The 57,219-nt window shown below is 66.6% G+C and carries 49 protein-coding genes, 2 pseudogenes and 1 other annotated feature (2 of these 52 running past the window's edge); of the genes and pseudogenes, 30 read left to right on the top strand and 21 right to left on the bottom strand.

Annotated features, from left to right (window positions below; genetic code table 11):
* The 3 genes in view from EOE48_RS11360 to EOE48_RS11350 are tightly spaced (at most 7 nt apart) and all read left to right on the top strand, a layout consistent with a single transcriptional unit that may run on beyond the window.
* On the top strand, window positions 1-635 hold the 3' portion of the coding sequence (locus tag EOE48_RS11360) for an alpha/beta hydrolase family protein (RefSeq protein ID WP_127728984.1). 580 nt of this gene lie to the left of the window's left edge; 635 of the gene's 1,215 nt are visible here — the last part of the coding sequence; its start codon lies off the left edge, out of view; it ends in the stop codon at window positions 633-635.
* Window positions 632-1,807: a caspase family protein gene (locus tag EOE48_RS11355; protein ID WP_127728982.1), complete on the top strand. Its 1,176-nt coding sequence runs from the start codon at window positions 632-634 to the stop codon at window positions 1,805-1,807. The genes EOE48_RS11360 and EOE48_RS11355 overlap by 4 nt, the downstream gene beginning before the upstream one ends.
* A 7-nt stretch (window positions 1,808-1,814) precedes the next feature.
* Entirely contained in the window at window positions 1,815-3,191 is a 1,377-nt protein-coding gene (locus EOE48_RS11350) for a hypothetical protein (protein WP_127728980.1), read from the top strand.
* Between the two features lie 12 nt (window positions 3,192-3,203).
* Here the strand turns inward: EOE48_RS11350 and EOE48_RS11345 are convergent, their stop codons facing one another.
* From EOE48_RS11345 to EOE48_RS11335, 3 genes are all read right to left on the bottom strand, one after another.
* Window positions 3,204-5,984, bottom strand: coding sequence for a CHAT domain-containing protein (locus EOE48_RS11345; protein WP_187371388.1), 2,781 nt, complete (start codon window positions 5,982-5,984; stop codon window positions 3,204-3,206).
* A 146-nt stretch (window positions 5,985-6,130) separates the two neighbouring features.
* Window positions 6,131-8,803 (bottom strand): caspase family protein, encoded by a 2,673-nt coding sequence (locus EOE48_RS11340; protein WP_127728976.1) that lies wholly within the window; start codon window positions 8,801-8,803, stop codon window positions 6,131-6,133.
* Window positions 8,804-8,818: 15 nt separating this feature from the next.
* On the bottom strand, window positions 8,819-9,226 hold the full coding sequence (locus EOE48_RS11335) for a hypothetical protein (RefSeq protein ID WP_127728973.1): 408 nt from the start codon (window positions 9,224-9,226) through the stop codon (window positions 8,819-8,821).
* Between the two features lie 250 nt (window positions 9,227-9,476).
* Here EOE48_RS11335 and EOE48_RS11330 point away from each other — a divergent pair, with 250 nt between their 5' ends.
* Both EOE48_RS11330 and EOE48_RS11325 read left to right on the top strand, forming a co-directional pair.
* A complete protein-coding gene (locus EOE48_RS11330; RefSeq protein WP_127728971.1) occupies window positions 9,477-10,040 on the top strand; it encodes a recombinase family protein in 564 nt (187 codons plus the stop codon).
* A gap of 165 nt (window positions 10,041-10,205) precedes the next feature.
* Window positions 10,206-11,060 carry an Abi family protein gene (locus tag EOE48_RS11325; RefSeq protein ID WP_187371387.1) on the top strand — a complete coding sequence of 285 codons (855 nt, stop codon included), beginning with the start codon at window positions 10,206-10,208 and terminating at the stop codon, window positions 11,058-11,060.
* Window positions 11,061-11,265: 205 nt separating this feature from the next.
* Here EOE48_RS11325 and EOE48_RS11320 read toward each other — a convergent pair.
* A pseudogene (locus tag EOE48_RS11320) lies at window positions 11,266-12,494 on the bottom strand (IS3 family transposase).
* Window positions 12,097-12,213: a sequence feature (AL1L pseudoknot), on the bottom strand. It overlaps the preceding pseudogene by 117 nt.
* Window positions 12,495-12,625: 131 nt before the next feature.
* Window positions 12,626-13,057: a hypothetical protein gene (locus EOE48_RS11315; RefSeq protein ID WP_127728969.1), complete on the bottom strand. Its 432-nt coding sequence runs from the start codon at window positions 13,055-13,057 to the stop codon at window positions 12,626-12,628.
* Window positions 13,058-13,315: 258 nt separating this feature from the next.
* Between EOE48_RS11315 and EOE48_RS29170 the strand changes: the two genes are divergently transcribed.
* From EOE48_RS29170 to EOE48_RS11295, 5 genes are all read left to right on the top strand, one after another.
* On the top strand, window positions 13,316-13,489 hold the full coding sequence (locus EOE48_RS29170) for a hypothetical protein (protein WP_187371386.1): 174 nt from the start codon (window positions 13,316-13,318) through the stop codon (window positions 13,487-13,489).
* Between the two features lie 176 nt (window positions 13,490-13,665).
* Window positions 13,666-13,908, top strand: coding sequence for a type II toxin-antitoxin system VapB family antitoxin (locus EOE48_RS11310; protein WP_127728967.1), 243 nt, complete (start codon window positions 13,666-13,668; stop codon window positions 13,906-13,908).
* On the top strand, window positions 13,908-14,303 hold the full coding sequence (locus tag EOE48_RS11305) for a type II toxin-antitoxin system VapC family toxin (protein ID WP_127728965.1): 396 nt from the start codon (window positions 13,908-13,910) through the stop codon (window positions 14,301-14,303). Before EOE48_RS11310 ends, EOE48_RS11305 begins: the two co-directional genes overlap by 1 nt.
* Before the next feature lie 494 nt (window positions 14,304-14,797).
* On the top strand, window positions 14,798-15,121 hold the full coding sequence (locus EOE48_RS11300) for a DUF736 domain-containing protein (RefSeq protein ID WP_127728963.1): 324 nt from the start codon (window positions 14,798-14,800) through the stop codon (window positions 15,119-15,121).
* Between the two features lie 64 nt (window positions 15,122-15,185).
* On the top strand, window positions 15,186-15,434 hold the full coding sequence (locus EOE48_RS11295; RefSeq protein ID WP_127728961.1) for a hypothetical protein: 249 nt from the start codon (window positions 15,186-15,188) through the stop codon (window positions 15,432-15,434).
* Here EOE48_RS11295 and EOE48_RS11290 read toward each other — a convergent pair.
* Window positions 15,421-15,774, bottom strand: a complete 354-nt coding sequence (locus EOE48_RS11290) for a hypothetical protein (RefSeq protein ID WP_127728959.1) — start codon at window positions 15,772-15,774, stop codon at window positions 15,421-15,423. The genes EOE48_RS11295 and EOE48_RS11290 overlap by 14 nt on opposite strands.
* Before the next feature lie 252 nt (window positions 15,775-16,026).
* Here EOE48_RS11290 and EOE48_RS11285 point away from each other — a divergent pair, with 252 nt between their 5' ends.
* Both EOE48_RS11285 and EOE48_RS11280 read left to right on the top strand, forming a co-directional pair.
* Window positions 16,027-17,046, top strand: coding sequence for an ArdC family protein (locus tag EOE48_RS11285; RefSeq protein ID WP_127728957.1), 1,020 nt, complete (start codon window positions 16,027-16,029; stop codon window positions 17,044-17,046).
* Window positions 17,046-17,813: a hypothetical protein gene (locus tag EOE48_RS11280; RefSeq protein ID WP_127729063.1), complete on the top strand. Its 768-nt coding sequence runs from the start codon at window positions 17,046-17,048 to the stop codon at window positions 17,811-17,813. Before EOE48_RS11285 ends, EOE48_RS11280 begins: the two co-directional genes overlap by 1 nt.
* Here EOE48_RS11280 and EOE48_RS11275 read toward each other — a convergent pair.
* The 3 genes from EOE48_RS11275 to EOE48_RS11270 form a co-directional block, all read right to left on the bottom strand.
* Window positions 17,810-18,376 (bottom strand): hypothetical protein, encoded by a 567-nt coding sequence (locus tag EOE48_RS11275; protein WP_187371385.1) that lies wholly within the window; start codon window positions 18,374-18,376, stop codon window positions 17,810-17,812. The two genes, EOE48_RS11280 and EOE48_RS11275, sit on opposite strands and share 4 nt — an antisense overlap.
* Before the next feature lie 50 nt (window positions 18,377-18,426).
* Window positions 18,427-18,585, bottom strand: a complete 159-nt coding sequence (locus tag EOE48_RS29165; protein WP_187371384.1) for a hypothetical protein — start codon at window positions 18,583-18,585, stop codon at window positions 18,427-18,429.
* A 79-nt stretch (window positions 18,586-18,664) separates the two neighbouring features.
* Window positions 18,665-18,880 (bottom strand): hypothetical protein, encoded by a 216-nt coding sequence (locus tag EOE48_RS11270; protein ID WP_127728955.1) that lies wholly within the window; start codon window positions 18,878-18,880, stop codon window positions 18,665-18,667.
* 369 nt (window positions 18,881-19,249) lie between these two features.
* Between EOE48_RS11270 and EOE48_RS11265 the strand changes: the two genes are divergently transcribed.
* The 4 genes from EOE48_RS11265 (at window position 19,250) to EOE48_RS11250 (ending at window position 22,979) form a co-directional block, all read left to right on the top strand.
* Window positions 19,250-19,627, top strand: coding sequence for a hypothetical protein (locus EOE48_RS11265; protein WP_127728953.1), 378 nt, complete (start codon window positions 19,250-19,252; stop codon window positions 19,625-19,627).
* 13 nt (window positions 19,628-19,640) lie between these two features.
* The gene (locus EOE48_RS11260; RefSeq protein WP_127728951.1) at window positions 19,641-20,120 is read left to right on the top strand and encodes a hypothetical protein; all 480 of its coding nucleotides are present in this window, start codon (window positions 19,641-19,643) and stop codon (window positions 20,118-20,120) included.
* 114 nt (window positions 20,121-20,234) lie between these two features.
* Window positions 20,235-22,487: a ParB/RepB/Spo0J family partition protein gene (locus EOE48_RS11255; protein WP_127728949.1), complete on the top strand. Its 2,253-nt coding sequence runs from the start codon at window positions 20,235-20,237 to the stop codon at window positions 22,485-22,487.
* Window positions 22,488-22,673: 186 nt separating this feature from the next.
* Window positions 22,674-22,979, top strand: a complete 306-nt coding sequence (locus tag EOE48_RS11250) for a DUF4326 domain-containing protein (protein WP_127728947.1) — start codon at window positions 22,674-22,676, stop codon at window positions 22,977-22,979.
* Window positions 22,980-23,009: 30 nt separating this feature from the next.
* Here the strand turns inward: EOE48_RS11250 and EOE48_RS11245 are convergent, their stop codons facing one another.
* Window positions 23,010-23,642, bottom strand: coding sequence for a Ros/MucR family transcriptional regulator (locus EOE48_RS11245; protein ID WP_246154159.1), 633 nt, complete (start codon window positions 23,640-23,642; stop codon window positions 23,010-23,012).
* A 244-nt stretch (window positions 23,643-23,886) separates the two neighbouring features.
* On the opposite strand from EOE48_RS11245, the gene EOE48_RS11240 reads away from it, so the two are divergent.
* The 6 genes from EOE48_RS11240 (at window position 23,887) to EOE48_RS11215 (ending at window position 34,327) form a co-directional block, all read left to right on the top strand.
* A complete protein-coding gene (locus EOE48_RS11240) occupies window positions 23,887-28,242 on the top strand; it encodes a strawberry notch family protein (RefSeq protein WP_127728943.1) in 4,356 nt (1,451 codons plus the stop codon).
* Window positions 28,243-28,267: 25 nt separating this feature from the next.
* Window positions 28,268-29,329 carry a DUF7146 domain-containing protein gene (locus EOE48_RS11235; protein ID WP_127728941.1) on the top strand — a complete coding sequence of 354 codons (1,062 nt, stop codon included), beginning with the start codon at window positions 28,268-28,270 and terminating at the stop codon, window positions 29,327-29,329.
* A 381-nt stretch (window positions 29,330-29,710) separates the two neighbouring features.
* Window positions 29,711-30,397, top strand: a complete 687-nt coding sequence (locus EOE48_RS11230) for a hypothetical protein (protein ID WP_127728939.1) — start codon at window positions 29,711-29,713, stop codon at window positions 30,395-30,397.
* Between the two features lie 13 nt (window positions 30,398-30,410).
* Window positions 30,411-31,424, top strand: a complete 1,014-nt coding sequence (locus EOE48_RS11225) for a hypothetical protein (protein WP_127728937.1) — start codon at window positions 30,411-30,413, stop codon at window positions 31,422-31,424.
* Window positions 31,425-32,080: 656 nt separating this feature from the next.
* Complete coding sequence (locus EOE48_RS11220; RefSeq protein ID WP_127728935.1) at window positions 32,081-33,547, top strand: hypothetical protein; 1,467 nt, start codon at window positions 32,081-32,083, stop codon at window positions 33,545-33,547.
* A 195-nt stretch (window positions 33,548-33,742) separates the two neighbouring features.
* On the top strand, window positions 33,743-34,327 hold the full coding sequence (locus EOE48_RS11215; RefSeq protein WP_127728932.1) for a recombinase family protein: 585 nt from the start codon (window positions 33,743-33,745) through the stop codon (window positions 34,325-34,327).
* A 666-nt stretch (window positions 34,328-34,993) separates the two neighbouring features.
* On the opposite strand, the gene EOE48_RS11210 is transcribed toward EOE48_RS11215, so the two are convergent.
* From EOE48_RS11210 to nikR, 7 genes are all read right to left on the bottom strand, one after another.
* Complete coding sequence (locus EOE48_RS11210; RefSeq protein WP_127728930.1) at window positions 34,994-35,395, bottom strand: response regulator; 402 nt, start codon at window positions 35,393-35,395, stop codon at window positions 34,994-34,996.
* A gap of 2 nt (window positions 35,396-35,397) precedes the next feature.
* A complete protein-coding gene (locus EOE48_RS11205; RefSeq protein ID WP_127728928.1) occupies window positions 35,398-38,586 on the bottom strand; it encodes a PAS domain-containing protein in 3,189 nt (1,062 codons plus the stop codon).
* A gap of 479 nt (window positions 38,587-39,065) precedes the next feature.
* Window positions 39,066-40,112 carry a HoxN/HupN/NixA family nickel/cobalt transporter gene (locus EOE48_RS11200; protein ID WP_127728926.1) on the bottom strand — a complete coding sequence of 349 codons (1,047 nt, stop codon included), beginning with the start codon at window positions 40,110-40,112 and terminating at the stop codon, window positions 39,066-39,068.
* A 45-nt stretch (window positions 40,113-40,157) separates the two neighbouring features.
* On the bottom strand, window positions 40,158-42,263 hold the full coding sequence (locus EOE48_RS11195; RefSeq protein ID WP_127728924.1) for a TonB-dependent receptor: 2,106 nt from the start codon (window positions 42,261-42,263) through the stop codon (window positions 40,158-40,160).
* 416 nt (window positions 42,264-42,679) lie between these two features.
* Window positions 42,680-44,395 carry an urease subunit alpha gene (gene ureC, locus EOE48_RS11190; RefSeq protein ID WP_127728920.1) on the bottom strand — a complete coding sequence of 572 codons (1,716 nt, stop codon included), beginning with the start codon at window positions 44,393-44,395 and terminating at the stop codon, window positions 42,680-42,682.
* 10 nt (window positions 44,396-44,405) lie between these two features.
* Window positions 44,406-45,161: an urease subunit beta gene (gene ureB / locus EOE48_RS11185; RefSeq protein WP_127728918.1), complete on the bottom strand. Its 756-nt coding sequence runs from the start codon at window positions 45,159-45,161 to the stop codon at window positions 44,406-44,408.
* A 104-nt stretch (window positions 45,162-45,265) separates the two neighbouring features.
* Entirely contained in the window at window positions 45,266-45,685 is a 420-nt protein-coding gene (gene nikR, locus EOE48_RS11180; protein ID WP_127729061.1) for a nickel-responsive transcriptional regulator NikR, read from the bottom strand.
* Window positions 45,686-45,758: 73 nt separating this feature from the next.
* Between nikR and EOE48_RS11175 the strand changes: the two genes are divergently transcribed.
* The 5 genes and pseudogenes from EOE48_RS11175 to EOE48_RS11160 all read left to right on the top strand — a co-directional run bounded on the left by EOE48_RS11175 (window position 45,759) and on the right by EOE48_RS11160 (window position 48,937).
* Entirely contained in the window at window positions 45,759-46,220 is a 462-nt protein-coding gene (locus EOE48_RS11175; protein WP_127728916.1) for a cupin domain-containing protein, read from the top strand.
* 84 nt (window positions 46,221-46,304) lie between these two features.
* A complete protein-coding gene (locus tag EOE48_RS11170) occupies window positions 46,305-46,673 on the top strand; it encodes a Ros/MucR family transcriptional regulator (protein ID WP_127728914.1) in 369 nt (122 codons plus the stop codon).
* Window positions 46,674-46,675: 2 nt separating this feature from the next.
* Window positions 46,676-47,226, top strand: a pseudogene (locus tag EOE48_RS30480) (DUF7146 domain-containing protein); the annotation flags it as partial.
* Window positions 47,227-47,307: 81 nt separating this feature from the next.
* Complete coding sequence (locus EOE48_RS30475) at window positions 47,308-47,664, top strand: toprim domain-containing protein (RefSeq protein WP_425463651.1); 357 nt, start codon at window positions 47,308-47,310, stop codon at window positions 47,662-47,664.
* Window positions 47,665-48,010: 346 nt separating this feature from the next.
* The gene (locus tag EOE48_RS11160; protein WP_127728912.1) at window positions 48,011-48,937 is read left to right on the top strand and encodes a DUF2493 domain-containing protein; all 927 of its coding nucleotides are present in this window, start codon (window positions 48,011-48,013) and stop codon (window positions 48,935-48,937) included.
* 39 nt (window positions 48,938-48,976) lie between these two features.
* Here EOE48_RS11160 and EOE48_RS11155 read toward each other — a convergent pair whose 3' ends face one another.
* Complete coding sequence (locus EOE48_RS11155; RefSeq protein WP_127728910.1) at window positions 48,977-49,375, bottom strand: hypothetical protein; 399 nt, start codon at window positions 49,373-49,375, stop codon at window positions 48,977-48,979.
* A 632-nt stretch (window positions 49,376-50,007) separates the two neighbouring features.
* On the opposite strand from EOE48_RS11155, the gene EOE48_RS29160 reads away from it, so the two are divergent.
* Together EOE48_RS29160 and EOE48_RS29155 are read left to right on the top strand one after the other, a co-directional pair.
* On the top strand, window positions 50,008-50,181 hold the full coding sequence (locus tag EOE48_RS29160) for a hypothetical protein (protein ID WP_187371383.1): 174 nt from the start codon (window positions 50,008-50,010) through the stop codon (window positions 50,179-50,181).
* Between the two features lie 577 nt (window positions 50,182-50,758).
* Window positions 50,759-50,932 (top strand): hypothetical protein, encoded by a 174-nt coding sequence (locus tag EOE48_RS29155; protein ID WP_167350030.1) that lies wholly within the window; start codon window positions 50,759-50,761, stop codon window positions 50,930-50,932.
* 172 nt (window positions 50,933-51,104) lie between these two features.
* Here EOE48_RS29155 and EOE48_RS11150 read toward each other — a convergent pair whose 3' ends face one another.
* The 3 genes from EOE48_RS11150 to EOE48_RS11140 are packed head-to-tail and all read right to left on the bottom strand — an operon-like array spanning window position 51,105 to window position 53,582.
* On the bottom strand, window positions 51,105-53,105 hold the full coding sequence (locus EOE48_RS11150; RefSeq protein ID WP_127728908.1) for a type IV secretory system conjugative DNA transfer family protein: 2,001 nt from the start codon (window positions 53,103-53,105) through the stop codon (window positions 51,105-51,107).
* Entirely contained in the window at window positions 53,102-53,305 is a 204-nt protein-coding gene (locus EOE48_RS11145) for a conjugal transfer protein TraD (protein WP_246154148.1), read from the bottom strand. Before EOE48_RS11145 ends, EOE48_RS11150 begins: the two co-directional genes overlap by 4 nt.
* Entirely contained in the window at window positions 53,283-53,582 is a 300-nt protein-coding gene (locus EOE48_RS11140; protein WP_127728906.1) for a TraC family protein, read from the bottom strand. The genes EOE48_RS11145 and EOE48_RS11140 overlap by 23 nt, the downstream gene beginning before the upstream one ends.
* A gap of 524 nt (window positions 53,583-54,106) precedes the next feature.
* On the opposite strand from EOE48_RS11140, the gene traA reads away from it, so the two are divergent.
* Window positions 54,107-57,219 carry the 5' portion of a Ti-type conjugative transfer relaxase TraA gene (gene traA / locus EOE48_RS11135; RefSeq protein ID WP_127728904.1) on the top strand. Its footprint extends 628 nt past the window's final position, so 3,113 of the gene's 3,741 nt are visible here — the first part of the coding sequence; it begins with the start codon at window positions 54,107-54,109; the stop codon falls past the right edge of the window.

Here is a 57,219-nt window from a genome sequence, read left to right as displayed (position 1 = left end):
GTGCGATCGGTCATCTGGTGGGCCTCGTCGGCAACGGCGTCAGCGATCTCGTGCTCAAGGCCACGCGCCGCGACCTGAGCCGCGCCGTGTCGCTGTTCCTGGGCGACATCCTCGTCTACCTGCGGGAGCGGGACACGCCCGGCGACCAGGGGACGCGCGCGCGCATCTTCGCGCCGATCCAGGCCGCCCTGGTGGCGGGGGCGACCGCCCCGCGGGCGGCCGGCGAGCCGTTCGTGGTCGTGGGCCACAGCCTCGGCGGCGTGATCCTCTACGATCTCCTCACCGATGACGCGGCGCGGGCCGAGCTCGCCGAGGCGATCGGCGCCCCGATCCGCATCGACGCCCTGTTCACTGTCGGGTCCCAACCCGGCTTCTTCGCCGATCTCGGCCTCTACCCCGGCGGTCGGCCCTCGGACGGGGTCAAGCTGCCGATGCCCGAGGGCGTGCGGCACTGGATGAACGTCTTCGACTACACCGACGTCTTCTCGTTCCAGTGCGGCCAGGCGTTCGAGGGCGTGCGGGACTTCGGCTACGACACGGTCACCGACCTGCTGCGCGCGCACGGCGCCTATTTCCTGCGCCCGAGCTTCTACGGCCGGATGAGGGCGCGCCTCGCGGAGCTCGATCGGGCGTGACGCGGGTCTACGAGGCCGCACAGCCAGGGGGCGGGACCCGGCTCCTGGTCCTCGGGGCGGGCCACTACCCCTTCGCGCAGGCCTCGCGAGCGAAGGTCCCGAAGCTCGCGGACATCGCCAGCGCCGCGCGGAGCGCCGTCGACTTCGCCACGCAGGCGCTCACCGCCTGGCAGACGCTGTTCCGCAGGCCGCTCGCGTCGGTCGACCTGCTGATCAACGACGCGACCGCTCCCGACGGCCTCACTTTCGCCTGCGAGGGCGTCGCGGCGCGCAAGCTCGATGCGCCGGACATGCGCAACATCCCGCGGGCCAGGAGTGACTGGCTCGACGGCGCCGGAGCGAACGACACGCTCGTCTTCTACTGCTCCGGGCACGGCATCTGGCTGCCGTCGGTGAGCAACACGTTCCTGGCGAGCGACTTCGGCTTCGATCCGGAGCTCGTCTGGCCCAACGCGGTCTCGATCGACCTGTTCATCGGGGGGATGGCGGAGCAGAAGCCTCGCGAGCAGTGGCTCATCTTCGACTGCTGCGCCAACCAGGCACCGCCGGGACTCCAGAACGCGCGGCCCGCCGTGTCGCCCCTGATCGAGTCGGTCTCCGGGAGGCGCAAGGCAATGGCCGACACCCACGGGTCCCTGTCGCAAGCGATCGTCTACTCCGCCTCGCAGGGCGCCCCGGCCTTCGGCCGGCAGAACGGACGCTCGCGCTTCATGGACGTGTTCATCGAAGCCTGCACGGGTCCCGGCTTCACCGGCCAGGGCGAGGACGGCCGCTGGGAGCTGAACGTCCAGAGCCTCGAGGACGCGATGGCGAGCTATCGCTTCCGGGTCGCCGCACGGGAGGACGATCCGTACTACACGTTCCCCCGCCTCACCACGACCGATGCCGAGGTGCCGCCGATCCTGATGGCCCGGCCCGCACCGGCGCCCTGCACGCTGCTGGTGACGAGCGAGCCGCCGATCAAGCTGACGCAATGCCGGCTGGACATCCTGCACGACGGGCTCCGGATCGACGGCCAGCAGCCCGGCCCCCTGGCCGAGGAACGGTTCCGGCGGGCGGTCGATCCCTACGCTCTCTACCAGGTCGAGGCAGAATGGCCTGAGAAGCTCGCGGTCCCGGCCTTCTCCGGGACGCGGCGCGCTCTGCCGCCCTTGACCAGAGTGAAGCTGTGAGGCCGCCATGGCAGATCTGACGATCGCGACCGAGGCGGCGCTCGGCCCTCTCACCGTCGAGGTGCTGGGAGAGAGAGGCGAGCGCGTGGGCGGCCGCCTGACCCTGTCGTCCCTGGCCCGGCAGGCGGTCGTCCGGGCGATCCCCCCCGGCGACTACACGGTGGTCGCCACGCGGCCGTCGGGGGAGCGGCTCGTCTCGCCGGTCACGATCGGGCCGGACGGCGGCAACGCCGTGATCGCGATGTCCGGCCGCCCTCCCCAGGATTTCCTCACGGGGGCCGCGCGGCTCGGCCTGACCTACGCGAGCGCGACGCCCGGCGAGAGCGACTTCCGGGTCACGTCCCTCGCCTCGCCGCAAGCCGCCAACGCGGCGTCCCGCGCGACGAGTGCCCTGCTGAGCCACGAGCTGGCCCCCCCGGCCGCAGGCCTGTCGTTCGCCTTCGCCGCCGGCGGTGCCCGGAGCGCGACGCGCACGTCCCGCTACACGCTCGCGTGCTGGCACCACGTCGAGGGAGCCTGGCGGCCGGGGCCGTGCGAGCCGCCGAAGCCGACCGGCGACTACCTTCAGGTCGCCGTGACGCATTCCGCGCCCGTCGCCCTCGGCCTGCTCGGCCAGGACGGGTTCGGGCCGATCGTTATCGTTCCGCCCTTCGCGCAGGGCGTCGACGTCACCTTCCTGGCCTCGGGGGTCGCGATGGTCGGCAGCGCCGAGCGCGCGAACAATCCCTCGGCCGTGCGCGTGCCCGTGGCCCTCTCGGTGCCGCGGGCGCCGGGCCTCGCCGACCTGCTGCTGGGCCTGAATGCCGGCATCCTGCCCAACGCGACCGAGATCCTCGCGGCCGGCCGCGGCCAGGATGCGTCGACCGCCCTCGACCACCTCGCCGGCAAGTTCAGCGATCCCGCGGCCGCCGTCCTGGGCGCGGTCTTCCTCGCCCGCTTCGCCCCGCTCCGCCTGCCCCTGCCCTGGCTGCGGACCCTCAACTGGATCCTGCCCGACGTCGCCGACAGCTGGCTCCTCATGGCCTGGGCCCGGTCCGTGCAGGGCGACGACGGCCTCGCCTGGGACATGACGATCACCGAGCAGCTCCGGCGCGCCGCCGCCTGCCGGTGCACCTACCTCAGCCGGTCGCGAGCCCAACTCGGCACGCTGATGCTGCGCTACGGCCCCTATCCGCGGGCGCGGCAGGAGACTGTGTCGACCCCGCGGCGCAGCCGGACGGGCGACTACCTGGATTTCGGCGCCGATGCGGGCGGCCTCGAAGCGTTCTGGGGCCGGTCGCCGACCCGGCCCGGACGCGGGCCGGACCACCCGCGGAGCGGACCCGCCGGGCCGATCATCCAGATGCGCCAGGGGCTCTTCGTCGGTCAGCCGGGATCCGGCTGACCGCCCAGCGGTCTAGGTCTCTCCGTGGACATAAACGCAGAAGCCGGCCCAGAACCGGGGATTGCGCTGGGCCCGGGACCAAGCCGACTGGACAGCTCGTAGGGCCGTCGGTGCCGCCGCGCCGTCCAGATGGGCGGCATAGAATTCCCGCATGAACCGGGTGGTCTCGTGGTCGTCGATCGCCCAGGCCGAGGCGACGACCGTGCGCGCGCCGGCGGCCAGGAAGGCGTCGGCGAGGGCCAGGATGCCCTCCCCAGGTACAGGCTCGCCGGCACTGGTGTCGCAGGCCGCGAGGACCACGAGTTCCGTTCCGGCGAGCGGCAGAGCCGCGACGTCCCGTGCGAGCAGTAGCCCGTCGTCGTCGCCCTGCAGCGGCCCATTGCGCGTGAGCCACGCCTCCGCTCCAGCGCAGACCAGACCCGCCCTCCAGTCCGGAGCCGGGTGACCGACGACGGCATCCTCCCGCGGCCTACTCCCCCGCACGCCGCGCGGGACCGCAAACCCATGCATTGCCAAGTGGACGAACCGCGCCGGAAGGGCCTCGATGATGGCTTGGCGGGCCGCATGCTTGCCGACGAGGAACGTGCCGTCCATCCTTCCGCGGTCGCGCAGGAACTGGGCGACGGCGGCGGCCTCGCGCCGGCTGCCGTGCAACCGGCCAGTCGGCAGGACGCGGGACTCGTCCTCCCTGGCCATCGCGGCGATCCGGTCCCGCCACGAGACGGCTGGCGCGGGATCGCCGACGACGAGGAAGTCGCGCGGGGGCCGGTCGGGCGCCGCCGTCGCCAAGTCCGGCCCGACCAGGACGATCTCATACCGCTCGCAGAGCGGGGTCCCGTCGCGGTCCGGCAACGCCGGGAACGGCAGGTGAGCGAGGTTGCCGTCGGCGCGCAGGAAGAGCCGGCGCGTGCCGGCGGGCAGATGCGCCGCGAGGGGCCACCATAACGCCCGCGACAGGTCGTTGAGGCGGCGCGCGAGTTCCGGTTCCGGCTCGGCCTCCGCCATCGCCCGCCGGAGCGCGTCGAGGTCGCGGAACTGCCCCGCCACGTTGGGCCACGCGACAAGAGCGGGATGGGGCATCTCCACCGTGGTGACGAAGGCGTAAAGCCGAACGTCGCGCCCCAAGCGACCCTCTTCGATCACCCCCCGTTCGATCGCGACGACGAAGTCTATGGCCGCGTCGCCAGCCTTGAGAGTGCGGGACGGAGGACGAGGACCCGGCGTGAGTGCGGCCTTCTCGCCGAGACGGGGCGCGGCGAGAACTGCTTGACCGTCGAGAGCTGCCAGGGCGAGGGCGAGATCTGCTAGATCAGCGGGCGGATGGCCGGCCGCCTGCAGCCGGCCACCCCACTCGACCACCCGTGACAGTTCGGACCTGACCTCATCGATCGTGCGGGCTTCCTCGGAATGGAAGATCCGGCGCGTTCCGACGGCATTCGTTGCACGGCCCCGCGATGCGAGGACTGCCTCGTGGGCGTGCCGCACCCGTTCCGGCGTCGGAGTGGTCGCGACCAGTCGCAGCAGGCCCGAGACCGCGTCGATCGCGTCGCGACCGCCGATGGCCTCGGACAGCGAGGACTCGGTACCGGCGGATCCTGCGGTCACGTGCCACGCCTCATCCACGATAGCCCGCAGATACCACGCGACGGCGCCGTCTGGATCGCCCTGGCGCTCGGCGAGCAGGCCCCGTTCGCGGGCCAGCACGTGCCGGTAGATCGCCGTCCCCTCCCCGCTGGCCGCGACGAGCGCTGCGGCTTCCGAGATGCGAAGAGAGGCCTGTTCGAACCGCCCGCGCCCGATCAGGGCCTGCGCGTGATGTCGGCGCGCCTCGATCCGCGCGACGACCGCGCCGGGTGCGGTCGCGTCGAGCCAGGCGACCAAACGCCCGAGCAGCCGGTCGGCTGTGGGGAACCGGCCGCGGTCGAGGGTGACGATGCCGAGACCGATCAGGAAATCAGCTCGGGACGAGGAGTCCGCGACCGCGAGGCGGGCGAGCCGCCTGAGGCGCGGGCGTGCTTCGATCCAGTTCCGCGCGTGCGCCCACTCGGTCCATAGATGAGCAGCCTCGACCGTGTAGTCAGCCGCCCCGTCCTCTCGCGGCCACGCCGCCAGGGCCGACCGGCCGAGTTCCGCCGCCAGATCGCTGCGGCCGAATTCGCGCTCGAGGGTCGCGAGCCGTGCTCGCGCCCGGGCGAGGTTTCGGCTCCGGATAATCCCCAGCGCCTCGAAGACGGCGACCGCCGTGACGATCTTTCGCCGAGCGTCGAGGAAGTGACCATGCCTGACATCGAGGTCGGCGGCGATACGCAACACGTCCCAGATCCGATCGGGATCATCGCCCAGGCCATGGATCGACGCGAGACCGACGGCGATGAACGCCGTCGCGGCGGCGTCCTCGTCGAGCTCGCACGCGATCGAGGCGGCGTTGACGGACAGGCCGGACCAGAGCGACGCCGTCTCGGGTGACGACGGCAGCAGGGCGAGCATCCGCTCGCACTCCCGCAGTGCGTCCCGGGACCGGCCCTGGTGGAAGAGGGCCGTCGCCCGAACGTTGCGCGCGAGCGCCTGCCCCTCGATCGCGTCGGCGCCGAGGAACGCCGTGGCGGCGACGAGGTCGTCACACCGAGCGATGGCCGCATTGAGCCCTTCGGGCGTTCCCAAGGCGAGATCCTCGCGAGCCCGGGCAAGCCGTCGGTCGAACACGCGTCCGCATTCGTCGAGGAGGGGCCGCCATGCGGAGATCGGGGCGCCGGAGGCCTTCATGGCGCGGGCGCGCAGGCCACGCTCCGCCACCCGCCAAGCTCCGTTGAAGCGAGGCCCATTGAAAGCTGCACCGTCGAGGTAGGCGAGGGCCTGTGCCGGCCGATCTCGGCGTAGGGCGGCGGCGCAGGCGGCCAGCCGTCTGGGGATCCGCATCGCCACAGCCTCACACTGCCGTCTCACGGCGCGGCTTTACGGGTGGAGGCCCCCGTATCGGGTAAGCGACGGCCGCGGCGGCGCTCGAGGATCTGCTCGATGGCGAGGGACAGCCCGGCATCGGCGCTCTCGAACGTATCGATGCCGCCAGCGCGCCACTCCAGGGCGAAGTCCGGCGTGGTCGCGAGTTCGGCCTCGATCGCCGCGAGGCGGCGCAGGCGCGACGCGCCCCGTTCGAGGCCCGCATCTGCGCGGACGGAGCGACGGCGCGCGGCAGCGAACACGGCGATGGCGTCGGTACGGGCCAGGGCGTAGCTCTGGGCGTGCGTCCGCACCTCCGGCTGCGGCGCGAGGAGCAGGGCGGTGGCCTCGTCCGCGCTTCCGAGAAGGACCGAGATGATCGTGCGCGGCAGCAAGTCCTGCGTCGCCGCGAAGGCGAGCAGGCGCTCCCGGTCAATTGTCTCCATCGGGATGAGCGCGAGCGCCTCGATAAGCGGGCTCTCGACCTGCCCCGCCAGGATCCGCTCGGCACATGCTGCGCTCGCGCGCCGCTGATCGATCCGTGACAGCCAGCGCAGCAACTCGCGATCGAGCGGCGGCGAGGCGGGAAGCGCGTAGGCGAGCGCCTCGGACCCATCCGCGCCCACCGCGAGCAGCGCCTTGGCGACGATCCGACGCGTCTCGGAGCTCCGCGACGCTCCCAGGATGGCGCGCAGGGCGGAATCGCGCCCCTCCGCTCGCGCCTCCACCAGCGCGTCGACACCCTTAAGCACCCGGGCACCGGGGCTCCCGTCGAGAGGATAGGCGGCGATCGCCGTCGCAGTGTCGCCCTGCCTCAGGGCGAGCCTGAGCCGGCCGTCGGCCACTGTTGCATCGAGCCGGGCGCCAGGGCAATCCCGCACCGCCGCCACAGCGGCGTCGATCCGAGCCTCCTCCGGGAGCCCGCGCGACGGATCGAGCAGCCAAGCCCCGCACGCCGCCCCGCCACTGTAGCGCCAAAATCCCGCGAGGCGCTCACCGTGCACCTGCGCCGACCGTGCAAGGGCGTCAGGGGGACCGAGCATTGCGGCCAGTGTGGTCCGCATGGCCTCGGCCCCGGCGGAGTTCGACATCCGCAGGGCGAACAGGACATCACGAATGTCGGAGGGCTGACGGGCGGCGAACGCCTTCGCCGGATCGAGCCGGCAGCCTTTCGTCCGGACGATCGCCCGGACGGCGGTGAGGTACGTGATCCTGTCCGTACCGTCGGACAGGGCGGCATCGAGCCAGTCCTGCACAGCCGCGGTGCAGGGTCCCTGCCAGCTCGACAACAGGGTCAGGCCGCCCCCTCCCCGGCTTGCCGGCGACGCCCGCCAAGCCGCTACGGCTCGGCTCGGATCCAGAGCGGCGAGGGCCAGAACCGGCTCGACGGACTCCTCGGGACGGCTGGCGCGCACGATGCGGTCGAGTTCGTCTGCATCCTCGGCCACCACCGTCTCAGGCAGGAACTCAAGGTCGTTCGCCGCACTCGGCCGTCGCTCCTGGGCGGCGGCGAGGAGGTCGCGCCGCGCGCCGGCCCGGTCGCCGGCCCAGATGCGAAGGCGTGCCCGGCCGGGCGGTCGGAGCACCGTCAGGAGCGCGGCCTCAGGCGAAGCCTCGCGGGAGAGGACGAGAGGCCTGCCTTCCCGCGGCGCCAACGCGCTCTCGGCGAGATCCGAAGGCTCCTCGCCGTAGATCCATTCCGTGCGCGGCAGGCCGAACCCCGTCAGCCCAGGATAGCCGTGGACGAGGCTGACCCTGTTGTCCGTGAGGTCGAGGTAGTGGTGCGAGTCGAGGAACGCCCAGTAAAGCAGGAGTGCGAGGCCCCCTCCCCCGACCAGGCCAGCTGCCGTTGCCAGGACGCGTCGGCGCAGCGTCTGCCGGGTGACCCGCACGGTGCGGACGCGGACCTGCTCCAGCGTGAGGTCCCGGTTGAGGAACAGGAGCGGATCCCCGGCATGTGTGCCGGCGAAGACCGGCGTCTGGGTCTGGCCTGGCGGCAGCTGCCGCCGGGCCTCGTCCACAACGGTCGTCTTGAGGTCGTCGAACAGGTCGTTGAAGAAGATGCCGCCGGTCCGGTCGAGCACCGTCTCTCCACGCAGAATGCTCAGGAGCCGTCGCGTGAACAGCGAACCCCGGTCCGGCAATTCCCACGACGACTCGCCGGCGCGCGACGCACTGACGAGCAAACGGAAGTCGTGCGTCGCCAGGTTGAAGAGATCCGGCGCGTTCTCGGCGAAGCCGGCGCCGCCGCAGCAATCCAAGATCACCAAGATGCCGCGGGCCGCGGTACCCTTGAGCGCGCCCGCTACATCCTCCCGGCTGAGCCCGAGCGCGGGATCCGCCAGGCGCGGGCCGGTGCGCAGGATGAAGCCCTGGTCGCTCGCCTCGCCGTGGCCGGCGAAGTAGAAGATGACGATGTCGCTGGCTCTGGCCTGCGCAGCGACCTGCGCGAGCGTGCCGAGGATCGCCGTCCGCGACGCTTGCGGATCGGGGATCAGGTGGACCTGCGACGCCGGAACGCCGCACATCCGGGACGCCGATAGGGCGCTGGCAAGCTCTGCCGCTTCGGGGGCGCAGTCCGGCAGGTCCGTCAGCCCGGACCCGTCATAGGCGCTGATTCCGACGACAACGGCATGGATCGTCTCGGAGAAGCGATTGGCGGTGGAGACGGCCATCGGCTGGCCTTGCTGTCAAAGCCAGTAGCGCCAGAACCGGCGCGGTGCGGGACCGGGCGCCGGCGGAGTTCCGCCAGGTGTGACCGCACCTCCCCGCGTCCGTCGCGCGCCTCGGGCGGGGGCCCCCGCCGCCCGCGCCCCGCCGGCCGAGATGCCAGACGCGGACGTGAAGACGAAGAAGCCGTTCACGAGGGCGATCAGATAGGTCGCGAACGGCCCAGCGAGGACGATCTCCCCCGTGCTCGGATCGACCATCGCAAACAGGAGGCACAAAACGATCGATACAGATAATCCCAGGGCGGCAGGGTGGCGAAATCCGGGGAAGGCACTGCATACGCCATTGACGATGGCGGTCGTCGCCATGGTCGTTCCGGCGAATGTCGTCAGGCTCTGCCACGTGAAGAAATCGTTGTGAGCCGCCATCGTTTTTTGTCCGCCCACATTCCCTTGCGGAGCGAGCATGGCCGCCCCAATCGGCCGCGGCAAGGCGAAAATGCCAGCGGTGGGATAACTCCCAATCCAGATTCCAAGTCACGGGTGCAGTGTCGCAGATAGGTATACCGTTCTGGTACGGCTTCGTGGTACGGCCCTCATGAGCTCCAAAAGGGCCGTTTTCGTTTTATGTTACATAGCTCCGTTCAAAGCCAACCTTTTGGTACGTTTGAGGTCCAGAATGGCCCGGTTCGGCTACGCACGTGTCTCCTCCACCGACCAGGACCTCACCATCCAGCTCGAGAAGCTGAAGGCGGCAAGCTGCACGGTGATCCGCTCGGAGAAGCTGTCCGGCAAATCCACCGACGACCGGCCGGAACTTGCCACCGTGATGCAGTTCCTGCGCGATGGCGACGAGCTGGTTGTGGTCCGCCTCGATCGACTCGGCCGCTCCACCCGCGACGTCCTCAACCTCGTTCACGAACTCGACCAGAAGGGTGCGTCTCTGCGCATCCTCGATCCCGAGCTGACCACAGGTGGCGATGTCGGCCGGATCGTCGTCACCGTGCTCGGTATGGTCGCGGAGATGGAACGCAAGTTCATCCTTGAGCGCCAGCGCGCCGGGATTGAGGCCGCTAAGGCGGCCGGCGTCTACGCCGGCAAGGGCCGGCCGAAATCCGTGCCCGTGGGCGAAATCCGGCGCCGAGATGCGGCAGGGGAAGGGCCCGCTGCCATAGCCCGAGCGCTCGGTATTTCCCGCACCAGCGTCTACCGTGCGCTCGAGGCGGAGGAGACACAGCCCTGACTGGCTGGTCTCACACGCTGGAGGTTCGACGGAGCATCACGCTCCAACGATCCCTCGATCGATGCCCCTTGCCGGTTCAGACGGCATTGCCTATCTTAGGTCTGTCACGGGCCGCCACACATCTCCTTCGGGAGGCGTGCAAAAGGGCGGCCCTTCCTATTTGGAATGGCCCGCACACCCTTCACGAAGCCGCATGCGTCCGCAAACCAGCGGGTTGCACATCTGCGCGCAAAAGGCTTGGACATACCCCGTCCAAATGTCGCTGCTCGGAAAATCGAGCTGATCGGCTACGAGCGGCTCCGCATCTACTTCCTGGCCCGGCGCCAGTTGAATGCTCCCAACCGGCCCTTCGTGCCCGGGACGTCCTACCGTGACATCATCCGTCTCTACGAATGCGACACGCTGCTGCGGGACGTGTGTTTCGACGCTGTCGGCCAGTTCGAGATCCTCTTTCGCAATGCGATCTCCGAGGCCGTCAGCCAGACCTACGGCAGCCACCCCTACTTGAACCCAGCGGCATTCAGGGACTCCGCCTCCCACATCAAGGCGATCAGGAGCATGACCGACGCGTACGAGAAGTCCCACGACGGACGGGCGAGGCACTACCGCGAAACCTACAGTGATCCGTACCTTCCTGCGATCTGGACCGTGAAGGAGTTTCTGACCTTCGGCAGGGCCTCCAACCTCTACAAGTGTCTTTCTGGTCCGCTCAGGACAGCCGTAGCAGCCGACTTCGGAGTAGGCTCGGACGAGGTGTTTGAGAGCTGGGTCGCGAGCTTCGTCGACCTGCGCAACATTTGCGCCCATCATGACCGCCTCTTCAATCGAAAATTCCAGAAACAGCCCAAGACCTTGACGAGCGCAAGCATACCGACCGCGCCGAAGCCGAAACTCAAGGCCATCCTGGAATGCCTCGATCACGCAATGACGGGGCGGGGCGTTCCGATCGATAGCGTTGGCAAAGTCGCACGGATCATTGCTGCCCATCCCGAGATGCAGCCGGGCGAGGCCGGCTATTGATGGAAGTCCTGGGCGCCAAGGGCTACAGCCCCGGCCCCGCCTCCCTCACAGCCTGACGAAGCCCCATCCCCTTACCATCCTGGTGATGTCCGCCGCGCGCGACGACCGGCCGCTCGCCGAGGTCCTCGACAGCGGTGCCGACGATTTCCTCACCAAACCCCCGGAGTGAACCGCTCCGGGTTTTTCGGAGGCTGATTGGCTTGGGTCAGGCGGCCAAGGCTTGGTCGCCGACGTTGGCATGATAGCGCAGTTCGGCCTCGGCGGGAGGGACGTTGCCGATGGGCGCGAGGAGGCGACGGTGGTTGTACCAGTCGACCCACTCCAGAGTGGCATACTCGACCGCTTCGAAGGAGCGCCACGGGCCACGCCGATGGATCACCTCCGCCTTGAACAAGCCGTTGATCGTGTCCGCCAAGGCGTTGTCGTACGAGTCGCCGACGCTGCCGACCGACGGCTCGATGCCCGCACCGACCAGGCGCTCGGTGTCCCGTAGAGCCAAGTCTTGCGAGCCGCGGTCCGAGTGGTGCACCAGCCCGCTGCCCTGACCAGGACGACGCTCGTGCAGGGCCTGCTCCAGAGCATCCAGAACGAAGCTCGCATGAGCGCTACGTGAGGCCCGCCAACCGACAATGCGCCGGGCGAACACATCGATGACGAAGGCCACATAGACGAAGCCCGACCACGTCGCCACGTAGGTGAAGTCGCTCACCCACAAGGCATTCGGCCGGGGAGCCTTGAAGTGGCGGTTGACCCGATCGAGCGGGCAAGCTGAGGCCGGATCGGGGATCGTGGTGCGTACGGTCCTGCCACGCACCACCCCCGCCAAGCCCAATCGGCGCATCAGCCGCGCCACCGTGCATCGCGCGGCCACGATCCCCTGCCGGGCCAGTTGCCGCCAGACCTTCCGCACACCGTAGACGCAGAAGTTCGCCTCGAACACGCGCTGGATCTCGATCATCAACGCAGCGTCGCTGCGAGCACGAACCGGCTGCTTGTCCGGATCGGCGCGCCGGGCGGCATGCGCGTAGTCGGTCGACGGGGCGATCGGCAGCACCCTGCAGATCGGCTCGACCCCGTAGACGTCCCGATGATCGTCGATGACGCTGATCATGGCCGAGACCGGCGGTCGAGCTCCGCCATCGCGAAATACGCACTGGCCTTGCGCAGGATCTCGTTGGCTTGGCGCAGCTCGCGAACCTCTCGCTCCAGCGCCTTGATCCGCTCGCGCTCGTCCGTCGTCTGGCCGGGTCGCACACCTTGATCACGCTCGGACTGGCGCACCTAGTTCCTCAGCGTCTCGCCCGAGCAGCCGATCTTGGCCGCGATCGACTGGATCGCCGACCATTGCGAGCCGTGCTCGCCCGCGTGCTCGCGCACCATCCGCACAGCGCGCTCGCGCACCTCAGGGGAAAACGGGATTGTTCGCTTCGTCATGGCTCCATCCTCTCAGAAGGGGGAGCCTCCGGGAAACCCGGAGCGGTTCACTCGGCTGTGCCTTGGCATCTTGAGCCCCAGGTCAACTCCTGTGGCTCCGGATCAGGTCGCCACCTCGACCTCCCGGCCCCTCAGGTGAGGGGATAGGGCCCCTCGAACAGGTCGCCGAGCGCTCGCCTGCGCCGGTAGGTCAGCCGGCGCCGCCGCAGATGCTCTGGCCGGTCGTGGATCAGGTGACAGCGCTGGCACCAAGCCGCGAGATCCCGATCGCCGTTGAGGCTGGTGTCGTGGGCGCGGTGGCAGGTCGCCAGGATCGGCACCGTCAACCGGGCCCGCGCCAGCGCCGCGATCCTGGGCTCGCGGCGAAGCCCCCGGCCCCGGCCGGAGCGCCAATGCCCGGCCTCGGCGTCGTACCAGGTGCCATCATCGAGGCAGACGATCAGTTGCCCGTGCGGACGCCCGCAGGCCTCGCAGCGCCCGCCGGCGCGGCCGAAGCGGATCACAGCCGAGAGCTGCGGCCAGTCGATCGGGTAGAAGTGGCGATGTTCGGGGCGGATCGGCACGGTGCGGCCACGCTAGCACGGTCGGGTTAAGGGCGAATCCCCTCTCAGGGATCGGGCTCAGCCGGTGTGGACGACCCCGCTCTCTCGCATCAACCCCGATAGGCCGTCGCGGCCTTGTACGATCAACCCGCAAGGGGTCCGCTCCGCAAGCGGGCGGCCGCTACGGCTTCGCCTTCGCGGTGATCGCGGCCGCTCTCGGCCTCCTGGGGCCGCTGTCGAGCGGGGATCGCCCCCGCTCCAGCAGGAGCGAAGACCCCGATGGCGACCGATCTCACCCTCGCAAACCGCTACGCCCACAGCCTCGCGGCCTCCCTGATGGTCCCGGTCACCGTGTTCCGCTCCGAGGCCGGCTACGGCGTCGTCACGAGCGACGAGTTCGAGGGCGATCCCGCCGACATCATCTCCGAGTTCGACCCCTACGGGGAGGAGTGATCCTCGCACTGGAGCGCCCTCACCCAGACCGGGGCGCTCCATCGATCACGGCCGCGACCCGGCCGCCGTGATCGTCGATTTCCCGACCCCCATCCCATCCCGCAGCAGCGGGCTTGCCCCGAATCACCCATGGGATATCCTGATTGCGATATTAGGTATATTCGACAGGGATATCCGTGGCTCTCTACGTCAAGGATCCGGATGTGGACGCGCTTGCCCAGGAGCTGGCGTCCCTCAAGCGCACGACCAAGACCGAGGCCGTGCGCCAGGCGCTTCGCGCAGAGATCAGTCGCGAGAAGGACCGACTCGACCTCGTGGCCCAGTCCCTCGCCTTCGCCCGTAACCTCCGAAAGCGTGCCGGCCCCAACGCGATGCCCGATGACAGGACCTCGCGCAACGAACTGTACGGCAACCCGTAATGTTCGTCGACACCTCCGCCTTGATCGCAATCCTCGCCGGCGAGGCCGACGCTGCGGCCCTCGTCGCGCGCCTCCAGCGCGCGCGCCAGCGCCTCACCTCACCCTACGCGGTCTACGAGACCACGATCAGCCTCTCGCGTATCCTCGACCTTCCCCTGCCCGACGCCCGGGAGGCCGTGCTGGACTATCTCGCTCTGGCGGTCATCCAGGTCGTCGCCGTGTCGCCTAAGACGGCCGACGGCGCGATCGAGGCGTTCGAGCGCTACGGCAAGGGCCGTCACCCGGCCGGACTCACGCACGCCGACTGCTTCGCCTATGCGTGCGCCCAGGCCTACCGCATGCCGCTGCTGTTCAAAGGCAGTGGCTTTCCGTTGACCGACATCGCGGCGGCGTAGCTCGTCGGCTGTTGCAGAAGCTCGAGCCGCGCGCTTGAGCCTGTAGCCCCCTCCTGCCTCCCTCTCAGGCGGGACCGGCCATCGCCGGGCCTTCGCGGATGAGCCAGGGTCGGCGGGGAGCGGCGCGCAGATCGTCCTCTGAGTGCGGGCCTCCAGCCAGGGCGGGGTGCGGGACCCGGAACCGTCGAGGTCAGGCGCGTCACCCGAGCCGGCCAGGAGGCGTTCCCGCAGTCCGGAGAGCATGGCCGCAGCCCAGAGGCCTCAGAGATGGGCGGTTCTATCCGGGTCGCCCGGGACCACCGCAACGGCGGATGCCGGTGTTCTTCCCCGCCGCCTCACGGCGTCTCCTCGCGCATCAAGAAAACCGTCCCTCGCCGTCCTCCGCTCACGCTGCGGCCTGCAAGCAGGTGCGGCGCCGGTCGCCTCCGGCTCAACGAACGCCATCGAGGCCGCAGGGGCGCGGCCAAGAGCAACCGGACAAGAGGATCACGACCATGGCGACCATCGGCAGCTTCACCCAGACCCAGAACGGCTTCTCCGGCGAGATCACCACCCTCACCATCCAGGCCAAGAAGGTCGCGATCGTGGCGGAGACGGAGCGCACGGCCGAGAACGCCCCGACCCACCGGATCTACCTCGGCAAGGCTGAGATCGGCGCCGGATGGGCCAAGGTGTCGAAGGGCGAGCGGGACTACATCTCGGTCAAGATCGACGACCCGAGCCTGACGGGTCCCCTCTACGCCCGCCTCTTCGCGGAGGAGGACGGCAAGACCCACTCGCTGATCTGGACCCGCTCCAACGGCCGCCGCCAGGACTGAAGCCTGAGCCTCACGGCCTCGCCTGCCAGGCGGGGCCGGATCTGCGACAGAGGGAGCCCACACGATGGCTTACGCGTTCGACACGCTCGAATATTTTAAGGCTCTGCGCGAGGCGGGCATTCCCACCGAGCACGCCGATGCGCACGCCAGAGCGGCCCGGGAGTTCATTATGGTCGATCTCGTCACGAAGGAGGACCTGCGCGTCGCGCTGGAGCTTCAGACGATCCAGATGACGGCCCGCCTCGGAGGACTGATCGCCGCCGGCTTCGTGGCGATGTTCGGAGCGCTCGCCGCCCTCATCAAGCTGACCTGATCGACGTCCCGGCCCGCGTCGTCGCGCGGGTCGTCCCCCCCGGTCGGGACGCTGCCCGGCCCGCGATCACCGCCAGCCCGGCGGAGATGTCCCGTTCGATGTCGGAGCGCGTGGTCAGGTCCCTCGGGACGTAGCCGAGCTGCGCCAGCAGCACTCGCAAGATCCGGAAGTGCAACTCGTGGTCGACCTGCGCGGCCGCGTATTCGACCTCGCTCGCGCCGGCCGCGCGCCCGTCCTCGTCCTCCAGCGCCTCGAGCCGCATCAGCGCCGTGAGGTAGACGCAGTGGACCTCGCGGACGTGCTGCTCCAGGGTTTCACCTTCGCCACTTGAGCAATGCAACAGCCGCCTCCGGTCCGAGCCTGCCGCAGGGAAGCCGCCGATCCAGTTGCAATCCTAGGCGATGGTTTTTCCGCAATCCAGCAACCTATGAGTGCGTAACCGTGTGGTTGCTGCTGCCAGCCGCGCTTGAGCGCGTTCGTCCTGCGTGGCGGGCCGGCCGGGCGGTCGCGCGGGAGGGAGAGGAGGCCTGGAGGACGATGACGGGAGATCAGGCCGGAGAGAGGCTCCGGCGCCTGTCGCGAAGGCATCCCGATGGCCCGCCGCCCCTCCTCCTCCCGGAAACCCACCGCCCGCCGCACCGAGGCCGCTCCAGAGCAGCGCCCCGACCTGTATCAGCGCATCACCGACACGATCATCGCCCAGCTCGAGCAGGGACGGGTGCCGTGGGTGCAGCCCTGGGGCGACCTGCCGGGCGCCGCCGCAGTCGGGATGCCGCGCAACGCCCTGACCGAGCGGGCGTATTCCGGCATCAACGTCATGCTGCTGTGGGGAAGCGGCATGGCGGCAGGCTACCCGACCCAGCGCTGGCTCACCTTCCGCCAGGCGCGCGCCCTCGGGGGCAGCGTGCGCCGGGGCGAGAAGGGCACCCCGGTCGTGTATGCCAACCGCTTCACCCCCGAGCAGGAGCGCGCGCGGGCCTCGCAGGCGGGCGAGGAGGCGCGCTCGATCGCTTTCCTGAAGCAATACACCGTGTTCAACGCCGCGCAGTGCGACGGGCTGCCGGACGGCCTCTACGTGCCGCCGCCGCCGCCGCGCGAGGACCTGATCGAGCCGCGCTTCCACGCGCTGATGGAGGGCACCGGCCTCACGATCCATCTCGGCGGGCAGCGGGCGTTCTATCGCCAGGCCGACGACGCGATCGTGCTGCCGCCGCCGCAGTCGTTCTTCGAGCCGATCAATTTCCACAGGACCGCGGCTCATGAAATGAGCCACGCGACAGGCGCGGCCCATCGGCTCGCCCGCGACTTCACCGGCCGCTACGGTAGCGAAGGGTATGCCCGCGAGGAACTCGTAGCTGAGATTTCGGCGGCCTACGTCTGCGCCAGCCTCGGCATCGTGCCGACCGTGCGCCACGCCGACTACATCGCGAACTGGCTCGAGGTGCTCCGCTCGGATCCGCGAGCCATCGTGCAGGCGGCGAGCCTCGCCAGCCGCTCCGCAGACTGGCTGCTCGGCCACCTGCCGCCCGAGCTCGCCGTGGACGGCGCCGGCGGGCTGGACGAGGGCGACGAGGAGGATGCGGCGCCGGCGATCGAGCGGGAGGCGGCGTGATGCGCTTCAAGCGCTGGCCGCGGCCGACGGCCTTCGAGGACACGTCGCGCAAACGCGCGGCGTACCGGCGCAGGCAGGTCCGCGAGCAGGCAGCCCTCCCCCTCTTCGCCGCGGCGATCGCCGAGCGCCAGTTCGACGTCGACGAGGAGATGGTTCGGCGCACCGGGCAGTGGGAGCGCCAGCAGCGGGACGGCCGGCGGCGGCGGGCCGAGGGCTGGCGCCGGGTCCGCGCGCGCCTGTTCGAGTACCCGGCCGGCAGTCGCAGGGCGATCCGGGCGCTGTGGCGGATCTGCCCGTATGCGGCCGACCCGAGCTACCTCGGCACCCTGCTGCATGAAATCGCGACCGGACGGATCGACCCGGCGCGGCCTCCGTGGGGCGGTCGGCACACACTCACCCCCCGGACGACCCCGAACCCGAGCACGTTCGGGGAGGCCTTCCGGCAGATCGGCCAGCGCACGGTGGGTGGCGGGCCGAAGACCGTCGCCGCCGACGAGCGCCTGTTCTGCGGCAATCTCGGCTCGGGGATCCTGTTCCTGACCTCGCGCGTGCGGCTGATCGAGCCGAACGAGTCGTTCTACACCTCCTCCGACCACCGCCTGCGCGACAGCCATGTCGGTCGCAGCGGGCATTGGGTCGACATCGCGGTGCGGGGCCCCTGCTCGGACGCCGAACTGGCCCTGATCCAGCGCCTCGCTCAAGGAGAGGACACCCGGCCGGTGATCGTCCGGCGGTTCGACGCGATGGCCAGCCGGCCCGATCTCTAAGGGATGTTGTCCGGAACCAGGCTCTGCGCGACGGGCCGCACCCGAACCCCCGCCGCGGCGAGCAGCTCCGCGCTGTCGTCGTGGACGCGCTCCCCGATCAGGAATTCGAGGTAGCGGCCCAGGCTCGCGAAGATGTCGAGCCCGCCACCGTAGAAGGCGCACACCATCGGCTCCGTACCGTCGGGGCGCCAGATCAGGTAGGTCGCCCCGCCCCTGTCTTCGTCGATCCCGAACAGCGCCATCCGGGCCGGGTCGATGCCCCTCGGGAAGGTCTCAGCCAGGGTCTCCATCTGCGCGTGGTGCCAGGCGCGCTCGCGGAGCTGGGCGGAGGCGGTCGCGACAGCACCCAACGCCAGCCAGGTCTGGCCGTACGCCGCGCCGTGCCAGGCATCCGCGAAGGCGTAGCGGGCCCGCAGCATCGGGCTCATCGCCAGCGTGGTCGCCGGATCGAGGGCAGCGATCCCGTATGCCGGATCGCAGGCCTCCTCTCGCGCCTGTCGGACGTCGTCCTTGTCGTTCAGGATCCAGAGGTGCTGCAGCAGCGCCCCGATGTCGTCGGTCATCGTCGCCTTCCGTTTCCCGAAATCCGTGTCGAGCCTCCCGGACCGGGCGCCTATCGCCAGCGGTCGCCGGTGCCAAGGCCGATCGCCCGGGCCTCGAGGCGCGCCAGCTCGATCGCGACGCGGGTCCAGAACCGGACCCGCCGCCCGTCCGGCAGGCGAGCCCGCTCGCGCGCGATGAAGTAGGCCTGATCGCCGTAGTGGCGGTGCATGATCCGGGCTCGGGCCTGCACCCGGGCCCACCGCTTGGCTCGTCGTCTCAGGCACATTGAGGATGAGCCTCGGCGAGAGTCAGGGGCCCGTCGCAGGACTGGACGGCATCACGGCGCGCGCTCGATCCGCACGCCAGCCGAGCAACGTGAGAATGATGCCGAGGTTGGTCGTGAGCTGGATGAATAGCCCGTCCTGCACGTGCGCGCGGCGCTGGGTCAGGGCATCGGTGTATGCACGGCCGAGTTCATCGAGATCTCGGCGCGCACCCTCGTCGGGATCGCGTGGTCGCCCCATCGGTCGCTCCCCGGACGGGCCCGTGTCCGCGGTACGCCCCCGCTAACGAGCCTCGACCATCCCAAGCCGGGGGTTGGAAAACCGCATTTGAACGGTCCCCATGACCTTTAGCACCGGAGCGCCTGGACATAGTCACAGGCCCCCGGCCGCATGGCCAGAGGATCGGCGCCGTGACGGCCGGCACCAAACCGTCAAATGAGGGGTTTCCACGCCCCAGGGCGGCGCGTACCGCCCCGGAGAGATCATAGGCGCTCGCTCCGCTTCGATCCAGCGTTTCAGCTCACGAGAGGCAGAGGAGCCGGCGTCTCCGACGAGGGATCAGCAAGCTGGGAGAGAGGCTCTCAGCCCCTTCTGGCCGATCGAGCGCACATGACCGACCCCCTTTCCTACACCCTGGCCCTCGACATCTCCGTCCAAGACACGGACCGGGTGCTCGAGGCGGCATCCCTCGAGCTGGTCGGCCGCCGCTTCGCTGCCTCGGTCGACGAGGCTCTGGGCGTCCTCGCCGGAGACGTGGCGGAGGCGCTCGTGGTGTTGATCGAGCTTCACGATCTCGCCTCGGCCGGCGCGGTGGTGCTGCGGATCGTGTCCGGATCGAGCGAGCCGATCCCGTCCCGGTCGGGCCTGTCGCTGCCGACCGTCCTCGCCCGGCCTCGACGCCTGACGCCGCCCATGCCGGCCCTCCTCACGCCTGAGGGGGGCCGTTCGCCCGTGCAGGACCGCCGGCTTCCGGCGGATCCGCGGTGAAGGAGCGAGCACCATGGGCGAGTACGTGATGACCACCGTGACCATCGGCGGCGCTATGGTGGGCCCTGGGGCCGTCACAGCACTGGTCGCAGCGGCGAGCGTGTACTTCGCAGAGGCCGACACACTCGTGCGCGACGCGCTGGCCAACGGCACGAGTTTGACCTTCGAGGACGCGCAGGATTACGGCCTGACCCCGGGCCTCGACGCATTCTGCCGGAACCACGGACTGTCCTACCACCGCGCTTGGATCGCCCGTCCCGGCGTGTTCGATGCCGGCGTGAAGTTCTGGCAGCCGGGCATGGCGAGCCCGGTGGAGGAGTCGGCCGACGACGGCGGCAAGCCGATGATCACCCTGGCGGCCCTCCGGAACTGCCACGAGGCCGGCGAGACCCTATCCGATGTCATGGCCCGGCTTGAGAAAGCAGAGGCCTCCGCCGTGCCGCCGCTGACCCTGGTCGTGGCCGCTGGCGCCGCCCGGCAGGTCACCGCCTGATCCGGCGTACTTCGATCCGTCGGCCCCCTTCTGGAGTCAGAGGGGGGCTCCGCCTGTGTGAGGGTTTCGAGGTCGGACAGAGAGCCCGGCCGCCCGAGCCAGGGATGACGGACCATGACCAGCGCGAAGACTAGCACGAAGGCCGTTGCGAAGATCACGCTGACCGAGGCGGTCGCGATCCCGTTCGAGAAGCTCGTCTTGAGCCAGGCGAACGTGCGTCGGATCGCCCACGGGCAGAGCATTGAGGATCTGGCGAACGACATCGCCCACCGCGGCCTGATGCAAAACCTGAACGTCCGTCCGATCCTCGACGAGGCGGGTCAGGAGACCGGCCGCTACGAGGTGCCCGCCGGCGGACGCCGCTTCCGGGCGCTGGAGCATCTGGTGAAGACCCGCCGCATGGCCAAGGGCGTCAAGGTGCCCTGCATCGTGCGCGCAGCCGACAGCGCGATCAGTGCCGAGGAGGACTCGCTGGCCGAGAACGCCCACCGCGAGGCCCTGCACCCGCTCGACCAGTTCCGCGCGTTCAAGGCGCTCGCCGACGCCGGCATGCCCCACGCCGATATCGCGGCCCGGTTCTTCGTGACGGAGCGGATCGTCGGTCAGCGCCTGCGGCTCGCCGGGATCAGCCCGGTCCTGCTCGAGGCCTACGGCGCTGGCGAGATGACGCTGGAATGCCTGATGGCGTTCTCGGTCACGGAGGATCAGGCGCGCCAGGTCCAGGTCTGGGAGGCGTTGAAGAAGCGAGGCGCCTTGAGCAACTGGGGGATCCGGCAGGCCCTGACCGAGCGCACGGTGAGCATGGGCGAGCCCCGGGCGATCTTCGTCGGCCAGGACGCCTACGAGGCCGCTGGCGGCGTTGTCCTGCGCGACCTGTTCACGGAGCGCGGCGACGAGTGGTTCCAGGATCCCGCGCTGCTCGACCGCTTGGCCGAGGCGAAGCTGGCCGAGTTCGGCGCCACCGTGGCGGCCGAGGGCTGGAAGTGGATCGAGGTGTCGCTCTCGCTGATGGCGAGCCGCGTCTACGGCCTGCGTGCCCTGCCGACCCGCTCCGACCTGAGCGAAGCCGAGGCCGAGGCGTTCGAGGCGGCTCTGGCTGAGCGTGAGCAGCTCGACAACGAGCACGGCTACGGCGACGAGGAGTGGCCCGCCGACGCCGCGCATCGGATGGCCAAGCTGGAGAAGGACATCGCCGCGTTCGAGGCGCGTGCCGAGATCTACGACCCGGCCGACATCGCGATCGCCGGCGCCTTCGTCACCCTCGACTACGACGGTACGCCGAAGGTGCGCCGCGGCTACGTCCGGCCCGAGGACGAGCCCCGGGCGGAGACGGAGACCCCGCCGGGAACGGACTCCGCCGCGGTCGCGGCCGGAGCGGCGCCGGCGCCGATCAGCGAGCCGGTCGCGTCCCCCTCGGGCAGTGTCGCTGCCCCGGCTCCGGCGGTGATGCGCACGGTCATCACGATCGGGGGCGGCACGCCCGCGTCTGCCCCTGCGCCCGAGCCGGAAGAGGTCGAGCGCCCGCTCTCCGAGCAGCACCGGATCGAGCTGACCACCTACCGCACGATCGCGCTGCGCGAGGCGCTGGCCGACGACCCCGAGGCGGCCTTCATCGCGGTCGTGCACGCCATGGTGATCCGGGTGATCGTCACCGGCTACCGCGCCGCGTCGTGCCTGGAGGTCTCCACCAGTTCGGCCCGGCCCGACCACACCGTCCAGGGCCTCGACGCCTACCGGCCGGCGAGTGCCCTCGGCGTCAAGCGTGAGGCGTGGGCGCGGCGCCTGCCGGCCGACCACCGCGCAATCTGGGACTTCCTGGTCGACTTAGGCCCCGAGCAGCGCACGGACCTGTTCGCGCTCTGCGCGGGCCTCAGCATCAACGCGATGCACACGCAATACGATCGGCGGCCTGCCGAGGTGATGCCGCACGCCGACCAGCTCGCCCAACTCGTCGGACTCGACATGACCCGCGACTGGCATCCGACGGCGGCGAACTACTTCTCGCGAGTGACGAAGGGCAAGATCCTGGCCGCGGTGCGCGAGGCCAAGGGGGAGGACAAGGCCCAGCTCCTCGACCACCTCAAGAAGGCCGATATGGCGCGCGAAGCCGAGCGGCTGATGGCCGACAGCGGCTGGCTGCCCGATCTGCTGCGCACGCCCGGCCTGAGTGCCGAGGGGGCGACGGCCCCGGCCAAGACCGCTGAATCCGATGAGGCGACGGCGATCGCGGAGGTCGCACTGCCGGCGTTCCTCGGCGACGCTGCGGAGGAGGCCGGGTCCGAGCCGAGCGAGCCGCTTCCGCCCTTCCTCAACGGCGAGGACGGCTCGGCCGACGGCAACATGGGGTATGCCATCGCCGCCGAGTGAGCGGCCATGGACGGGTGCGGGCCTTGCGCTCGGACCCGTCCCGATCCCCGCTCGCTACGAGCGTCCTGCATGACCGCGGCGGGGTCGGGGTCAACGGGCAGGCCGTTCCCGCTCGCCTGAAGGCTCGCGTGACCCCGCCCCCTCGACCGCGGTCGCCACGACGCATCAGCGATCGGGAGCAGGACGATGTGTCGAGTTCTGAACAAACGGACCGGAACCCACGATGGGGCCGTCTACATCGGCCGCGGCTCGAAATGGGGCAACCCGTTCGTCATCGGCAAGGACGGGACCCGCGCCGAGGTGATCGAGAAGTACGGGCGGTGGCTGGCCGACCAGCACCTGCTGCTGCGCGCGCTGGACGAGCTGCGCGGGCGCGATCTCGTGTGCTGGTGCGCGCCCCTGGCCTGCCACGGTGATCTGCTCAAGACCCTCGCCAACGCCAGCCGCGACGCACGCATCGCGTGGAGGCGCGGGGTGAAGGCGGCGGCCTGATCTCGCCCAAGATCCGCACCGGGCCGGGCATCAGCCCGGGCTCGCACCCTGTCCCACGTCGCCCTGCCGGCGCCACCCGCCTCGGGTGAGACCCACGCTGTAGGGCTTCGGTTTGGGTGGGTCCTCAGCGCCCCGCGTCTGCGTCTTCGCGGTGATGGCGGACTTCCTTCGCGGTTTGGCCGTGCTGCGATCGTGCTTCCCGAGGTTGCGCTGCCGGGCGAGCTCGGCGCGATGCTTGAGGTGGGCCGCCGGCATCATCGGGTAGTCGTCGGGCAGGCCCCACTTCTCACGGTAGGCGTCGGGCGTCAGGCCGAACAGCCGAAGATGCCGAGCCAGCATCCGGTAGTGCTCGCCGTCCTCGAAGCAGACGAGGTAGGTTTCCTGGACCGAGTCCGCGATCTCCTTGAGCGAAAGGAGGCGCGCCGGGACCTGCGGGCGGGGATAGTCCGATGCGACGTAGGACACCTTGGGTACGGCCTGGGCGATCACGGGCGTCGCCGTGGCGACCTCGAAGTCGTGCGGAGACCTGAGCGCCTTCGACACCGTCGTGATGAGCGTGGCGAGATCAGCGGCCGGCAAGCGGTTGCCGGCGACGTATCCCATCACGATCCGAGCCGTGCAGCGCACGATCTCGGCGTCTCCATTCGATTGCGGCCGGTTCAACCGACGAATCCCTCCGCTGTGTCTGACTGTTCCATGCAAGCGCATGACTCGGCCATCGGTCAATGGTCTTAACCATTCCGAAAGGAAGTGACTGTGTGGAAGGGGGCCTGGTGTGTCCCCGATACTGCACTGCGGGATTAAAGTCCCGCGAGTTGAGAGGAAGAGGAGCCCTGTCGGGGATTAAGCCGACGCGAGGACGAGAGAGAGCCACGCGGTCCGGCACGATCTGACAGGAGCCGCGCCAATGAACTTCTCGATCAGCGCCAAGGACTTCCAGGCGAGCACCGCCCTTACCCCGAGCCCGGCCGCCATCGTCGAGGCCGGCACCCGCCTCGCTGACGCGCTGGCGCAGGGCCGGGCGATCGAGACCGCCGCCCTGCGGACGGCGATGGAGGCCGCCTGCGGCGGCAGCGACGTCTCGGGTCTGTGGCTATGGAAGGACGCCTACGAGGCCGGCGAGGTCGCCCAGGTGCTGTTCCTGCGCCGGTTCTGGCCGGCGATCCGCGCCAAGGCCGCGACCCCGGCCGGCCGGCTCGCGATGCTCGCCCGGATCGCCGGCATGCTGCCGACCCACACCCGGCGCAGCGAGGGGAGCGAGGCGCTCCAGCAGTTCTCAACTCCCCTTCCCCTCGGCTACGTCGCGGCCCTCGCCTGCGGCTTGCGGCCGAGCGAGGTGCTGCTGGAGCCGTCGGCCGGAACGGGCCTGCTCGCGGTCCACGCCGAGCTTGCGGGCGCACGCCTCCACCTCAACGAGCTCGCCGCGACCCGGGCGGGCCTGCTCGCGGCGCTCTACCCGGCCGGTTCGGTCACGCAGCTCGACGCGGCGCAGATCCACGACCGCCTGGCCGAGGACCTGGCGCCGAGCGTGGTCCTGATGAACCCGCCCTTCTCGGTCGCGGCACAGGTCGAAGGCCGGTATCGCGACGCGACCGGCGATCACCTGCGCTCGGCCCTCTCGCGGCTCCCCCGCGGCGGGCGCCTGGTCGCCATCACCGGCGAGAGCTTCCGGCCCGATCGCTCGGGCGCGGCCAAGGCCTTCGCGGCGCTTGGCGAGCGCGGCGGGCGGCTTGTGTTCTCCGCCGGCCTGTCAGGGCGGGCCTATGCCAAGCACGGCACCAGCGTCGACGTGCGCCTCCACGTCTTCGACCGCCTGCCCGCCGGCGAGACGGGTACGCACGTCGCTCCGCTCGGCCTGATGGAGGATGTGGCCGGGCTGCTGGCCGCTGTTCTGGCTCATGTCCCGGCCCGCCTGGAGCCGGCCGCCGCACCGGCCCGCCGGGCTTCGATCCCGGGGCTTTCCCGCAAGCCGGGGCCGGCCCCGCGCTCCCTCCCCTCGCCCCAGGTCGCCTCGGCGGCTGCCGCCGACGTCACCGCTTCGGAGATCGCCTACAAGGTGATCGAGGAGCTGCCCGCGACGCTCGCCGCCGAGGCGGCCCTCTACGAAGCCTACGCCCTGGAGACCCTGCGGATCGAGGGCGCTCACGCCCATCCGACCCCGCTGGTCCAGTCGACCGCCATGGCCTCGGTGCGCCTGCCCCGACCGGGCTACGCCCCGCGCCTCCCCGCACCGGTCGTCTCGGCCGGCCTGCTCTCGGAATGCCAGCTTGAGACAGTGATCTACGCCGGCGCCGCCCACGCCTGCCACCTGCCCGGTCACTGGACCGTCGATGAGACCGGTACGCTCCTCTCGGCCGCGGCTGCGGACGCCGAGGGGGCGGTGCGCTTCCGCCAGGGCTTCTTCCTTGGCGACGGCACCGGCGCGGGCAAGGGGCGCCAGGTCGCCGGCGTCATCCTCGACAACTGGTGCCGAGGTCGCCGCAAGGCGCTCTGGATCTCGAAGAACGAGGCGCTGCTGGAAGATGCCCAGCGGGATTGGCGCCACCTCGGCCAGGAGCCGCTCCAGATCGTCCCGCTGTCGCGCTTCGCGCCGGGTAAGCCCGTGACGCTGGCCGAGGGCATCCTGTTCACGACCTTTGCGACCCTGCGCGGCGCCGGGCGGAACGGGTCCGGCTCGCGCCTCGACCAGATCCTCGCCTGGCTCGGGCCTGACTTCGACGGCGTGATCGCCCTCGACGAAGCCCACGCGCTCGCCAACGCGGCGGCCGGCTCGGGCGACCGCGGTGTGGTCGAGGCTTCGCAGCAAGGCCGCGCCGGGCTCGCGCTTCAGTACCGCCTGCCGGATGCCCGGGTGATCTACGTGAGCGCGACCGGCGCGGTCACGGTCGAGAAGCTCGCCTACGCCCACCGGCTCGGCCTGTGGGGCGGGGGCGCTTTCCCCTTCCCCACCCGGTCGGACTTCATCACCGCGATGGACCAGGGCGGCCTGGCCGCCATGGAGGTGCTGGCGCGCGATCTGAAGGCGCTAGGCCTCTACACCGCCCGCTCGCTGTCCTACGCCGGCGTCGAGGTCGAGATGCTGGAGCACGTGCTGACGGCGGAGCAGACGGCGATCTACGACGACTACGCCGACGCCTTCCAGGTCATCCACACTAACCTCGACGCGGCGCTGAAGGCCTCGGGCGTCACCGGCACATCCGGAACGCTGAACCGCGCGGCCAAGTCTGCTGCCCGCTCCGCCTTCGAGTCGAGCAAGCAGCGCTTCTTCAACCACCTCCTCACGGCAATGAAGTGCCCGAGCCTGATCGCGGCGATCGAGGCGGGGATCGAGGCCGGCCACGCCGCGGTCGTGCAGATCGTCTCGACCGGCGAAGCGCTAATGGAGCGGCGGCTGGCCGAGATCCCCTCGGAGGAGTGGGGCGACCTCCACGTCGACGTCACGCCGCGCGAGTACGTCATCGACTACCTCAAGCACGCCTTCCCGACCCAGCTCTACGAGCCCTACAGCGACGCTGACGGTAACATCGAGTCCCGGCCGGTGATCGATGCCGACGGCCAGCCCGTCCTGTGCCGTGAGGCCGTCGAGAACCGTGACGCCCTGATCGAGCACCTGTGCGGGCTCGCACCCGTGCAGTCGGCCCTCGACCAGATCCTGCACCACTTCGGCACGGACGTCGTTGCCGAGGTGACCGGGCGATCGCGCCGCATCGTGCGCCAGGCGGGCAAGGACGGGATCGATCGCCTCGTGCTCCAGAACCGCCCTGGCAGCGCCAACCTGTCCGAGACGCAGGCCTTCCAGGACGACGAAAAGCGGATCCTTGTGTTCTCCGATGCCGGCGGCACCGGGCGCAGCTACCACGCCGACCGGGGCGCGAAGAACCAGCGCCTGCGCGTGCACTACCTGCTCGAGGCCGGATGGAAGGCCGATGCCGCCGTGCAGGGGCTTGGCCGCACCAACCGGACGAACCAGGCGCAACCGCCGCGGTTTCGCCCGGTGACCACCAGCGTGAAGGGCGAGAAGCGCTTCCTCTCGACCATCGCGCGCCGCCTCGACACGCTCGGCGCCATCACCCGCGGCCAGCGCCAGACCGGTGGTCAGGGCCTGTTCCGGCCGGAGGACAATCTGGAGGGGCCGTACGCGGCCACCGCGCTGCGCCAGCTCTATTGGGCAATCATGCGCGGGGAGATCGAGGGCTGCCCGCTCAAGGTGTTCGAAGCGACCACCGGCCTCGCCCTCACCACGGAGAGCGGCGCGCTGCTTGACGAGCTGCCGCCGATCGGCCGCTTCCTCAACCGCGTGCTCGCGCTCCGCATCGATATGCAGAACCGCCTCTTCGAGGCGTTCGAGGAGCGCCTGGCCCTGGTGATCGAGGGCGCGATCTCGGCCGGGGTCTACGACGTCGGCGTCGAGGTGCTGACGGCTGAATCCTTCACCGTGACCGACCGCGAGGTGGCGTACACCCACCCGGCGAGCGGCGCGCACACCCACCTCCTGACCATCTCCGAGCGCCGCCGGCTCCGGCCGCTTGACCTTGCCGCGGCGCTCGACATGATCGCCGACGGCTACCGCCCCGTCGTGAACGCAAAATCCGGCCGGCCGGCGCTGATGGGCAAGGCGGCGAGCGAGACGCGCGAGGACGGCTCGGTGGTGGCGCGGGTCCGCCTGGTGCGCCCGCTCCAGCGCCAGCTCCTCGACCGCGACCAGTACGCGCGCTCCTCGTTCGAGGAGGTATCGGCCGAGGCCTTCGCGGCGGCCTGGAGCGCCGAGCTCGCCAGCCTGCCCGAGTTCGACGAGCGCACCCTCTACGTGGTCACCGGTCTGCTCCTGCCGATCTGGGATCGCCTGCCCGGCATCGACATGCGGGTGTTCCGCCTCGTGACCGACGCCGGCGAGCGCATCGTCGGGCGCGTGGTCGACCCGCAGGACCTGCACGTCACCCGCGAGAAGCTCAACCTCGGCGCCGGTACCGCCATGGCCCCGGCCGACGCCTACGCGGCCGTGCTCGGGGGCCGGGCCAGCCTCCAGCTCACCGGCGGGCTTCAGGTGAAGAGAGTCCGAGTGATGAGCGAGCACCGCATCGAGTTGATCGGGGTGAGCGAGAGCGCGCGGGCGGCCTTGAAGACCATCGGCCTGTTCTCAGAAGTGATTTCGTTTCGTACGCGTCTGTTCATCCCGGTCGGAGAGAATGGGGCCACCATCCTGGCCGCCGTCATCGAGCGCTATGCACTGTTACGTTGCGTCGCCGCTCACGCTCACGCTTAATGCACGAACCCGACGGAGGCCGACCATGCCGATCCATCCCACCGCCGCGGATCTCTCCCGCCAACTCGCCGACAACGTCGAGGCGTTCTGCCGGCGCTACCTCTCGAACGGCCACCGGAACGGCCGCTGGTGGTGCGTCGGAGACGTCTTCAACACCGAGGGCGGATCGATGTACGTGCGGCTGACAGGGCCGAGCACCGGCAAGGGCGCCCGGGGCAAGTGGACCGACAGCGCGACCGGCGAGCACGGCGACCTGCTCGACGTGATCCGGCTCCAGAACAACGAGGACTGGAAGGCGGCCCTCGCGGAAGCGCGGGCGTTCCTGAGCATACCTCACCAGCCCGTGCCGGAGCGGGACCGCCCGCTCCCTGCGGCCCGCGATACGGCCGAGTCGGCCCGTCGCATGCTGCGCTACGGCCGGCCGGTGCCCGGCACCGTCGCTGCGGCCTACCTGCGCTCACGCGGGCTCGGCCACGCGCTCGACCAGGCTGCCCTGCGGTTCCACCCGCGCTGCCTGTACCGGCCCTCGGCCAGGGAGCCCGAGGGCCCGGACACCTACCATCCGGCTCTGATGGCCAGCGTCACCGATCTGTCGGGCACCGTCATGGCGGTCGGCCGGACCTGGCTTGCTCCGGACGGCCGGGGCAAGGCTGCGGTGCGCGACCAGCGGCGGACCCTCGGCAACCAGCTCGGCCATGGCGTGCGCTTCCCCGGCACTGTGTCCGACCTGATGGTGGCCGGCGAGGGTATGGAGACAGTGCTGTCGGTCCAGCGCGTCCTGCCGGCGGTGCCGCACGTCGCTGCCCTGTCGGGGGCCCACCTCGGTGCCCTGATCCTCCCTCCCGGCCTGCGCCACCTCTACATCGCCCGCGACGCCGATCCAGCCGGCGAACGGGGTGCCGCGACCCTGCGCCAGCGCGCCGAGGCCGCGGGCATCCTGGTGAGCTACCTCGATCCCCACGAGGATGACTTCAACACCGACCTCTGCCACCTCGGCCCGCGCGATCTCGCCCTGCATCTCGCGCCCCAGCTCGACCCGAACGACGCGGTGGCCCACCTCCCGTTCGAGGATGCCCTGGTGGCCTGATCTGCCGAGGCCCAGGTTGAGGATCGACCCATGGCCCGGCCCGGGCCGAGAGAGCGCGCGTCCACGGCCTTCTTGAGAGGGCGACTGGTGCCAGGTCGGGGGACCTTGGGCGCAACGGCCCGCATCCGACGATTTTCCGCCGCCGCCCGGAAGGCGGCTTCGCAGCCCGAAGCAAAGTATGCCGGCCGGATACTGACGGAGCGCTTCATGGGTCTGCATCCGACCCCATGCGGTCATCGGCATTTCAAGGCCGGGTATACGGAAAACAGGTGTTTTCCGACACTCGGTTTAGCGACCATGGTTGCCCGTTGGTTAACCGGATTGGAACCAGGAGGTCGAACCTAGCGTTTCGTGTCGCATGTCCGTAGGAGCGGCACCGCCATGAACTGGAACAGCGTGAAGCGTGGTCTCGTGGTTGGTACGGGCGCAGGTCTCGCAACGGTTGGCGTCGTAACGCTGGCACCAGCGGGGGTGGCACTTGGCGTTCTCGGGGCATTCGGAGTCTGCACGAAAGTGGGCTTCGGCATCAGTGGGGGCATGAGCATTCTCGGTTTCACGTTCGGAGCAATCAGCGAAGAGGATATAAAACCAGACATAAAAAAAATTTTAGATGATGCAGCTAAACAAGATAAAGAACTCAGGGATGCTATAGCTGAATTAACAGAGACCAACAAATCCATTCGATCCGATTTGAAAAAATGGGAATTATATAAAACTGATGCTATGCATCTGACTGGTGTTCTAGTTGGCGCTGCCTGTGCCGACTCTAAGATCAATGCTACGGAAGCAAATTGTATTCGCAATCAAGTTTTTGGCGTTTCATTCCTAGGCCTCCCACAAACAACTAGAGATGAGATAAATCACTTACTTAATGAAGAAATAAATTTAGAAAGTGCATTTTCCCATTTTCGGCAAATTGGCTCTGCATCTTACCGCAGGTTAGCTCGACCTCTTCTAGATGTTATTATGACATGTGATGCCGACTCTGCATCACTACATCAGCGCGAAATCAATTTTTTAACTGCATGGGATGTGCTCTCCGGCACTAACTCAACGACCACTGCGTGAAGAGGAGGGTAATATGCACGATCAAGCTAGATACAATCTTGCGCTTGCTAATCTTCAGCGCGAACTAAACGCCGAAGCTGCTGACGATAATTTATTAAGGAATAAACCAAACCCAGTCTCAAATTTATCATCTGGGGGTACTCACGCAATAAATTTCCACTTGAATAATCATGCGCATGCCGCGATCGAGATCACTCACCATTTCCTAATGGGTGTCGCGCCTTTCGAAGTTGTTGCTGCCAAGCTGTGTGCTCCAGCAAACGATCTTAAGCCACAAATATCTGCTATGGCTTGTCCCGAACGTGAAACAGCAATGAGTGAGAGCATCAAGAGCTTCGAGGCCATCAAGTACCTTCCCGGCCCCCTCCAGCAGGCGGCGATCCAGCTGTTTACATCGCTGGCGATATCGTGCGCCCCTGTTATCGCACAATGGCGAGAGAGTCGGTCTCAAGAGAGACCAGTATCTGAACTGTATCAGGACAATTTACGCCACGCACTTGCGTCTACGCTGCAATCTAAAGCGCCTGAAATCGGTAAAGATGTTGCTCTAGCTGGATTATCAGATTTAGCTGTAGAGGTTGTTGGGTGGTTAATGAGAGAGTCTCACACCATATTTTGTCGCCTAATGCGTGCGTTTCGTCATGCGATGTTTCCCACATTGAAAGCCATCAAAATTCTTTTACTCAAGGAAAAGGGGATGACCCGCCGCGAGTCTGCTGATCTGGCTTTGAAATTATTTGTACAAGCCGGTATCATAGGTGCCTGTATCGCGGCAGAGCACAATCTACATCACAGTTTAGGGCGAATTTTTGGATCTTATTCAGGCATAGTCTCTACTATATGCATGTCGGTACTTTGCTGGTACATCTGTGAACAAGCTATCACCGCATTGAACAAGGCAGATCTTATGGGTGTGAAACGAGAGCGGGATATTACTGCCAAGATAGCAGCTCTTCGCACACAATGGGCCGATGGCGATCAGCGTGTTAATGCATTACTCGCTCAAGTAAGAGCCTCCCCACGTTAGATTTAAGCCCCTCAGCCAGGCTGTCTTTGTATCACGTCGAAGACATCAACAGATGCTTCAACCGAAATCTTTGACGTGAAGAGTTCCCAAATCTTTGATACGGAGCAGTTCGCGCGGTGATACCAAGTTGGACTGGGCCAGAAGCGCTGTAGTGATTACATAGGTCAGCGACATACTAAACTTCATCAAGCGCGGATCGCGGCTAGTTGAGATATAATATCGTATTCCGGCTCAAACTCTTGCACAATAAACAAGAATGCGCCAATTTATTCACCGGCTGCAGGTAGGTATTTGCCGTGAATACTGGTTACTCGCTCGAAATCAACTAACGCTCCTTGTCTTTTCCATGATCGTGCTAACGGCTCAGACGGCAAAAGCAAACCCCGGCTGCGTGTGCACGCAGCTACGTTTCCCTGTCGGAAAACATGTGTTTGCCGGCACCGAAGATCACGAGCCGAGCGACCCAACCTGAGACCATGCCTGATCGCCTTGGATCGAGTTTCAACAAGGCCTCGCCTCCAAGTGCTAATGGTCGGACGAGATCGGCCAATAAGGTAGCAATTAAGGTCGCCAATGCCATTGATGACAGCTACCTTATAATTTCAAGCGCCGTAACGCCTTGATACCTCCGAGCTTGTGGACAGGAGACTGAAACTGTGACCAATCGCCTACTAGCGGGAACAGTGTTCCTAGGTGGTGCAGCCTCTATCGGAGTATTAATTTGGAATTTGACATGGAACGATAATACTGATCCACTTTGCAAATTTGCAAATGAACGAAATATGAGATGTCTAACGTTAGCATCTCCCGAGACTTATGAGCGGGGTGCTATAATTAGACAAACGCAAGAGACAAAGAATAATAAAACTACGCCGTTGGCCCAAAACTATATTCTTTCTGATGCGTGTATATTACCGGGAGCAAATATATCTTTTGCAAAATTTAAGGATGATACAAAAAATTCCGTAGGATTTCCTAATCAGACAGTAAGCCTGAGCAGGAGCTTTTCATTTGGCCCTAGAGTTTCGTCTCAATCTTTTGGCGGTGTAGAGATAAAATTGGGACCAAAGGCTAGCTCAAATCTGTCTGTTTCACTTTCTTCGGATGGCGCAAGGCATTTCAACATTGAAACAACCCCTTTAAAAGATGCGATAGGTAGCTGTTTTGTGAGACAATCGTGTGTTGATCTTATAAAAAACAGCGACAATCAAATAATAAAAGAAATTTTAATCGCAAAAAATCTAGAATTAAAAATTAAAGAAGGAAATAATGCTGAATATTCTCTTGATATTGCACTTGGAAAAGGACTTGTTGAAGCGACATTTGGTGGAAACAACACAATCGAACGCATACAAAACATAAGTAAACAAGGGGATATGGCTTTTGGGGGAGTCTTTTTTGATAAGCAAGAGCTGTTAGAAATCAAAAAATGCACTAGAGACCTTGTAATGCTTGAAAATAAACATAATTCTGTTACTAACGTCGGTATATATCCCAGAATTAGAAATTCCGAACCCATTCAAAAACAAACAACCGACGAAGATAGTTTACTAAGACTAAGCTATGAGGCACCTGATCGGGCTTCCAAAGAAGGAATGGCACCCGCTGATGTTGCAGGCAGTACAAAGGCTATTATAAATCCTATCACAAATCAAGTAGAATTTGTGAGTTTATACCATACAACCCCCGGAGAACGCTGGTTTGATGTTGAGAGAGACGGTGAAATATTGGTACATGGACATAAAAATATATATGCAGATGTAGTTTCCAGCACACGCAGCGACGTAAAAATCCGACTCGCAAATCGATCTGATTTTGTTAAAAAGCTAAAAATGCAAATAAACGATGTTGATAATTATTCTGTGAGTTTGTTGAACGCTCCCTTCGTACCATATTACACATATTTTAAGCCTTTAACAATGATAAGAAATGATGGCAAGCAGGTAGAGCTTGATGCTGTATGGCTTAGAGGCAAAGCCAACAAGGTTTTTGAGTTAGGATCAATGGAAGCTGGTGAGACAGTAGAATTAATTATGGGATATTCGAGAAATACAAAGGCGTCTTTTTCGGTTGATGCGGGAAGTATCAGAAATGAGCTATCCGCAAGTTTTTTTCTTGAGTAAATCGAAAATATTGTATTTTATCAATAGCTATATATTACACTACTATGAGGCTCTATGATCAGAGATGAGTACTGGTCAGCGCTGTCCGGAACCGACCGGTTCTGGACAGGACGGCCCATCCTGTTCAAAACCTAGCTTCTGCAAGTTCCGGACAGGTGTCCAGTTCCGGTCATGGTTTTCGGACGAAACTGCTTCATGCCGCGCACCTTCGCCTACCTCCGCGTCTCGACCCCCGGCCAGACCACCGACAATCAGCTCACCGAGATCCAGGCCGCTGGGTTCACCATCGAGCCGCGCCGCCTCGTGACCGAGACCGTCTCGGGATCCACCGCGGTCGGGCAGCGCCGCGGGTTCGCACGCCTGCTCGACAGGCTCGAAGCAGGTGACGTCCTGGTGGTGACCAAGCTCGACCGGCTCGGCCGCAATGCCATGGACGTGGGTGCGACCGTCGCCAAGCTCGAGGAACTCGGCGTGCGGGTCCACTGTCTGGCGCTGGGTGGAGTCGACCTGACGAGTTCGACGGGCAAGCTGACGATGGCCGTGATCAACGCGGTCGCGGAGTTCGAGCGCGATCTTCTGATCGAGCGGACCCAGGCCGGGCTGAGCCGGGCGCGGGCGGAAGGCCGGCGGCTCGGCCGGCCGGCCAGTCTCACCGGCGAACAGCGGGCGGAGGTCGCGCGCCAGCTCGGAGAGGGTACGAGCGTGTCGGCCCTGGCACGGGCATTCAAGACCAGCCGGCAGACCATCCTGCGGATCAAGGACGCAACCGTGCCGTCCTGACCGCCCCAGCATCCCGCCCGCAGCGGGGGATCAGCTATCAAGTCCTTAAGAAAGATCGTCATTTATCGCTGAATGTCACAGCAACGCGCATCGACCTTCATCGTAGAAATATGCGACAAACTCTGTCGGATTGATGCCATGTACGGAAACGGAGTTTGAGAGGTTTTCCGCGCATACTCGCAGGGTGTGCAGGATAGAAGAGGACTTAGTTCCCGGCTGCGCCGCGCCGTCCGCTCGGGTGATGTCCGTTTGCTTGCCTGTCCGTTGGCTCTTCCAACCCTTGCGGACATATTCGGCGGGCCGTGGCAGTGTCCACTGCGGCATGCCCCTATGGACGGCCGGAATAACGAACAGACCTCGGAGCGCCGCGCTGCGGTCCGCTACGGGTGGGAAGCGGAGATTGGCTCGCTGACCGCAAGCGGACGTTCTGCTTCCGACCCGACGCGGCCGTGCAGACCGCGCATCGGCGCGCTCGAAAGCGGTCACCCGGTGGTTTCGCCGTGGGGTGACATTAGGCTTGGAATATGGGCCCGTTCTTGGACAGATCGGTTTCAGTCAAACGGCTTCGCAGGGATTGATCGTGCGAAGGGTTCGTCGCGAAGCCTGTGACGGGAGAGGCGAGACGCAACGCAACGCACTCCGTGTCGCCCTTGTAAGCGGGCGATTCTAAGCACCCGAAGATCGAGCGAAATGCCTCACGGCCGCAGTGACGACGGCGTTTTCGAACGGCTTGTCGCAGAACACCCCGCGGGCCGGGATCAGGTCGAGCCGTGGTTTCACCGAGCCCGTCAGGACCAATTCGATCGGCGGCCAGCGATCGCGGATCATGACCGCGAGTTTCAGGCCCATGATCGATCCGCGGGTATCGAGATCCGCGACCACGACGCGGATATCTGTCCGCTCTTCCAGGATAGCGATGGCCTGCTCGGCGGTGCGCACCTCAATCGGCGTGCAGCCCGCCTCTTCGATCAGGTCGGACAGCATCATGCCGAGGATCGGATCATCCTCCAGCAGCAACACCGGCGGCGGTGCGGCGGCGCGTTCGTCGGGGTCACGGAACGAAGCCATTGCTACGTTGATCTCACCTGTGCGTCCGGGGCGCGGAACTCCGCTTCGAAGCCCGAGCCGAGATAGTTCAGAACGGTCTGTCGGGTTCCCAAGAGGCCGGTGCGGATCAGTCGCGAGCCGAACCCGCGACGGGTCGGCTCCATAGCTGGCGGACCGCCGCGTTCCCGCCAGTCCAGCACGAACGTCGCCTCCGGGCCGGGCTCGGTATGCCACGTCACTGTGACCGTGCCGCCACTGACCGACCAAGCCCCATATTTGGACGCGTTCGTCGCCAGCTCGTGCAGGAGCAGCGAGAGCGACAGGGCGGCTTGGGGGCCGAGCGGCACGTCCTCCCCCTCGACGATCAACTGGTCCTTGGGGGCGAGCAGACCGAGGACCGTGCCGATGACCGTCCGGAGGGAGGCGGCGGCGTAGTTGCCCTGCAGCAGGACGTCGTGCGCGCGCGACAGGGCGATGATGCGCCGCTCGTAATTCTCGACCACATCACGCTCAGTGACGCCCTTCAGGGTTTGACTGGCGATGCTCTGCACCACGGCCAGGGTGTTCTTGAGCCGGTGCGAGAGTTCACGGTTGAGGAGGTCCTGACGCTCCTCGGCCTCGATCCGAGCGACGGCCGACCGGGTCCGGTCGGCGACCGTGCGAATGAACGACAACTCGCCCTCGCTCCAGTCTCGCGGTTCGGCTGCAAGGAGGAAGAACAGGGCGACGAACTGCCCGTGCTCCAGGATCGGCAGATTGATGAGGGCCCGGGTCTGCACTTGCAGGAGCGCATCGGCGGTGTCAGCGGTGAGGGGATCGCGGGCCGTATCGCCGATGATCACGGTTTCACCGCGTTTCAGCAGCTCGATGTAGCTGCCGTAGGTGCGGAAGGCATGTGGGCCGGCGATGCTGTCGAGGCCGGGTAGCGCCCAGTCCTGTTCGACAGTGATCTCTTCACGACCTACATCGACGCTGCCGTAGCCGGCGCGGCTGAGGCCGAGCGTGAAGCCGGCGATCTCGGCGGCCGCTGATGCGATCTCGGACCGGGTCCTCACGTCGCGCAGGACCTCGCCGAGCCGCAGGAGGGCGTCTTGCTGTCGGCTCGCCTGCAACCGTTCGGTCACATCGAGGAAGATCACGCCGAACCGCTCGGCCCCGAGGGAGAAGGCGCGTCCCTCGTACCAGCGCGCCAGTGAGCCGACTTGGCGTGTGAACGTGACCCCGCGCCCCGTCCGCACCACTTCGGCGAACTCATCCACCCAGACGTCCTCGACGTCGGGCAGGACCTCGCGTAGCGTCCGTCCAAGGACGGTGGAGGGGTCGATGCCGACGAGTTCGCCCCATGCCCTGTTGACGTCGATGTATCGCCAGTCGGTGATCGCACCATCGCTACCGCGGACGACCTCGCCGACGATGAAGCCTTCGCTCAGGCGCTCGAACAGACCGCGCCAGTGCGCTTCGCTATCAGCCAAAAGGACTTCAGCTAACTTGCGCTCGGAGATGTCCACGGCGGTGCCGGAGAACCGCACGGCCCGCCCTGCTTCGTCGGGGATCAGCTGCCCCTTGCACTCGACCCAGCGCAGCGCCTGATCGGGGATCGCCAGGCGATACTCGATCTGGAACGGCGCGGCGTGGTCGAACGTCTCGCGGATCGCCGCGCGCAAGGGAGCGAGGTCCTCTGGGACAACGAATCCTTGGTACTGCTCCATCGTGAGGCCGGCCGCCGTCCGGTCGGGGTCCAGTCCGTACAGCCGTGCGAATTGCGCATCGCCGTGAAGAAGGTCGCTGTCGACCATCCAGTCCCATAGGCCGACCGCGCCGGAGGCGGTCAGCGCCATCTGAAGGCGCTCCTCGGCGGTTCGCAGGGCCGCCTCCGCTGCGCGACGGGCCTCGATGTCGAGGAGTACGCCGGGGAAGCTCAGCGGCGTGCCATCGTCGGCCATGTCGACGCGCCCACTGGCTTCGATCCAGTAGTACCGGCCATCGAGGCGGCGGACCCGGTATTGATGCGCGTAGGTTCCACCGCGAAGGATCGCCTTGGTGATGGCGTCTGCCAAGCCGACCTTGTCATCGGGATGCACGGTCGCGACGATCTGGGCGAGCGGGATCCCCTCGCGTCCGAGGGCGGGGTCGAGGCCGAAGGAATGAGCGAATGCCTCATCGACGGTGAAGCGGTCCGAGGGGATGTCCCAGTTCCAAGTGCCGATGATGGCACCGGCCTCCAGCGCGAGTTGGACGCGTTGGCTGTTCTCACGGGCGAGTGCCTCGCTGCTACGGAGGGCGGCCTCGGCCTGACGCCGTGCCGTCGTGTCCGCGATGAGCATGGCGACGCGACCGCCACCGACCGGGAAGAGATGGGCATCGTACCAGCGACCGAGCGGGGCCGCCTCGCCCTCGAACCGTAGCGGCTCGCCCGTCTTGGCGACCTGTCCGTAGGCATCGTGCCAGTGCTGCTCGATGCCGGGGGCGATCTCATTGGCCCAGCGTCCGACCACGTTCGACAATCCGGTGTGACGCTCGAAGGCCGGATTGGCCGCCAAGACGCGGTGATCGACCGCCCGGCCGTCCTCGCCGAACTTTACCTCACAGATGCAGAAGCCGGCATCGATGTTCTCGTACAGGACGCGGTAGCGATCTTCGCTCGCCTCCTGCGCCGCACTTATCCGTTCAAGACGCGCGGCATTGGTTTCAGCGGCATCCTGGGCGCGACGTTCGCTCGCAGCGGTCCGGCGCAGCGCCAAAAGACTGGACACTTGGCGGCTGAGGGCGCGCAGATCATCGGCCTGCTCGGGGGTGAGGCCTCCTGGACGCGGGGCGGTATCGATCACGCACAGCGAACCAAGCACGGCCCCATCCGTCATGCGCAGCGGCGCGCCCGCGTAGAAGCGGATGCCTAGTTCGCCCGTCACCAGGGGATTGGTCGCCGTGCGCGCGTCGCGCGTCAGGTCGGGAATGACCAGGAGGTCCGGCTCGACGAGCACGAACTTGCAGACCGAGCGGTCGAGCTCGGTCTCGCACTGGGGGAAGCCGACCTTCGCCTTGAACCATTGCCGGTCGTGCGCGACGAGGCTGACGAGGGCGACGGGCGTTTCGCACAGACGCGCGGCAAGCCGGACGATATCGTCGAAACCCTCTTCCGGCGCGCTGTCGAGGACGCTGTAGCTGTCGAGCGAAGCGAGGCGCTCTGGGTCGAGGATGGAACTGCTGGTCAAATGATCTGTACCGTGGGCACGGGGCACGGGGCACGGGGCACGGGGCACGGGGCGCGGCCACAGGCCACCGCGTTCCCACTCGTCCTTCTTTACCGTTCATCGCGGCATTTGCCACGCGGCGTCTTGCGCCAACGAGTGACAGGCGCTGGAGTTTCGGCCGATAGACGCGTCGTTAGGAAGAGCTTCCGAAACCTCAGACGTCCTGGAGCAGCAGCACGGGGATGACGTCCGCTTCTGTGGATTGTCACCCGAAAGCGGAATGGCAACAATCCACCTAAGCCGGCCGTTAGCGTCTGGCCCAGCAGCCCGAAAGCGGACCTTTCAAGGGTCGGCAAAGGGTCGAAAGCGGCCCCCCAACGGCGTTCAAAATCCGTTAGGGTATACCCATACGAACGTGATCCGCCGCGCATAGCTCGCGCCGATGCTCGTCTAGATCCGCGCCCCGGGCGCCGCCAGCCCGTGCGCGATCTCGGCGGCGTTCACCGGACTGGTTCGAGCCGATCGTACCCCTTGGCGCGGTAGACGATGACCGAGGCGATCCACGCCAGGACGAAGATCCCGACGACGGCAAAGCCAGCCTCGCCCAGGTTGTCGTTGAGCGTGCCTACTACCCGCCACAGGCCGCCCTCAAGCCCGAGCTTATCGCCGATCAGGCCCAGGGCCTCCAGGCCGCCGATGAACAGCGCGATCGTCGCGGACGCCGCAGTAATGGTCAGGTTGTACCAGAGCTTGCGGATCGGGTTGTCGAGCGCCCAGCCGTAGGCGCCGGTCATCAGCACGCTGTCGGTGGTATCCATGAGCGTCATGCCCGCGGTGAACAGCGCCGGGAAGATCAGGATCGCCCAGAACGACAAGCCCTGCGTGGCCTGCGTCGCGGAGATGCCGAGCAAGGCGACCTCTGTCGCGGTGTCGAAGCCAAGCCCGAACAGGAAGCCGATCGGATACATATGCCAGGAGCGCGAGACGACGCCGAAGACCCGGCGGAACGCGCGCGCCAGCAGCCCGCGCCCGGCAAGCAGCGCATCCAGGTCCTCGTCCACGACCTTACCGCCCCGGCGCACGCGGGAAAACGCAGCCCAGACGCCGCGCAGGATGAACAGGTTGGCGATGCCGATGACGATCAGGAAGGTCGCCGAGACTGCCGTGCCGATCAACCCGCCGAGGCCATGGAACTCTTCGAGACTGTCCTTCATCGCCGCGGCCGTCACGGCGATCAGGCCCGAGGCCAGGATGACGATGGTCGAGTGGCCGAGGGAGAAGAAGAGGCCGACCGAGTAGGGCTTCTTGCCCTCCTGCATGAGCTTGCGCACGACGTTGTCGATGGCCGCGATGTGATCGGCGTCGAAGGCGTGGCGCAGGCCGAAGCTGTAGGCGAGGAGCGCGGTCGACATTAGGATGGGCTGGTTGGCGAACACCACGAAGGCGGCGATCCAGGCCGCGATGTTGGCGGCGATCAGGACGGCGTAGGCGAGCCCGACCTTCGCCCGCAGATGGGCGGGCTGATCGTCGAAGGGATTGGGCAGCAAGGATCCACTCCGGATGGTAGGGCTCGTCTCAGCCAGGAATGCCCGTCAGAACCGCCCCGCGAGGGTCAGACGCACCGCTGTCGGTTCGACGGGGTGGAAATGCCGGTCGGCGACGGCCGCGGCCTCTCCGGGCAAGCGGGACTCGTAGTAGTAGGTGATCTGATCGGCCTTGGCGTTCGTCAGGTTGAGCACGTCGAGCGCGAGGCTCACGCCGTTATCGAAAGCGTAGCCGATCCTGCCGTTGAGGAGCGCGGTCGGTTTGGAGCGCACCGAGTTGTCCTCGATCAGTGGCCGGGGGCCGAAGTACCGGAAGCGCAGCGAGCCGAACCAGCCCTGACCTTCGCCGAACGTGATGCCCGCCGACGCGATCGTGGTCGGCGCCTCCGGCACCCGCTGGCCGACAGGATCGCGGTCGGAGAAGCGCGCGTTTGTGATCGTTAGGTCGCCCTCCAGCCGCAGCCAGGGGGTGACGGCGTAGTGGTTGCTCCACTCGATGCCGAAGCGGCGAGTCGGGCGGCTCGGCTCCGTGGTGCCGGTATCGCCCTGGAACAGGTTCTCGGAGGCGAAGTCGAGACGGAACAGGGCGAGACTGGTCTCCAGCCCGGCGATCGAGCGGTTGCGGATGCCGACCTCGTAGCCCGTCGAAGGCACCAGGAAGGGCGAGCGGCTGATGTTGAACAACGGGCTCGCTGGATCGACCGTCGCGGTGACGCCGCGGGCGTCGTTCGAGTGGAAGCCGCCGCCATAGTTCAGGTAGATCTCTGTATCCGCCCACGGCCCGAACACCGCCCCGAGCTTCGGATTGACGATGCTGTCGCGGGCGCGGCCCGAATTCGCCGGCGTGTCGGAGCGGACGTTCGCATAGTAGCCGTCTGCTCGGAAGCCGACGCTGGTGCGCAGCCAGTCGGTCCAGCGCACCCGGTTCTCGTAGTAGAAAGCGGCGCTCGCTTCCAGCACCCGGTCGTCGAGCACGGTCGATCGGTACTGCCGCGCCGTGGTGTTGAACAGGCCGACCCGGATGTCGTCGGTGCGGGTCTGGATGCCGATCTCGTTCTCCATCGGCAACCCGAACAGGTCGCCCTGGAAGACCCGTGAAATCTCGCCGCCGCCGAGGACCCGGGCATCACGCTGGCGGAATTGGTCGCCGTTGATGGGGTCGTTGAGGAAGTAGGTGAAGTTGTTCCAGAGGTTCATCTGGTAGCGGATCACGTAGGCCGAGGCCCGCGTGATGCCGCCGGCATCCGACTGGCTCCAGCGCCCGGAGAGAGAGAAGCGTCCGGTATCGCCGCCATCGGTCGGGTCCAACGTGCCGTAGCGGCCGATAATCCCCTCCGCTACCGCCCGCTCGGGTATCTGGTTGGTAGCGTTCCACTTCGCCCAATAGGCCATACCGGTGACGGCGAAGCCGTCCGTCGCGGTGCCTTGGCTGTAGCGGGCGACGCCGTTGAGCTTGCGCAGAGCGTCGGGCACGACCCACGGTCCGTCGTAGGTCTGAGCCTCGCCCGCCACCAGGAGATTGCCCGCGCCGAGCGGCACCGAGGCGGCCGAGAGCCCGCGCCTGAAGCCGAAGCTTCCCAGCGTCGTCAGTGCGAGGTTGCGGTCGAGCTTGTCGAGGTAGTCGATCCGCACCGAGCCGGCGGAGGCGAAGTCGCCGTCGCGGACGAAGTACGGGCCCTTGTGGAACTCGACCGCGCCGACGAGTTCGGGGATCAGGAAGTTGAGGTCGGCGTAGCCCTGGCCGTGGGCGTGGGTGCGCATGTTCACCGGCATGCCGTCGACGTGGATGGCGATGTCGGTGCCGTGGTCGAGGTTGAAGCCGCGCAGGAAGTACTGGTTGGCTTTGCCCTCTCCCGAGTGCTGCGTGATGATGAGGCCCGGTACCTCCTCCAGCACCTCGCCGGGACGGGTGACGGGGCGGCTGTTGATCTGCGCCCCCGAGATGATCCCAGCGCTGGCGGCATCGACAGGGCGGAGGCCACCGCCGATGCCGCTGACGCCTCCGACGTAGCCCGCGCTGGCGCCTGGGTTTCCGGGTCTGGCGGGAGCAGCAGCGACCTCGATCTCGGCAAGATCGATGTTCTGGTTCGGTGCCGTCGTCGATGAAGGCGCCGCCCAGGCGCACGGAGCCCCGATCAGCAGCGGGCTGAGCATGGACAGCGCGAGGCGGTCTCGGAGCGGGAATGGTCGGCTGGAGGAGCGAGGCGGCATAGTCGTCGTCGGGGAGCGCGGCAGTCCCGATCCTTGTCGCACACCGGCAGTATGATGAAGATGCGAAAAGATCACACTAACGGGATGATCTTGTGCTCGTGCTCGTGCTCGGCCGGCGGGTCACCTCCTCGGGGATCGGGTGCAGGTAGCCGTAGGGACGACCGTCGTCCGTAAAGATCGCGATCGGCCTGCGTCCACATCGGCTCCTCCTGCCGAAGACAACGCGCGACCGTCGCAATTAGTCAAACGGGCCCTCAGCGACCAGCGGCGCCCCGTCATCGAAGGGCGCCTTCACGCTTAGAACCGGGTCATCATGCGCGTCGCCCTTCAAACACGATCAATTGTGCAACGGGCGGCAATTAGAAGATGCTATACCGCTGCGCCAGGGGCACCACCGTTGCCGGCTCCGTCACGATATCCTCCCCATCGGCCGTGACGCGGTATGTCTTGGGATCAACCGTAATCGTTGGGAGCGCATCGTTCAGCTTCATATCCGCCTTGCTAAGGCCCCGGCACTTTCGCACCGGCTCGAGGCGCTTCTCCAACCCGTAGCTCTTGACGTCGCCCTCGCTCAGCGAGGCCGCGCTAACGAACAGGATCGAGCTGGGTCCTACCGCTTTGCCGACGTTGGCGAACATCGGCCGCATGAACTGCGGCTGCGGGGTCGGGATCGAAGCGTTGGCGTCGCCGATCTGCGCACAGGCGATGAACCCGCCTTTCAGCACCATCTCGGGTCGCGCCCCGAAGAACGCCGGCTTCCAAAGCACCAGGTCCGCAAACTTGCCCTTCTCGATCGAGCCGAGCAGATGGGACATGCCGTGGGCGATCGCCCCATTGATAGTATATTTAGCGATATAACGCTTGATGCGGAAGTTGTCGTTGCCGGGCGCGTCCTCCGGCAGCTTGCCGCGTTGACGTTTCATCTGGTCGGCGATCTGCCAGGTGCGCGTGATCACCTCACCCGCCCGGCCCATCGCCTGGCTGTCCGAGGTCATCATACTGATGGCCCCAATGTCGTGCATCCAGCCCTCTGCCATGATCGTATTGGCGCGGATGCGGCTCGCGGCGAAGGCCACGTCTTCGGGAATGCGCTTGTCGAGGTGGTGGCAGATCATGAGCATATCGAGATGCTCGGCCACCGTGTTGATGGTGTAGGGGTTGGTCGGGCTGGTTGAACTGGTGAGGATGTTCGGTACGCTGCACACACGCATGAGGTCCGGCGCGTGGCCGCCGCCGGCCCCTTCCGAGTGGTAGGTGTGGATCGTCCGGCCGCCGAAAGCCTTGATGCTGTCCTCGACCGTGCAGCTCTCGTTGATCGTGTCGGTGTGGATCGTGACCTGGATGTCGTGATCATCGGCCATCGACAGGCAGGTATCGATCGCAGCGGGCGTGGTGCCCCAATCCTCGTGCAGCTTGAGGCCGCCGGCACCAGCCAGGATCTGTTCCCTCATGCCGTCCGGCTTGGCCGAGTTGCCTCGTCCAGTGAATACGAAGTTGACCGGGATCGCATCAGTCGCCTGCATCATCAGACGCAGGTAGTTCGGATTGGGCGTGCAGGTGGTAGCCAAAGAGCCCGTGGCTGGCCCCGTGCCGCCGCCAACCAGGGTGGTGACGCCGCTAGCAAGCGCGCTGTACGGCTGGGGCGGGCAGATGTAATGGAAGTGCGTGTCGATGCCGCCAGCCGTGAGGATCAGCCCCTCGCCCGCGATCACCTCGGTGTTGACGCCGATAATGAGGTCCGGATCGACGCCCGCCATCACGTCCGGGTTGCCGGCCTTGCCGATCCCGGCAATGCGTCCGCCCTTGATCCCGACATCGGCCTTCACGATAGCCTTGTAGTCGACGATCAGCACGTTGGTGATGACGCAATCGAGCGCCACAGACGAGTCGACGCCTGACGCTTGGCCCATGCCGTCGCGGATAACCTTGCCCGCGCCGAACACGCACTCGTCGCCGTAGACCGTGAAGTCCTTCTCGACTTCCAAGGTGAGGCAGGTGTCGCCAAGTTGCACCTTGTCACCCGTGGTCGGTCCGAACAGGGCGGCATAGTCGCTGCGCTTGATCTCGTAAGCCATGCCTGCCCCCTCAGCCTTGGACGGCCGCGTCGCGCGCCTTGATCCGCGCCAGCGTGCCCGCCTTGTTGCTGCTGCCCACGGTGCCGTTCGCGAAATTGTTGCCGCCGCGGATCACCTTGTTGCCGGCAATGTCGACCAGCGCCACCGTCTTGGTTTCGCCGGGCTCGAAACGGATTGCCGTCCCGGCAGGCACATCTAGACGCTTGCCGTACGCCTGCTCCCGATCGAACTTCAGGCGCGGATTGCACTCGATGAAATGGAAGTGGCTGCCGACCTGGATCGGCCTCTCATCCGTATTGGTAACGCTGATCGTAAGTGTATGCCGGCCGGCATTGAGCATCAGCACTCCGTCCGGCGTCGTGATTTCTCCAACCATCGCATGCATGGTCGGACCGAACAACGACGCATCAGGGATAGGCAGCATACTACCATGCAACGCCAAGACGAGGTCGCCTTCGTCCTGCGTGATGGGCGCACGAATAGCCACGAGCTTGGTGCCATCGGGGAAAGTCCCCTCAACGTGTACCTCACCCAGCAGCTCGGGCACGCCTGCCTGCACCTCACGTCTGCCCAGCAATTTGCCACCGATCTCCATGAGGTCTGGGACCGAGTGCTTGCCGTCTCGGATCAGCTCCAGGACCACCAAAGCGATGAGCGCCACGGCCTCGGGATGGTTCAGGCGCAAGCCGCGCGCGAGCCGCCGCTGCGCTAACAGACCGATCGACATGAGCGTGAGCTTGTCGACCTCATGGGGGGCGAGATGCATGCGGCCACTCCTTCCAGCAGGGGTGGCCTTTGGTAACACAGGGCGGTATGAGGAAAACTGAAAAGATCATACTGAACCGCGCAGATCGTGGGCATTCTGCCTAGTTAATGTGCATGGAGTATGGACTCCGCCGCCATGATGTGAAGCCTTCCTTGGGTGACCCCGCGTTGGGTCGTCACTTCATCGGCGTACGCACGGACTTGGCTGACGGTCCCGCGCAGGACCACGACTTCGAGGCAGCTCTCATGGGTGATGTGCAGGTGAAGCGTGGAGATCGCGAGACCCTGATGATGGTGCCCAATATCGGCGAGCCGGTTCGGTAGATCACGCACGTGATGCTCATAAATGTAAGTCAGTGTTGCATAGCAGGAAATTTCGGAAAGTTCTGTAATTTTGCGGTGGGCGATGTGGTCGCGAACCATGTCGCGCACGGCTTCCGAGCGGCTGTTATAGCCACGACCTTCCACAATCTTGTCGATTTCGCCTAGGAGATCATCCTCGATCGTGATGGTGATCCGTTGCACGCGTACCCCCTGAGCCAGTTCCATCTGGAGCCGCAGACCATAGAGCGGAGACCAGAGCGTCAAGGAGGATCTTATGCCCGCTAATGAAGGCCCGCCGACCCTCTCCCCCGATTGGCGCAATCAGGGCATTCGTGTTGTCCGGGCCGCCCTGCAGAGCTGCGACACCCCCGAAACCAAGGGCATGAACCGCCAGGTTGCCCTGAGCGGCAGTCGGACGGGCGCGCAGGCGCTGTGGGCCGGAACCAACCATATCCGACCTGGCGAGATCACAGGCGCCCATCATCACGGACCGCTGGAAAGCGTGATCTACGTTATCTCCGGACGTGCGCTTATGCGTTGGGGTGAGCGGCTAGAGTTCATCACCGAAGCTGGTCCTGGTGACTTTCTGCAAGTGCCAGCGTGGTTGCCGCATCAAGAGCTCAATGCCTCTGACAAGGAGGATCTGCGTTGCGCGCTTGTCCGGAGCGGTCCAGAAGAAATAGTTGTCAATCTTAATATTGATCCCGTAGATGAGCCTGAGTGGATCAAATCTTGATAGCAATCATGATATTATGTAAATTATTTTGCAGGATCTCTCATGTTTTATGATAATGTAAAGTCTGATCGATACGAAGAGCAGATGAATGGTCTGATGAAAATAATAGTCAGCTATGTAAAAAATCATTATATAAAATCATCCGATTTGCCATGTCTTATAGCAAATATTTATGTAGCATTAAATAATATCAGCGTTATAAATTCCTATAATACGAAAAATAAACATTCTTTATCATCAATAAATACGGTAAATTCTGATTATATTGTTAGCCTAGAGGATGGAAAACGTTACAAACTACTTAAGCGTCATCTTGCGAGCAGAAATCTTTCACCGGATCAGTATCGTGCGAAATGGGGTCTACCCGATGATTATCCCATGGTTCCTCTTAATTATGCCGCAAGACGCTCAGAAATAGCAAGAGATCAAAAACTCGGCCACAAAAAAACGTAATATTGCAATACCAGTTCCGCCAATGCCCTGTTAGCCTCTTCTCAGTCCTGAGCTTCACCAGCGGCGACCAAGATCGCCGACACGATCGCGCTCTCGTAGATCTCTGTTGCATCGGAGGCGCCGGCTACATCAGCGGTATACCAGTTCCTGGTTCCATACGCCCCCCTTATGCGAGGGCGAGGAAGTTCCGGAGAGACGGCGCAGTCGGCCTCCATGGTGTCAAAGCCACCGGCACCCTACCCAGCCGCCTGTGCCGCAACGGACACGCCCGCTCCCCGAGGCGCGCGACACGGTCGAGCCGGCTCGCCGCATGCTGGCTACGGCGGCCTGTTCCCGGCACCGTTGCGGCGGCCTACCTGCGCTCACGCGGGCTCGAGCACGCGGTCGACCAGCTTGCCCTGCGGTTCCACCCGCGATGCCTGTACCGGCCTCAGCCAAGGAGCCCCCGGGCCCCGACACCTATCATCCGGCCCTGCTGGCCAGCGTCGCCGACCTGTCGGGCACCGTGACGGCGGTCGGCCGGACCTGGCTCGCTCCGGACGGCCGGGGCAAGGCTGCGGTGCGCAACCCGCGGCGGACCCTCGGCAACCAGCTCGGCCACGGAGTGCGCTTCCCCGGTACGGTGTCCGACCTGATGGTGGCGGGCGAGGGCGTCGAGACGGTGCTGTCGGTCCAGCGCGTCCTGCCAGCCGTGCCGCATGTCGCCGCCCTGTCGGGGGCTCACCTCGCCGCCCTGGTCCTTCCTCGGGGCTTGCGCCACCTCTACATCGCCCGCGACGCCGATCCAGCCGGCGAGAGCGGTGCCGCGACCCTGCGCCGGCGCGCCGAGGCTGCGGGTATCCTGGTGAGCCAGCTGGATCCCCGCGAGGACGACTTCAACACCGACCTCTGCCACATCGGCCCGCGGGATCTCGCCCTGCATCTCGCGCCCCAGCTCGACCCGAATGACGCAGTGGCCCACCTCCAGTTCGAGGATGCCCTGGCGGCGTGACCCGCTTCCCTCTTGGTGTGAACCAGCCCGAGAGGCAGTCACGGGCCGCGAGAGCGCCAGCGTCCACGGCCTTCTTGAGAGGGCGACGGGTGCCAGGTCGGGGGACCTTGGGCGCAACGGCCGGCATCCGACGATTTTCCGCCGCCGCCCGAGGGCGGCTTTGCATCGCGAAACAAAATCGACGGCCGTAGAGCCGTCCTCCGCTCCGCTCCGGCCCGCGCGGCCGCATCGCCAGAGTGCGATGCGGATCCTCGTCGCGCGGGTGCGCCAGGCCCCCGAGCCCGGCCTTGGGTCGCCATGAAGGCCGCGATGGACGCGAGCCCTCCGGATCCCAGAGGAGCCTCCGATGCTAGACCACCTCACCCCCGACCTCGACGAGGACCTGGCCGCCGATCCGACCCTGCTCGAGGAACTCGCGGCCACCGCCTACCGCCCGTTCGAGGAGCACGACGATCCCCGGCCCCTGCCCCACTCCGGCAAGCTGAACCATGCCCTCTATATCGGGATGTCGGCGCTCGAGGAGGCCTTCGCCGGCACCCGCCTGGAAGACGACCTCGAGGACGTGCTGTGGGGGGTCGTGAACGTCTTCCACCGCCGCGTGGAGACGATCGATCGCAAGCTCGACGAGAACGAGCAGGCGCAGCGCCAGAGCCAGCGGGAGCAGGACGGCAGCGAGGTGCTGTCGGTCGAGCTGGAGCGGCTCGTCGCCCTTGGAATGACGCTCTCGGAACGCCGCAACGCCTTCGAGTACGCCCGCGACGCCGCCGCCCACCGGTTCACCCGGATCACCAAGTCGCTGTGGCGCCCGCGCTCCGGCTCGCAGGTCAACCGCGCGACGATGACCGCGGCGATGATCGATAGCCGCGACTTCATCAGCGCCCGGCGCCGGGCCGAGACCGAGATCCACCTGCCGCGGGGCACCCGGATCGCCTTCACGGGCGGCAAGCAGTTCCAGGAGGTGTCGGTGATCTGGGACACCCTGGACCGCGTCAGGACCAAGTACCCCGACATGGTGCTGTTGCACGGTGGCGGCGAAGGCGCGGAGCTGATCGCCGCGAAGTGGGCGGAGAACCGCAAGGTCGCCCAGGTGGTGTTCAAGCCGGACTGGAAGCGCCACAGCAAGGCGGCGCCCTTCCGGCGCAACGACCAGATCTTGGAGCAGGCGCCGATCGGGATCGTGCACTTCCCGGGCGGCGGGATCTCCGACAACCTCGCCGACAAGGCGATGGCGAAGGGTATCCCCGTCCAGCGGAACGTGAAGGCCGGCGCGTGAGCGCCGGTCCCCGCGGACGGGCGGTCCGTGATCGGGCCGCTATCCCCCGTCGTGGCTCGGGAGCCAGGCGGCCTCCCGGGCCTCCTTGGCGAGCCGCAGACAGGCCTCTTCGAAGACGTCCTGCACGCACCGATCCCGGATGAGATCGGTCACGAGCGCAGCCAGGCGATCGTAGGCCCCGCGGGGGATGGGGATCAGCTGATCGGGGTCACGGTGGATGACAGTGTCACCGGTCTGGACCAACGTGAAGCTGGAGCGGTCGCAAAACCCGATGGCCTTACCGTCAAGCTGGAAACCCTCGATCAGCTCCCCGATGTCGTCGATGCCGGTGGCCGAGACGAACCCTGCCCCGAAGGTCAGCGTAAGGCGGAGATCCGTGGGCTCGCCGACCTCGAACCGAAGCGAGGTGGAGCCCTCAAAAATCGCCTTGATGGTCATCCAGGAAGACCCCGGAAGAGGCGCGGTGGAGGCCTTGGGGGAGGTGAACGGCGCGAGTGGGTTGGCGGCCACGATTGCCCCTGAGTTGTGCCGGTATGCCGCAAGGTAGCACGCCGAGACGGCGGGGTCAGCACTGAAGCCAAGCCCCTCAATGCCGGGTCTGAACAGCCCCTCCCCTAGGAGAGCCAAGCGCCTGGTCAAGCCGCCAGGCTCGCAGGGTCCGGAACCGGCGCGATGCGAGACGCCGTGCTGTGCGTCAGCCGACTACAATCCGGAGATCCAGAGCAACGGCAAGGGGTGGGAGACGATCACACCCCCCATCCGTCGAAGCCCACCATACGGCTGATTCACCCCTTGCGGATGGCGTGCGAGGAGGCGCGGCAGTGTCGTTCGCGACGGCGCCGAACCGTCCAACGACGATGGCGACGAGGGAACAGACCCCGTCTCCACTCGCAACCGTCCGGCCGGACAATTCTCCCCTGTCGCTGCGCGCCATTCCTCGCGGGACAAAATCGCCAGTCCGGCCGGTCCTCCGCGGCGCTCCGGCCCCTGCGGGGTGCGGGCGGCGCCGTGGCCTGTTTGGGGGGGCGCATCGCGCCGGGACGGTCCCGAGCGCCAGGGAGACCAACCCGATGCTCCTCTCCACCAAAATCCCTCAGACAGGTCTTCGCGCGAACCTCCAGGCGATCCTGGCCTCAATGAATGCGGAGATGAACTCTCTCACCGACCTTGCCGCGCGGCGGGTCGTGGCGGAATGCCTCGAGGAGGTCCAGGCCGCGAACGACGACCTCCCACCGGGGGCCTAAACGAGCCGCCACGAGGGTCGGCATGAGCTGACCCTTCGCCGTTTTCGGGAGAACGAGAAGCTCGGCTTTAAGCGGTAACCGGATCGTGGAGGTATCGGCGTCAGGCTGGAAGCGCTCCTCCCCGGCGAGGGCAGCCTTCCTGGTCAGGCCGCGAGGCTGGAGGCGTCCGGAGTGGGCGCCATCACGAGCGGCGGCGGCGCGGTGGAAGGCGCCCTCCCGCGCCAAACTGGAGCAGCGGCGAGGGTCACGAGCCGGCCACCGCGCCCCATCCGGCAAGCCCGGCGTCCGGTCGATCCGCCCCAAGCGGAACCGGCGGTGAAGCGCGGCGCCGACGTTCGCCACAGCGTCGGACCGTCCCTACACGATGGCGACAAGGGAACAGACGGCGTCTCCGCCCGCAACCGTCCGGCCAGACGATTTTCCCCTGCCGCTTCGCGTCATTCCTCGCGAAACAAAATCGTCAGTCCGGCCGGTCCTCCGCTGCGCTCCGGCCCCTGCGGGGTGCAGGCGGAGCCGCCGCCTGTTTGGGGGGTCGCATCGCGCAGGGACGGTCCCGAGCGCCACAGGAACCCAGCCTATGCCGCGCCCCACCTCGACCCTCCCCGCCCACGCCCGCTACGCCCTCGTGACCCACGTTGCGGAACTCCAGGCCGAGCTGGCCTCCATCTCCTGCCCGCGCGAGCGGCGCACCATTCAGGCCGAGTTGAAGGCCGCCCAGACCCGGGTCGCCCAGCTCACCCCGGAGGGCTAAAACCCCCTCCTCCAGGGCCGCCCAACGGGCGGCCTTCTACCCCGGAGATCGGGGTGCCTTACCCTGGTTCGTAGCGCGCGGGACAAGCCTTCGGCGGGCACCCGTTCGGGCGCCCGCCGAACCGTCCGATTGGACGGGTTTCGCCGCGTCCGGCGACGCGGCGAGCGGCCCGTCAGGCCGCCTGTTGGCTCGCCTCAATCTCGGTTCGGTAATCATCCGCTTCCTGGCTTTCACGAGCGAAGAAGCGGTTCTCCTTGACGAGCTTCTTCATGTCGTCGCGTCGGAAATAGATCGCGCGTCCGCAGCGGATCGGCTCGATGCCCGGCACGCACAGGATCTGCTCGTCGCGCCTCATGGTGTTGATGATCTCATCGGGCATAATGAGCGCCCGTTTGTGGAGCGAGGTCGAGGCCGACACGCTCACTCCGCCCGAGCCCTTGCCGCCCGAACGAGCCTGCTGGCTGAACGAAATGGTCTCCTGCGTGAAGTACCCGCAGCGCTCCGACAGCGCCTTGGCCGTTTCGACGTCGGTGACGGCCGAGAAGCTCTGCCACGAGGTCGACTCGAACCAGGCCGAGACGGCATCCTTGTCGCCCCATTGCTGGCGAAGCTGGCCCAGCGCCTGGTACACCATCACGAGCACGATGCCGTACTTGCGGCCGGCGTCGCGGGCGACCTCGAGCAGGCTCATGTTGCCGAGCCGTGCAGCCTCGTCGAGGATAAATGCGACGCGGTCTTTCACCTCACCGTTGGCATGGTAGAGCGCGTTCATCAGCCCACCTATGATGACCCGGGCAAGGCCCGGGTAATCCTGAAGCGTCTGAAGGTCGAGCGCGACGAACACGTCGATATCGCTCTCGACAAGGTCGAGGCTGGAGAACTTCCCGCCCGAAACGATGGCGGCGTATTCCTTGAACGACAACCAGTTGGTGAGATCGGCCGCGGTGGCGTAAACGCCGGAGAATGTCTGAGGCGTCATCGACTTGAACGGGCCCAGCGCCAGCGCGGCAAACGAGTCCTTTTCCTCGGCCCTGAGGATCCGGCTCAGGTACTCCAGGAAGTCAGGCTCAGCCTGCGAGATCAGCTCGCGCAGGGTGCGCAACGTGCGCGGCCGGGTCGCATCGAAACCCCGGTTGAGGCAGATATGGGCGAGCACCCCGCGAATGAGTTGGAGCGCCGAGTTTCGGAAGAAGTCGTTGGGATCGGCGCGCTTGACCTGGCCGGTGGCGATCCAGCCGACCACGGCGGCGATGTCCTTCTCGGCTGAGTTCTCACCCCGCCCGATCCAGTCGAGCACGTTGAACCCGCTCTTGGGATCCGTCGGCGTGATGCAGAACACCCGCCGACGGTTGCTCGGACCACGCATCGTTTCTCGATACTCGGCGAGCATCGGATGCAACTCGGTCGAGGGGTCGAGGACGACGGCATTCCAGGGGCACGACAGCAGCATCGGGATCACGGTACCGGTGGTCTTGAACCCGCCCGATCCCGAGAAGATCAGCCCGTGCCCAGAGCCGAGATCGGCATTGAACCCCATCAGCGGTTTGCGCCCGCCGGAGCCCCACGTCCTGCGATCGCCTGGCTTGAAGATCCGCGAGGTGTTCCTGGGGTCGAGATCGGGCCGGTACAGCTCTCCGAGCACCAGCGCACCATCCTCCGGAAACAGCTCACCGGCGAGCTTCATCGGCGCCCATTCGGCGTCGCCATGGGCTGCGGATTTCGACCGGACCGGCTTGCTGTAGCCGCGCGTAGTTTTTCGGACCCGGACCAGTGACACGACCGGCGCGATGAAGGCGACGAAGCCCGCAAAGCACACCGCGCAGAACAGCGGGATGTCAGCCTGGCGGAGCAGTGCGCGGGCGTCGGCTCGCGGGTTGAGCGCGCTCAGACGAGCAATTTCCTCGCGGACCGTCCAAGCGCAAAGAGCGATCAGGAACAGCGAGGACAAGCTTGCGACCACGCGGCCGCTGTCGCCGGCCCGGGTCAGGCCCGAAGCGGCAAACAGCACCAGTGCGGGGAACGCCACGGCGGCCACCCGCATGGCGTGGGCCATCATCGTGTGGCCCGGTTCGATGACGTAGAAGGCGCCGACCAGCGGGGCAAGGAACAGGCTGAACGTGAGGTGCAGCGCCAGGCCGATCGCGACGACGATGACCCCGTTGATCCACTTCATTTCGTGAACTCCTTATCCCCCAGGCGGGCGAGCCGCTCTTCGACGGCAGGGTCGCGAATGCGCTCGCGGCCCTCGACCAGCAGACCGAGCAGCACGTTGGTCGGGATGTCGGCGAGCCCGGCTTTGACGATCAGGCCGCCGAGCTTGATCTTCTGGTGCGCGTCCCGCGTGCGCTCCTCACTCCGCTTCAGCACCAGCATTCTCTGGAGCCGTTCGAGCTCTGCGACCTCTCGTTGCCGTGGGCTGCGCCACCTCCGGGTATTCCGTACGAAATCGCGCCACCAGTTCCTCGAAGGCCTTGGTCAGAACCTCCTCGGGAATGGCGATCGAACCGAGACCGGCCTTCATCGCCAGGCCACCGATCCGCGCGGCCTCGGCCTTGTCATGTTCGGTGAGCTTCTTCTTCAGCGCATCGATCGAAATGGTGAGCTGCTGGATCTCGCCGAGGATCGCCTCGCGCGACTTTGGTCTGGCCATGGATGCTCCGTTCCCATTCGGTTGGACAGCACTGGTTAACATCCGCAAAATGAATGGGAAACGCTGCGTCAGAACGCCGAAGCGTTATCAGGCTCGGGACGCGAGGACCCGTGGTCCCAACGTCACACTTTCCGCGATGTTAGACTTAGAATGGCGTGGGGTGGCCCAGTCGGGTCGCCGATCATGAGCCGGACGATTGACCTTCGGCGGCCAAGGTTATGGCCGAGCTTCAGGCCTCTCCTCTCCCCTTCCGGCGGCGCGACCTTCGCCGGAGCGCGGAGGCCAGTTCGATCGGGCCTCCCGTTCCCGTTGCCCTGATACCTCCGGCGATCGCGCCCGCAGGAAGGGCGCGCTGGCCGGCTTTGCCGGGCAGCAGGTTCCGGCCCCGCAGGGGCCTCTCTTAAGCGGAACTACGGCGCGAAGCGCCTCCGCAAAGTCCCCTGAGTTTTACGAATGGGCGCACTTATGGGGAAATTTGCATTTCCCTGCGTTAGCTGGTATGGCCAAGCTCGGGTAACCCTCGCATGGCCATCTATCACCTCTCGGCTCAGGTCATCAGCAGCGGCGCCGGCCGGAGTGCCGTCGCCTCCGCCGCCTACCGGCGCGCGGCCACCATGACCCGCGAGCGTGACGGCAAGGTCATTACCTACGAGGGCAAGCAGTTCGTCGCCCATACCGAGCTGAGCTTGCCCGCAGAGGTTCCAGCCTGGTTTCGCACCGGCATCGACGGCCGCAGCGAGAACGGAGCTTCGGCCTATCTCTGGAACGCCGTCGAGCGGAAGGAGGGGCTGAAGGGCACCGGGTTCGCGATGGAGATGAACATCGCGCTGCCGAATGAGCTGACCTTGGATCAGAACGTCGCCCTTGCCCGCGATTGGGTCGAGGCGGAGATCACGGCGAAGGGCTACGTCGCGGATTGGGCCCTGCACGACGCGCCAGGCAACGCGCACATCCACGTCATGGTCCCGCTCAGGATGCTGACCGAGGACGGCTTCGGTGCGAAGTTCGACTTCGCCCGCGATCGCGCCGGCAACGTGCTCTACCGGGAGGACGGCAAGCCTCGTTACGAGCGCCTAGCCGGGCCGATGAAGCACCTCGTCCCCTGGCGCCGTTCGTGGGCGGAGGTGACGAACACCCACCTCGCAGCCGCAGGCTTGGACCTGCGCATCGACCATCGATCGCACGTCGAGGCCGGCATCCGGATCGAGCCGACCGAGCACATCGGCGTCCAAGCCTCCAACCTGCGCGGCACCGTCTCCGATCGGGTCGAGGAAGAGAAGCAGAAGCGCATCCGCAATGCACAGGCGATCATCGCCGATCCGGACAAGCTGCTGCCGATCCTCTCACGCGAGAAGTCGGTCTTCGACGAACGCGACATCGCCCGCGCCGTCTTCCGCTACATCGACGACCCGGCCGCCTTCGAGGCGGTGCGGCTCAGGCTCGGCCAATCCCCCGAACTCGTCGCGGTCGCCGAGGAGGTGTTCGATCCCGAGAGCGGGCACGTGGTGTCGCCGGCGCGCTGGACCACGAGGGCTCTGCTTCAAGCCGAGATCCTAATGCAGGCGGCGACCGGCCGGCTTTACGCCGATGCCGGTCACAGGGTGTCACCGCAGGCGCTCGAACGAGCCATTGCGGCCCGCCCGGAACTGTCCGAGCAGCAGCGTGAGGCGGTCCGCCACGTCACGGCGCCCGAGCGGATCGCGGCCGTGGTCGGGTTTGCCGGCGCGGGCAAATCGACCACGCTCGGCATTGCCCGTGAGGCCTGGATCGGTGCCGGTCACGCCGTCGTCGGCGGGGCGCTCGCCGGCAAGGCGGCTGAGGGGTTGGAGCAGAGTGCAGGGATCGCGAGCCGCACGTTGGCATCATGGGAACTCGCCTGGAAGCACGAGCGCGACCTGCTGAAATCCGGCGACGTGTTCGTGCTCGACGAGGCCGGCATGGTCGCCTCCGAGCAGCTCTCGCGGATCGTCCAGGAGGTGGAGCGGCGCGGCGCCAAGCTGGTCCTGGTCGGTGACGCCCAGCAGCTCCAGCCGATCGAGGCCGGCGCCGGCTTCCGGGCGATCACCGAGACGATCGGCTACGCCGAGCTCTCCGAGATCTGGCGTCAGGTCGATCCGGCGATGCGGCGGGCAAGCGTGGCCTTTGCCAGAGGCGAGGCGGCCGCGGGACTCGGCGTTTACAGCGAAGCCGGGATGGTGCGGTTCTCAGCCGATCGCGAGGGCGCGCGCGAGGCCCTGATCGCGGCCTGGAAACCGGACTACCTTGGCCTCAAGCCTGACGGTAGGCCGGCCGAGACGCTGATCCTCGCCCAGACCAACGTCGACGTTCTGGACCTCAACGCCTTGGCGCGTTCGGCGCTCAAGGCCGACGGGATGCTGGAGAATGAGGCCCGGTTCATCACGGCACGCGGCGAGCGGATGTTCGCTCCCGGCGACCGCGTGCTGTTCCTCGAGAACGATCGCCAGCTCGGCGTGAAGAACGGGATGCTCGCAACCGTCGAGGCCGCGTCGAGCGGCCGGCTCACGGTCAAGCTCGATCGGGCCGGCAGAGGTGACGGCGAGCGGATCGAGGTCCACGCCGAGGTCTATCGCAACCTCGATCACGGCTACGCGGCCACCGTCCATAAGAGCCAAGGCGCGACGCTCGATCGGGTCCACGTGCTGGCCACGCCCGGCATGGATCAGCATCTGGCATACGTGGCGATGACGCGTCACCGCCACACCGTCATCCTCCACGGTGCGCACGCCGACTTCATTCCGGACTGGCGCAAAGCCAAGCTCGGAGCGGCGCCGTCACGGGGCGTTCTCGATGCGGCTGCGCTCGACGGCTTGTCGCGCCGGTTGTCGCGGGACGGTTCGAAAGCCTCGACCCTGGATTACGTCGACGAGGCCGCTTTCCGTGAGGCCGCTGTCGCGCTGACGCGGCCGCCGGAGTCGATCGACGGCGAGGCGGTCCGGGGCCGCGCGAGCGATCTCCCGCTGCTTGATGGCAAGGGGATCGCCAGGGATCTCTCGGCGCTCGCGGGTCGCCTCGAGGCAGACGGTGACGCGGCTGCGATCGGCCCCGACCGGAAGCCCGATGCCAGCGTCACCGACCCATCCGGCTCGCCAGCCCTGGCCGCGCTCGATGCGGCTCTCGCCCGGCTGGAGAACGCGGAAACCGACGTCGCCGACCGGGTGCGGCCACAGGATTTGCGTGCCCTCGCCTCGGCCTTCGCGGAACGCCGCGGGCTCAACGGTCACGCGGCCCTCACACCCGCGCTGGTGAAGCGCGCGCGGTCGATGATCGTGACGGTCCAGGTGCGCTGGCGCCGCCTGCATGGTGCGGCCGTTCGTCTTGCCGCCGCCTGGCAGGCACTCGCCTCGACCCGGCCCGCCGTCGTCGAGAACGTTCCGCTGAAGACCCGAGAGCCTGCCGCCCAAGCGATCCCGCTCAAGCCATTCCTCGCTGCCGTTCCCTTCGACAAGACCGCCGTCGATGCAGCCCTCGCATATCGCGTCGATCCGGAGCGAGATCTGAAGCAGGAACTCGCCTCGCTGCGATCCTCGATCCGCACGGCGGTCAAGGATCCCGCAGGCCTATTCAAGGCGATCTACGCCCAGCTTCGCACGCCCGGAAAAGGCTACACCTCGCGCAT

This window comes from Methylobacterium oryzihabitans (genome assembly GCF_004004555.2).
Lineage (GTDB): Bacteria > Pseudomonadota > Alphaproteobacteria > Rhizobiales > Beijerinckiaceae > Methylobacterium > Methylobacterium oryzihabitans.
This window is presented reverse-complemented; position numbering and strand designations above follow the sequence as displayed.

Excerpts from the sequence above, each read along its gene's own strand:
- EOE48_RS11350 (WP_127728980.1), top strand. The coding sequence starts at position 1,815 with ATGGCAGATCTGACGATCGCGACCGAGGCGGCGCTCGGCCCTCTCACC.
- EOE48_RS11340 (WP_127728976.1), bottom strand. The coding sequence starts at position 8,803 with ATGGCCGTCTCCACCGCCAATCGCTTCTCCGAGACGATCCATGCCGTT.
- EOE48_RS11335 (WP_127728973.1), bottom strand. The coding sequence starts at position 9,226 with ATGGCGGCTCACAACGATTTCTTCACGTGGCAGAGCCTGACGACATTC.
- EOE48_RS11330 (WP_127728971.1), top strand. The coding sequence starts at position 9,477 with ATGGCCCGGTTCGGCTACGCACGTGTCTCCTCCACCGACCAGGACCTC.
- EOE48_RS11325 (WP_187371387.1), top strand. The coding sequence starts at position 10,206 with ATGGCCCGCACACCCTTCACGAAGCCGCATGCGTCCGCAAACCAGCGG.
- EOE48_RS29170 (WP_187371386.1), top strand. The coding sequence starts at position 13,316 with ATGGCGACCGATCTCACCCTCGCAAACCGCTACGCCCACAGCCTCGCG.
- EOE48_RS11305 (WP_127728965.1), top strand. The coding sequence starts at position 13,908 with ATGTTCGTCGACACCTCCGCCTTGATCGCAATCCTCGCCGGCGAGGCC.
- EOE48_RS11300 (WP_127728963.1), top strand. The coding sequence starts at position 14,798 with ATGGCGACCATCGGCAGCTTCACCCAGACCCAGAACGGCTTCTCCGGC.
- EOE48_RS11295 (WP_127728961.1), top strand. The coding sequence starts at position 15,186 with ATGGCTTACGCGTTCGACACGCTCGAATATTTTAAGGCTCTGCGCGAG.
- EOE48_RS11285 (WP_127728957.1), top strand. The coding sequence starts at position 16,027 with ATGGCCCGCCGCCCCTCCTCCTCCCGGAAACCCACCGCCCGCCGCACC.
- EOE48_RS11280 (WP_127729063.1), top strand. The coding sequence starts at position 17,046 with ATGCGCTTCAAGCGCTGGCCGCGGCCGACGGCCTTCGAGGACACGTCG.
- EOE48_RS11275 (WP_187371385.1), bottom strand. The coding sequence starts at position 18,376 with ATGACCGACGACATCGGGGCGCTGCTGCAGCACCTCTGGATCCTGAAC.
- EOE48_RS29165 (WP_187371384.1), bottom strand. The coding sequence starts at position 18,585 with ATGCACCGCCACTACGGCGATCAGGCCTACTTCATCGCGCGCGAGCGG.
- EOE48_RS11270 (WP_127728955.1), bottom strand. The coding sequence starts at position 18,880 with ATGGGGCGACCACGCGATCCCGACGAGGGTGCGCGCCGAGATCTCGAT.
- EOE48_RS11265 (WP_127728953.1), top strand. The coding sequence starts at position 19,250 with ATGACCGACCCCCTTTCCTACACCCTGGCCCTCGACATCTCCGTCCAA.
- EOE48_RS11260 (WP_127728951.1), top strand. The coding sequence starts at position 19,641 with ATGGGCGAGTACGTGATGACCACCGTGACCATCGGCGGCGCTATGGTG.
- EOE48_RS11255 (WP_127728949.1), top strand. The coding sequence starts at position 20,235 with ATGACCAGCGCGAAGACTAGCACGAAGGCCGTTGCGAAGATCACGCTG.
- EOE48_RS11250 (WP_127728947.1), top strand. The coding sequence starts at position 22,674 with ATGTGTCGAGTTCTGAACAAACGGACCGGAACCCACGATGGGGCCGTC.
- EOE48_RS11240 (WP_127728943.1), top strand. The coding sequence starts at position 23,887 with ATGAACTTCTCGATCAGCGCCAAGGACTTCCAGGCGAGCACCGCCCTT.
- EOE48_RS11235 (WP_127728941.1), top strand. The coding sequence starts at position 28,268 with ATGCCGATCCATCCCACCGCCGCGGATCTCTCCCGCCAACTCGCCGAC.
- EOE48_RS11230 (WP_127728939.1), top strand. The coding sequence starts at position 29,711 with ATGAACTGGAACAGCGTGAAGCGTGGTCTCGTGGTTGGTACGGGCGCA.
- EOE48_RS11225 (WP_127728937.1), top strand. The coding sequence starts at position 30,411 with ATGCACGATCAAGCTAGATACAATCTTGCGCTTGCTAATCTTCAGCGC.
- EOE48_RS11215 (WP_127728932.1), top strand. The coding sequence starts at position 33,743 with ATGCCGCGCACCTTCGCCTACCTCCGCGTCTCGACCCCCGGCCAGACC.
- EOE48_RS11210 (WP_127728930.1), bottom strand. The coding sequence starts at position 35,395 with ATGGCTTCGTTCCGTGACCCCGACGAACGCGCCGCCGCACCGCCGCCG.
- EOE48_RS11195 (WP_127728924.1), bottom strand. The coding sequence starts at position 42,263 with ATGCTCAGCCCGCTGCTGATCGGGGCTCCGTGCGCCTGGGCGGCGCCT.
- ureC (WP_127728920.1), bottom strand. The coding sequence starts at position 44,395 with ATGGCTTACGAGATCAAGCGCAGCGACTATGCCGCCCTGTTCGGACCG.
- ureB (WP_127728918.1), bottom strand. The coding sequence starts at position 45,161 with ATGCATCTCGCCCCCCATGAGGTCGACAAGCTCACGCTCATGTCGATC.
- EOE48_RS11175 (WP_127728916.1), top strand. The coding sequence starts at position 45,759 with ATGCCCGCTAATGAAGGCCCGCCGACCCTCTCCCCCGATTGGCGCAAT.
- EOE48_RS11170 (WP_127728914.1), top strand. The coding sequence starts at position 46,305 with ATGAATGGTCTGATGAAAATAATAGTCAGCTATGTAAAAAATCATTAT.
- EOE48_RS30475 (WP_425463651.1), top strand. The coding sequence starts at position 47,308 with ATGGTGGCGGGCGAGGGCGTCGAGACGGTGCTGTCGGTCCAGCGCGTC.
- EOE48_RS11160 (WP_127728912.1), top strand. The coding sequence starts at position 48,011 with ATGCTAGACCACCTCACCCCCGACCTCGACGAGGACCTGGCCGCCGAT.
- EOE48_RS11155 (WP_127728910.1), bottom strand. The coding sequence starts at position 49,375 with ATGACCATCAAGGCGATTTTTGAGGGCTCCACCTCGCTTCGGTTCGAG.
- EOE48_RS29160 (WP_187371383.1), top strand. The coding sequence starts at position 50,008 with ATGCTCCTCTCCACCAAAATCCCTCAGACAGGTCTTCGCGCGAACCTC.
- EOE48_RS29155 (WP_167350030.1), top strand. The coding sequence starts at position 50,759 with ATGCCGCGCCCCACCTCGACCCTCCCCGCCCACGCCCGCTACGCCCTC.
- EOE48_RS11150 (WP_127728908.1), bottom strand. The coding sequence starts at position 53,105 with ATGAAGTGGATCAACGGGGTCATCGTCGTCGCGATCGGCCTGGCGCTG.
- EOE48_RS11145 (WP_246154148.1), bottom strand. The coding sequence starts at position 53,305 with ATGCTGGTGCTGAAGCGGAGTGAGGAGCGCACGCGGGACGCGCACCAG.
- EOE48_RS11140 (WP_127728906.1), bottom strand. The coding sequence starts at position 53,582 with ATGGCCAGACCAAAGTCGCGCGAGGCGATCCTCGGCGAGATCCAGCAG.